Source organism: Streptomyces sp. NPDC043870 (assembly GCF_056435785.1).
Map to the genome: position 1 here is coordinate 1 of NZ_JBWKDT010000013.1, position 57,360 is coordinate 57,360.

A 57,360-nucleotide genomic window follows, 5' to 3' on the forward strand; every position below is an offset into this window, starting at 1 on the left:
TCCCGGAGGACCGGGCGGCCATTCTCCTTGAGCCATCAGCGGCAACCTCGCATCAGCCACACCCGGTCCTCCCGGACCGCCAACATTCTTAAGGACCCGGCATGACGATCCAGCGGATGGACAACGTCCTCATCGTTGTCGACGACCTTGACGCTGTTGTTTCGTTCTTCGTCGAACTTGGCATGGAGCTGGAGGGCAGGGCGCCGGTCGAGGGACGTTGGGTGGAGCGTGTCATCGGGCTCGACGACGTCCGACAGGACATCGCAATGCTGCGGACCCCGGACGGCCACGGCCGAATCGAGCTGGCGATGTTCCACACGCCGAAGGCGATCAGCGCCGAGCCGAAGGACGCGCCGGCGAACACGCTGGGCATTCGCCGCATCATGTTCGCCGTCGACGACATCGAGGACGTCGTTGCCCGCCTGCGCACCCACGGCGCCGAACTCGTCGGCGAGCTGGTGCAGTACGAGGACAGCTATCGGCTCTGCTACGTCCGCGGCCCCGAGGGCATCATCGTCGGACTGGCCGAGCAGCTCGGCTGAAGGCCGCCGAAGGGACCCGGCACCCGAAGGATCATCCGGGAACCCGCGCCCCGGGAGGTGCGCCGGACCGGCGGTCGCGCGCCCTGCCGCGATGAGTTCCGGCCGGGTCGCGAGTCTCTTCCGGTGGGCGTCGTGGGACGTCGTACGACGCTGCCCGGCACGAGACACCACGGAGGACACCATGACGACCACGCCAGGCAACGCGAGCAGCAACCTCCCCGGCAAGCCGCCGGTCGTCGACCTGGCCACCTGGCAGGCGGCGCGCGAGGAGTTGCTGGTCCGGGAGAAGGCGCACACCCGTGAGGGCGACGCGATCGCCGCGGCCCGGCGGCGGCTGCCGATGGTCGAGCTCGACGGCGCGGTCGAGGTCACCGGAGCCGACGGGCCGGTCCCGTTCCTCGACCTGTTCCAGGGCCGCGACGAGCTCGTGGTCTACAAGCACATGTGGTACGACGGCGCGCCGCACCAGGGACAGTGCGAGGGCTGCACCACCACGGCCTGGCATGTGAAGGACGCCGTCTACCTCAACGCCCGCGGCGTCTCGTTCGCCGTCCTGACCTCGGGCCCGTGGGACGAGGTGGCCCGCTACGTCGAGTTCATGGGGTACACCCAGCCCTGGTACTCGGTGCGGGACGTGGAGGCGCCGGTCGGTGGAGAAATGGGGCACATCGTCTGTTTCCTGCGCGACGGCGACCGCGTGTTCCTCACCTACTCCACGACGGGCCGTGGCAACGAGCCGGTCAACGGGTCGCTCGGCCTGCTCGACATGACGCCCTACGGCCGCGGCGAGGCGTGGGAGGACAACCCCGAGGGATGGCCCGTGATCGGCGATGTCCGCGAGGGGTACCCGTCCGAGGGCCGCCAGGCCTGCTGGTACTGGCGCTCGGACGCCGACGGCGTCGCCACGTGGGGCCCGACCAGCCGGCCCGTGCCGCAGTGGACCCGCCCCGGCGCGACCCCCGTGGAGACCCTCGGCCGGCAGGGGCACGCGAGTCAGTAGCGCTGGTTGAGGTAGCCCAGCAGTTCCTCGTGCAGCAGCCCGTTCGACGCCGCCGCGTTGCCGCTGTGCGGCCCCGGGGTTCCGTCCAGACCGGTGAAGGTGCCGCCGGCCTCCTGCACGATGATCGCGTTCGCCGCCATGTCCCACAGCGACAGCTCGGGCTCCGCGCAGATGTCCACCGAACCCTCGGCGACCATCATGTACGGCCAGAAGTCGCCGTACGCGCGCGTGCGCCAGACCTCGCGGGTCAGGTCCAGGAACCCGTCCAGCCGACCCCGCTCCTCCCAGCCGCTCAGCGAGGAGTACGCGAACGACGCGTCCGAGAGGTCCGCGACCTTCGACACCCGCATCCGGGTCGCCGAGGACAGGCTGCGGCCCGTGTAGGCGCCCGCGCCCTTCGCCGCCCACCAGCGGCGGCCCAGTGCCGGCGCCGACACCACACCGACGACCGGCTGGAAACCGCCCTCGCCGGCCTCCATCAGGGAGATCAGCGTCGCCCAGACAGGGACCCCGCGGACGTAGTTCTTCGTGCCGTCGATCGGGTCGATCACCCAGCGCCGCGGGCCGGTGCCCTCGATGCCGTACTCCTCGCCGAGGATCGCGTCGCGCGGCCTGGCGCGCTGGAGCTGGGAGCGGATCAGCTCCTCGGCCGCCTTGTCGGCCTCGCTCACGGGAGTCATGTCCGGCTTGGTCTCGACCTTGAGGTCGAGCGCCTTGAACCGGTCCATGGTCGCCGCGTCGGCGGCGTCCGCGAGGACATGGGCGAGACGCAGATCATCGTGATAGTCGGCCATGACCGGCACTCTATCTCCGGGATCTCGGAGGCGGAGTCGCGGTCCGCCCCGGCGCGAAGACCGTCCCCGCGCGCCCCGTGCTCTTGACAGTCGGTGGTCACCCGTCAACTCTGAGCGCAGAGCCGCAGGGCCCGGGAGGCCATGATGCCCACAGCGCGAGAAGCACTGCTGAACGCCGCTCTCACCGCTCTCTCCGGCCTGCCCTGGTCAGGGATCCGCATGGTCGACGTCGCCTCGGCCGCCGGGGTCTCGCGGCAGACGCTCTACAACGAGTTCGGCAGTAAGGACGGCCTCGCCCGCGCACTCGTGCGGCGCGAGGCCGACATGTATCTCCACGGCGTGGACCGGGTCCTCGCGGAGCGGGCCGGGAGCGGGGAGCAGCTGGTGCGGCTCGCGGAGTGGACCGTCGGGGAGGCCCGCGCAAGGCCGCTGCTGCGCGCCCTGCTCACCGGCTGCTGGGGAGAGCGGCTGCCCGCCCCTCGGCCCGCGAGCAGGTCGGCCGCCGCCTCCGTACTGCCGGCGCAGCGCCGTGCGGATGCCGGGCACCCGGCGCCCGCCGAACTGGTCGCCGCGGTACGGGACCGCTCGCTGGCCGCCCAGGAGCCGGGCAGCCGCCGGCGTACGAAGGAGGAGAGCCTCGACCTCGCCCACCGCTGCGAGCTGGCCGTGCGGCTCGCGCTGGCGCATGTCGTCGCGCCCGCCCCCGAGGAGATCGGTCAACTGGTCCGTACAGCCCTCAATGGGCAGGGCTCGAGAGCTGCAGGCCGATGACGCCGGAGATCACCAGTGCGATCGAGACGATCTTCAAGGTCGAGGCCACCTCACCGAGGAAGATCATTCCGTAGATCGCGGTGCCCGATGCGCCGATGCCCGTCCATACCGCATAGGCGGGACCGACGTCGAGCTTCCTCAAGGACAGCGTCAGCAGCCCGAAGCTGCTCATCGCGAAGACGGCGAACGCGATCGTCGGCCAGAGACGCGTGAAGCCGTGCGACAGCTTGAGACAGATCGCGAACCCTGTCTCCAGGAGTCCCGCGACGACTACCAGCAGCCACGCCATGGTGAGTGCCTCCCGCGTCCGCGTCCGTGACTGCTTCGTCTCACTTGGTGCGATTATGCACTTACCAGCAGCGGGCGGTCGCAAACGTGCGCGGGGCGGTCGCCTTCGCGTCGCCGCGGGTCGGTCGCCTTCGTGTCGCCGCGGCTCAGTCGCCTTCGCGTCGCTCGCGCGTCGCCAGCAGTCGCCTCAGTGAGTAGAGACGCGCGGGATCGGCGTTCCCCTGAGCCACCCAGTCGTCCAGCGCGCAGTCCGGCTCGTCGTGCGAACAGGCGCGCGGACACCCCTCCGTGCCCGGCTCCAGATCCGGGAAGGCGTGGATGACGCGGGACGGGTCGACATGGTGCAGCCCGAAGGAGCGCACACCCGGGGTGTCGATCACCCACCCGTTGTCCTCGCCCGCGAGGGGGAGAGCGAGCGCCGAGGTGGTGGTGTGCCGGCCGCGGCCGGTGACCGCGTTCACCACGCCCGTGCTGCGCCACCGGTCCTTCGGGACGAGGGCGTTGACCAGAGTCGTCTTGCCGACGCCGGAGTGGCCGACGAACGCGGTCGTTCGCCCCCTGAGGTGCTCGTAGACCCGGTCGGCCGCGACGCCGCCCACGAACTCGTCGCGGGTGGTGACGATGTGGGGGACACCGAGCGCGCCGTACATCTCCAGCAGTTCGTCCGGCGAGGCCAGATCCGACTTGGTCAGCACCAGTAGCGGCTCCAGGCCGCCGGCGAACGCCGCGACCAGACAGCGGTCGATCAGCCGCGGGCGCGGCTCCGGGTCGGCGAGGGCCGTCACGATCGCCAGCTGGTCGGCGTTGGCGACGACGACGCGCTCGTACGGATCGTCGTCGTCGGCGGTGCGGCGCAGGACGGACCGGCGCTCGCCGATCCGGACGATGCGGGCGAGGGTGTCCTTCTTGCCGGACAGATCGCCGACCAGCTCGACCCGGTCGCCTACCACGGCGGCCTTGCGGCCCAGCTCACGGGCCTTCATCGCCATGACCGTGCGGTCGTCGACGAGACATGTGAGCCGGCCCCGGTCGACGGTCAGGACCATGCCCTCCGCCGCGTCCTCGTGCTTGGGGCGGATGTTCGTACGGGGACGGTTGCCCTTGGGGTTGGGGCGCTGGCGGATGTCGTCCTCGTCGGTGTGCTTGCCGTAGCGGCGCATCTCCGGCCGTCCCCGCTCAGTTGCCCGCGAGCATGTCGGTCCACATCCTCGGGAAATCGGGCAGGGTTTTGGCCGTCGTCGCCACGTTCTCGATCTCCACTCCGTCGACGGCGAGTCCGATGATCGAGCCGGCCGTCGCCATCCGGTGGTCGTCGTAGGTGTGGAACACCCCGCCGTGCAGCGGGCGCGGGCGGATGTGCAGCCCGTCCTCGGTCTCGGTGACATCGCCGCCGAGCTCGTTGATCTCCTTGGTGAGCGCGGCCAGCCGGTCCGTCTCGTGCAGCCGCAGATGCGCGACACCGCGCAGCGTCGAGGGGGAGTCGGCCAGGGCCGCGACCGCGGCGATGCCCGGGGTCAGCTCGCCGACCTCGCTCAGATCGACGTCGATGCCATGGATCCGGCCGGTGCCGGTGAAGGTCAGACCCGCGTCCGTGAGCTCGCAGGAACCGCCCATCTCGGTGAAGATCTCGCGCAGCGCGTCACCTGGCTGGGTGGTGTGCTCGGGCCAGTCGGGCACGGTGACCCGGCCGCCCGTCACCAGCGCCGCCGCCAGGAAGGGCTGGGCGTTGGACAGATCCGGCTCCACGGTCAGGTCCCGGCCGAGCAGCGCACCGCTGCGCACCCGCCAGACGTTGGGCTCGCCGCCGGTCTCCGGCTCGTCGACCTGCGCCCCGACCGTACGGAGCATGTCGACGGTCATCCGGATGTGCGGCATCGACGGCAGCCGGGAGCCGATGTGCCGTACCTCCACGCCCTGGTTGAAGCGTGGCGCGGAGAGCAGCAGGGCGGAGACGAACTGCGAGGACGAGGAGGCGTCGATCTCCACGGGGCCGCCGTCCAGCGCTCCGCCGCCGTGGACGGTCATCGGGAGGGAGCCGCGGCCGTCGTCGTCGATCCGGGCGCCCAGCGCGCGCAGACCGTTGATCACGCCGCCCAGCGGACGCTCGTAGGAGCGCGGGTCGCCGTCGAAGCGGATCGGACCGTCGGCGAGGGCGGCGACGGGCGGCAGGAAGCGCATCACCGTGCCGGCGTTGCCGACGTCGACCGTCGTGGGGCCGTGCAGCCCGGCCGGGATTATCCGCCAGGCCTCGCCGCTGTCGGGGCCGCCGGTGGCGGTGGAGCTGGAGGAGACCTGCTCCTCGATGCCGACGCCCATGGCCCGCAGGGCCTCCGCCATCAGCAGGGTGTCGCGGGAGCGCAGCGGCCGGCGCAGCCAGCCGGGCTCGGCGGCCAGTGCCGCCAGCACGAGCGCGCGGTTGGTGACCGATTTTGATCCGGGCACGGTGACCGTCGCGTCGACGGGTCCGCTTGCATGAGGGGCGGGCCAGAGGGCGGGGTGCACGGAGCTCTCGGTCATGGCCATCACTTTAATGGCCCCGGGCGGCCGCAGCCGTTCCATGACCGGTCACGGAGCTCCGTGAACGATCACAGGCCGAGCAGCCAGCGACCGCCACCGATCAGCGAGCACAGCGATACGGCATGGAAGAGGAACAGCCACATCGCGGGCGGCGCATGCGTCAGCCGGGCCAGCTGGTCGGCGTCCGAGTCGGGCGCCCCGCCGTGCCGCCGCTTCGCCTGCAGCTCGAAGGCCGGCCGTACGCCGCCGAGCAGCAGGAACCACACCGCGGCGTACGCGAACGCCGCCTGCACCGCCGGATCGGTCAGCCAGGACACCAACAGGAATGCCGCACCGGTGAGGATCACGGTGAGTGCCCCGTACGCGTTGCGGATCATCACCAGCATCGCGATCAGCAGCGCGGTCGCCACCCACAGGAGCAGCGTGATGCGGTGCGCGGCGAGCAGCCAGGCGCCGCCGAGTCCGAGCAGCGGCGGGGCGGTGTAGCCCGCGGCCGCGGTGAGGATCATGCCGGGGCCGGTCGGCCTGCCGCGGCTGACGGTGAGGCCGCTGGTGTCGGAGTGCAGCCGGATGCCGTACAGCCGGCGACCGGTGGCCAGGGCGATCAGGCCGTGGCCGCCCTCGTGGGCGATCGTGATCGCGTTGCGGGACAGCCGCCACAGCGTGTGCGGGACGACCGCGACGAGAGCGAGCGCGGCCGTGCCTATGACGAGCCACTGCTCGGGCGCGGGCTGGGTGCCGAAGACTTCGGGTGTGACCATTTCCGGGGTGGCTCCTCGGGAGGCTCGGGGTCGTGGCAGTGTGGCACTTATGTGCGGACGGTATGCAGCGAGTCGCAGGCCCGAGGACCTGACGGGACTCTTCCAGATCGAGAAGTGGGAGCCGGCGGAGACCCTGGCTCCCGACTGGAACGTGGCTCCGACAAAAGAGGTCTACGCGGTGCTCGAACGTCCTCTGAAGGACGCGGACGACCGCCGCCCGGTTCGCCAGCTGCGGAAACTCAAGTGGGGACTCGTCCCGTCGTTCGCCAAGAACCCCGAGGGCGCGGCCCGGATGATCAACGCCCGTGCGGAGACCGTCCATGAGAAGCCCTCCTTCCGCCGGCCCTTCCTCGCCCGGCGCTGCATCCTGCCCGCCGACGGCTACTACGAGTGGGTCACCGGCGCCGACGAGCGGCAGCTGGAGGTGGAGGGGAAGAAGAAGCGGCCCCGCAAGCAGCCGTACTTCGTGACCCCCGCCGACGGCTCGGTCTTCGCGATGGCGGGGCTGTACGAGTTCTGGCGCGACCGGACCCTGCCGGACGACCACCCGCAGTCCTGGTGGGTGACCTGCTCGGTGATCACGACCGAGGCGGAGACGAGCCCGCTGGCCGTCGCACCCGCCGACGGCCCCCACTCGCTGTCCGACATCCACCCGCGGATGCCGCTGATGCTCACGGAGGACCGCTGGGACGCCTGGCTCGACCCGGCCCGCACGGACGTGGAGGAGCTGCGCACGCTGCTCGCGCCGCAGCCGCCCGGGCTGATGCGGGCGTACCCCGTGGGCACGGCCGTCTCCAATGTCCGCAACAACGGACCTGAGCTGCTGGAGGAGCTGGCGGCCCCTGAGGTCGGCACGCTCTTCTGAGGTTTCCGGTCTCTGAGGTTTCCGGGTTCTGAGGGTTACGGCTGAGGTTCCGGTGCTCGTGCTTCCTGAGGTTTCCGGGGCTCGTGGTGTGACACTGCTGACGTGACACAGAGCGAGATCGTCGAGACACCCGCCGGGGACGCCCGCATCACCTGGCACCCGGCCACCGGCAAGGCCCGGCTCGTGCTGGCCGTCAGCCATGGCGCGGGCGGCGGCATCGGCGCCCGCGACCTCCAGGCGCTCGCGGCCGAGCTGCCCGCCGCCGGGGTGACCGTGGCCCTCGTGGAGCAGCCGTGGCGGGTGGCGGGCAAGCAGGTCGCGCCCGCGCCGAAGACCCTGGACACCGGCTGGCGGGGGCTGTGGCCCGCGCTGGAGAGGCAGGGGCTGCCGATCGTCGCGGGCGGGCGCAGCGCAGGGGCGCGGGTCGCCTGCCGCACGGCGCGTGAGCTGGGCGCTCGCGCCGTGCTCGCCCTCAGCTTCCCCCTGCACCCGCCGGGCAGGCCGGAGAAGTCCCGGGCCGAAGAGCTCCTCGGCGCCGGAGTTCCCGTCCTTGTCGTCCAGGGCGGCAACGACTCGTTCGGGAAGCCGGAGGAGTTCCCCGACGGGGAGTACGAGCTGATCGAGGTGGACTCCGCGGACCACGGGCTCACCGTGCCCAAGCGGGCGGCGCTGACGCAGGAGGAGGCCCTGGCCACCGTCGTCGCCGGCGTACGGAAGTGGATCACGGCCCTGCCCGGATCCTGAAGGCCGCACCTGACGCCGGATCCTGAAGGCCGCACCTGACGCCGGATCCTGATGGCTGCATCCTGACGGCCGGATCCTGACTGCGCCCTGTGCCCGGGAATAGCGGAGGGCGGACCCTCTGTTGTGTCCCACGTCAGTACAGGAGCGTGGAGAGGGAGTCCGTCGCATGGGTTCGACCATCTGCCCGAGCAGGTCGCAGGGCGCTGACCTGGAGTGGACAGTGCTGCGTGCACCCAAGGCGACCCCCATTCGGACGGCGGGCGGTGCGGTTGGTCGTCTATCCTCCGATTCGAGCGGGTCCGGTTTCGGTCTCGCCACAGCGGAGGAGGAGGTGGGTCCGGTCACTGGGACCGACGACAGCCGCATGGACGAGACGGCTGCCGAGCGCAACGCACGCTTCGAGCGGGACGCACTTGGCTACCTCGACCAGATGTACTCGGCCGCGTTGCGTATGACGCGCAACCCGGCCGATGCCGAGGATCTCGTACAGGAGACGTACGCGAAGGCCTACGGGTCCTTCCACCAGTTCCGTGAGGGCACGAACCTCAAGGCCTGGCTGTACCGGATTCTCACGAACACCTTCATCAACTCGTACCGCAAGAAGCAGCGCGAGCCGCAGCGCAGTGCCGCCGAGGAGATCGAGGACTGGCAGCTCGCCCGCGCGGAGTCGCACATGTCGACCGGTCTGCGCTCCGCCGAGTCCCAGGCGCTCGACCACCTGCCGGACTCCGATGTCAAGGAAGCGCTGCAGGCGATCCCCGAGGAGTTCCGCATCGCCGTGTATCTCGCGGATGTAGAGGGCTTTGCCTACAAGGAGATCGCGGACATCATGGGAACGCCCATCGGTACGGTGATGTCCCGACTGCACCGGGGCCGCCGCCAGTTGCGCGGCATGCTCGAGGACTACGCCCGTGATCGCGGGCTCGTTCCCGCGGGCGCCGGGGAGTCGACGAACGATCGGAAAGGCGCGGGCTCATGAGCTGCGGAGAGCCGCACGAGACTGACTGCGCAGAGGTACTCGATCATCTTTACGAGTTCCTCGACCGGGAGATGCCCGACAGCGACTGCACCAAGTTCGAGGTGCACTTCGAGGAGTGCTCCCCGTGCCTGGAGAAGTACGGCCTGGAGCAGGCGGTGAAGAAGCTCGTCAAGCGCTGCTGCGGCCATGACGACGTGCCGGTGGATCTGCGGGCCAAGGTCATGGGCCGGATCGAGCTGATCAGGTCCGGTGAGACCGTGCCCGAGCACGACCTGACGGCGGGCGCGGAGTAACCAGGCGCTGAGCACGCGCTGAGCAGTCGCGGAACGGTCGGGGAGCAGCAGCGCTCCGCCGGCGGACCGGACACAGGGGGCGCACCGGACGGTGCGTCCCCTTCGCGTATCCGGTCGGCGTGCCCGCAGGGGACACGCCCGTCCGCCCTCGCACCGTGTCACCCGATGGTGCTAATCGGTCGCTTCCGTCCGCCGTGGTCACCCCAACTCGCTAGCCTTGCGCTCGATTTGGGGCGTCCGAGGAGGGCTGAGGGCGGGTGAGAGTCATTCCCGGAGCGGCGCGGGTGTACATCCTGTGTGCCGTCGTGAGTGCCGCTGTGTGCGCGCTCCCCGCCCTGTGCCCCGGGGCTGGTACCGCCTGGGGCACGGTCGCGCTGCTCGCGGCGCTGTACGCGGTGTGCGAGATGCCCGCCCGGTTCCCCGTCCTGGGACGGGTCGTCGGCGGATCCGTACCGGTCGGCGCCGGATCGTTCTTTCCCGTGCTCCTCGCCGCCGCGCTGCTCCTGCCGCCCGCGGCCGCGGCGCTGGTCGCGGCACCGGGCGCGCTGCTCGCCCACGTCGAACAGCGCCCCGCGGGCATCCGCCGCGTGTGGCGGGCGGCCCAATCGGCCCTGGCCGCCTGGGCGGCGTCCCGGGCGGCCGTCCTCCTCGGCGGCCCGGCCGCGCTGAGCGCCGCCGACTTCCCGTACGCCCTGCTGCCCGCGTTCGCCGCCGCATTCACGTACTGCCTGGTGCTGACCGCGCTCGACGGCGGCATCCTCGCCACCGCGGAACGCGTCCCCGTCCGCGCGGCGTGGCGCGGACTGCTGCTGCGCTCCCTCGCGCCGCACGCCGTGCACGCAGCGGCCGGGCTGATGATGGCCGTGCTGTGGCGCAGCCCGTACGGTCCGCTGTCCGCGCTCTTCGTGCTGCTGCCGATGTACATCTCCTGCTGGGTCTTCGCGCAGTACCACCGCGAGCAGGGCGCTCACCGGTCCACCATCCGCGCCCTGGTGCAGGCCGTCGACATCAAGGACAAGTACACCCGCGGCCACAGCGAGCGGGTGGGCCGCGCGTCCGTACTGATCGCGCGTGAGCTGGGCATGGACGAGGAGCGCCTCGAAGTGCTCCGCTTCGCCGGGATCCTGCACGACATCGGCAAACTGGGCGTACCCACACGCGTGCTGCGCAAGGACGGACCGCTCACCCCGGAGGAGCGCCGCGTCATCGAGCTGCACCCCGAGTACGGGCACGAGATGGTCCGGGGCATCGGCTTCCTCGGCGAGGCCCGCGCGGCGATCCTGCACCACCACGAACGGCTCGACGGAAGCGGCTACCCGTACGGACTCGCCGGCCGCCAGATCCCCGAGTTCGCCCGTGTGGTCGCCGTCGCCGACGCCTTCGACGCGATGACCTCGACCCGCTCGTACAGCAGGGCGCGGCCCGTCGCCACCGCGGTCAAAGAGCTGAAACGCTGCGCCGGAACCCAGTTCGACCCCCGGATGGTGCGCGCCCTCGTCCGCGCTCTCGACCGACACGGCTGGCAGACGGGGGTCACCGCCGACGAGCCGCACGTGCCCGCCCAGCCGCCCTCGGAGTGCCCCTCCGTCCCGGCCGGGCCCGTCTCCGCTCCGGCGGCACGGCACGGGCGGAGCGGATGACACCGAGGGTCCCGGTCACCGTTCTGGGCGTGTACGGGGCCGCTGCCGCGCTGACCGGAGCCGGGCTCGGCTGGACCCTGTGGAACGGCGTCGCGGAGCCGGGCACCGCGCTCGCGTTCGGCGTGCTCATCGCCGTCGGTGAGGCCACCCGACGGGGTGCACCGCCCGGCACGGGGGTACTGCCCCCGGCTGCGCCGGGGGGATCCCCACCCATGCTCGAAAAGCCATGGGGGAGGGAGCCCGCGCCGCTCGCGTCCGCCGGGGCACTGGCGTACGCGCTGCTCGGTGAGAGCGGCGGGCGGGCCACCACCCATGGCGTCCTCCAGGTCGTCGCGGTCGTCGTGGCGGGCGCCCTCGCCGGGGCCGTACCGCACATCGCACGCGGCCGCGGGCCCGCGCTCGACCATGTCATGCGCCGCGTGCTCACCGTGGCGTTCGCCGCGGTCTGCTTCCAGCCGCTCTACAACTCGGGCGCCCTTGCCGAGCGGCTCGGCAAGGGGCCGTACTACGTGCTCTACCTGCTGCTTCTGCTGCTGCTGACCGCGCTCTGCGACGCCGTGCTCGCCGCGCTGATGCTCCGCGCCCGCACCCTCCCCCGTGGCGCCCGGCGCGCGGGAGGTACGCCCGTCCCGTACGGTCCGCTGCTGCGCGACGAGCTGCGTGCGATGATCGGCATCGGCTCCGCCGTCTGTGCGACCGGCGCCGTCATGGCGCTCGGCGCCGCTGTCGCCGGGCTTTGGGCGCTGCCCGTCTTCTCGGTACCGCTCCTGCTCACCCAGATGTCGTTCCGGCGGTACGCGGCCGTGCGGATCACTTACCGGCAGACCATCTCCTCACTCGCACGGGCGACCGAGATCGCGGGCTACACCCCCCACGGGCATGCCCTCAGGGTGGCCGCGCTGAGCACCGCCGTCGGCCGCGAGCTGGGGCTCTCGGGGCCCGAGCTGACCGTTCTGGAGTACGCGGCGCTGATGCACGACATCGGGCAGCTCTCCCTCGTCGACCCGGTCCCGGAGGGTGCCACCGCTCTGCTGCCGCTCGCCGAGCAGCGCAGGATCGCCCTGCTGGGCGGCGCCGTCGTCCGCCAGACCGGGGTCCCCGCGGCCGTCGCGGTGGTCGTCGAGCGCCAGGCCGACCCGTACCGGGAGCAGCCCCTGGCCGCCCGTATCGTCCGCACCGTCAACGCGTACGACGATCTCACCGGTGAAAGTGCCACAGGCGCGCTCACGGCTCTGGAGCAGCTCCGTCTCGGCACCGCCCACGACTACCAGCCGGAAGTCGTCGAATCCCTCGCCCGCGTCCTGACCCGTCGCGGGGCCGGCCCGGAGGGCCTCGGCTGAGGGGGTGGTGGCGGGCGACGGGCGGGACTCAGCCCCGCTCAGGCTGGGTAACCCATGGGTAATGAGCGGGCGTCCGACCGGGCATGGTTGGATGCGAAAGTAGGGAGCACTGAGCGAGACGTACACAAAGACACTCAGACAAGTGTCCGGGGGCAATGACCCGAGCGACCGGCAGGCGGGAATCGTGAGGATCTTCGGGAAGGTACGGCATCGGCCCTCCGCCTCGTGGCGGCAGGCCACCGACCGCGCGTTCACGCTGATCGGCGACGGCCGGTACGAGGACGCGGGCGCGCTGCTGACCCGTGCGGCGGATCTGGAGCCCTGGCTCTCCGAGTCCTGGTTCAACCTGGCCCTGCTGCACAAGTTCCGGCACGACTGGGAACAGGCGCGCGCCGCGGGCCTGCGGGCCGTCGCCCTGCTGGACAAGGAGACCGGCGCCCCCGACTGGTGGAACGTGGGGATCGCGGCCACCGCCCTCCAGGACTGGCCGCTGGCCCGCCGGGCCTGGCAGGCGTACGGGCTGAAGGTGCCCGGAAGCCCCTCACGCGCCGGAAGCGGCGGACCGGGCGCCGCGGGCGGTGAGCCCGTCGGGATGGAGCTGGGCAGCGCCGCCGTACGGCTGTCGCCGGAGGGCGAGGCCGAGGTGGTGTGGGGCCGCAGGCTCGACCCGGCCCGGATAGAGGTGCTCTCCATCCCCCTGCCGTCGTCCGGCCGCCGCTGGGGCGAGGTCGTGCTGCACGACGGCGTACCGCACGGCGAGCGCACCACCGCCGCCGGACACAGTTTCCCCGTCTTCGACGAGATCGAGCTCTGGGCGCCCTCGCCCGTCCCCACCTGGGTGGTGCTGCTGGAGGCCGCCACCGAGGACGACCGGGACGCCCTGGAGCAGCTCGCCGCCGACGCCGGATTCGCCGCCGAGGACTGGTCGTCGTCGGTGCGGCTGCTCTGCCGGGCCTGCTCCGAGAGCGTGATGCCGAGCGCCGAGGGTGACGGTGAGCACCTGGACCCGCACGACCACAGCGAGCCGGGCCACCCGGGGCCGCTGGGCCACCGCACGGCCGGCGACATGTGGGTGCCGGAGCGTGAATGCGGTATCGCGGCGCCCGCCGCTCTGGTGCGCGGGCTGCTGGACGGCTGGGTCGCGGACAGCCCGGACAGCCGCGAGTGGCGGGATCTTGAGGAAGTCTGCTGACGTCGGGCCGTAGTCTGTATGGAGCAATCAGACGGGCACCCGAGGAAGGCATACGGCGGACAATGGCGCAGCAGGAGACGGACCAGCACACGGACCAGCAGGTCAACGATGGTTTCGTCGTGGACACGGAGGACTGTGAGGAGCGCGAGCGGGCGTACCGCGAGCGTGGCACGGCCCGTCCGATCACCGTCGTCGGCAACCCGGTGCTCCACAAGGAGTGCAAGGACGTCACCGAGTTCGACGACAAGCTCGCGGCGCTGATCGACGACATGTTCGCCAGCCAGCGGGCGGCGGAGGGCGTGGGCCTGGCCGCCAACCAGATCGGTGTGGACCTGAAGGTCTTCGTCTACGACTGCCCCGACGACGAGGGTGTGCGTCACACCGGCGTCGTCTGCAACCCGGTGCTGCAGGAGCTGCCGCCGGAGCACCGCAACCTGGACGACTCGAACGAGGGCTGCCTGTCCGTCCCGACGGCGTACGCCTCGCTGGCCCGCCCCGACTACGCCGAGGTGCACGGCCAGGACGCCGAGGGCAAGCCGGTCAAGGTGCGCGGCACCGGCTACTTCGCGCGCTGCCTGCAGCACGAGACGGACCACCTGTACGGCTACCTGTACATCGACCGGCTGTCGAAGCGGGACCGCAAGGACGCGCTGCGGCAGATGGCCGAGGGCACGCCGCGCTACGAGGTCGTCCCCAACGATTGATCCGTCGCCGTCGCCGTCGCCGTCGTTCGCGTCAGCGCCCCGCTCCGTCGACCGGTGCGGGGCGCTGCCGTTACCGCCAATGGGCGGGCAAATGACAGCTGCCGTGGCCCTGTTGACGCGCGTCGACCGCCCCGCCAGTCTCTGGGTGCAGCTCCCACATCCGGTGGACTCGTCATGGAGGACCGATGCCCAGACGCACCGCACGACTCCTGCTGTCCTTTGTCATGCTCATGGCCGCCTCGCTCGGCGGGGTCGTGGCCACGGCCGGCACCGCACACGCCGACGGCTGCTACACCTGGTCCCGCACCCTCTCCCAGGGGACGTCCGGCGCCGACGTCACCCAGCTGCAGATCCGAATCGCCGGATACCCCGGCTACGGCGCCGTCCTCGCCATCGACGGCGACTACGGCCCGGCGACCGCCGCCGCCGTCAAGCGCTTCCAGTCGGCCTACGGACTCGCCGCCGACGGCGTCGCGGGACCCGCCACCTTCAGCAAGCTCTACGCGCTCCAGGACGACGACTGCACCCCGGTCCACTTCAGCTACGCAGAGCTGAACGACTGCAACTCCACCTGGGCGGGCGGCGCGGTGAGCGCCGCCACCGCCAAGTCCAACGCGCTGCGCACCATGTGGAAGCTGGAGGCGATGCGGCACGCACTCGGCGACCAGCCCATCACCGTGACCAGCGGCTTCCGCTCACAGGCCTGCAACGACGCGGTCGGCGGGGCCTCGGACAGCCGCCACCTGTACGGCGACGCGGCGGACCTCGGCGCCGGACCCCACTCCCTGTGCAAGCTCGCCCAGCAGGCCCGCAACCACGGCTTCAACGGCATCCTCGGCCCCGGCTACCCGGGCCACGGCGACCACACCCACGTCGACCACCGCGCGAGCCGCTTCTGGTCCGCGTCCAGCTGCGGGATCTGAGCCCCCTCAGGCCACGCGTACCGGCCCGCGGAAGGTGCGCCGGTACGCGTTCGGCGTCGTCCCGAGCGTACGGAGGAAGTGGTGCCGCAGAGCGGCCGCGTTGCCGAAACCGGCGCGGCCCGCGATCGCGTCCACCGTGTCGTCCGTGGCCTCCAGCAACTCCTGTGCCAGCAGCACCCGCTGGCGCAGGAGCCAGCGGTACGGCGTCGTCCCCGTCTCCTGCTGGAAGCGGCGCGCGAAGGTCCGCGGCGACATATGTGCCCGTTCCGCCAGCTGCTCCACGGTCATCTCGCGGTCGAGATGCCGCTCCATCCAGGCGAGCACCTCGCCCACCGTGTCGCAGCGGGTGCGCGGCAGCGGCCGGTCGATGTACTGCGCCTGCCCGCCGTCCCGGTGCGGCGGCACCACCATCCTCCGGGCGATCTTGTTGGCGACCTCCGGACCGAACTCGCTGCGAACGAGATGCAGGCAGGCGTCGATCGCGGCCGCGGTGCCGGCCGACGTGATGACCGGCCCCTCGTCGACGTACAGCACATCGGGGTCGACGAGTGCCCGCGGGTGGCGGCGGGCCAGCGCGGCCGTATGGCGCCAGTGGGTGGTGCAGCGCCGCCCGTCGAGCAACCCCGCGGCCCCCAGCACGAACGCGCCGGTGCACACGGACAGCACGCGCGCGCCCCGGTCGACGGCCGCGCGAAGCGCCTCCAGCAGCGCCTCGGGGTACTCGCGCTCCTCGTAGTCGCTCCCGGTCGGCACGGCGATCAGATCGGCCTCCGCCAGCCGTTCGAGCCCGTGCTCGACGTGCAGCGTGAACCCGGCGTGGGTGCGCAGCCGCGGCCCCTCCGCGGAGGCCACCGCGAAGTCGTGGACCGGGAGTCCGTCATCGCTGCGATCCAGGCCGAAGACCTCGCAGAGGACGCCGAGTTCGAAGGGGTGCACGCCGTCGAGCAGGACGGCCGCCACGTTCTTCAGCATGGATTCAGTGTGGCAGTAATTCGATGGTTGCTGACAGTCCTGCCACTGATGTTTCCGGGGCCCGGCGACGACAGTGGAGGCATGAACACATTCCTCAACTACCTCGTCACCCTGGGAGTTCTCCTCGTTGTCGGCCTTCCCGCGTTCATCGGGCACGCAAGGGACCGCGCCATCGGCCGCCGGCTGCGTGAGGCGGAGCGGGCGGGGGCTCGGACCGTCACCCGGCCCGGGCCCCCGCCCGCACGTGTCCGGCCGAGCCGTCAGAAGTCCTCGTCCAGGTCGACGGAACCCTCGACCGCCACCTGATATGCCGAAGGACGCCGCTCGAAGAAGTTCGTCAGCTCCTGGACGCCCTGGAGCTCCATGAAGGAGAACGGATTCTGCGAGCCGTAGACCGGGGCGAAGCCCAGCCGGGTGAGCCGCTGGTCGGCGACGCACTCCAGGTACTCGCGCATCGACTCGGTGTTCATGCCCGGCAGGCCGTCACCGCACAGATCGCGGCCGAACTGCAGCTCCGCCTCGACGGCCTCCCGCAGCATGTCGGTGACCTGCTGCTGGAGTTCCTCGTCGAAGAGCTCCGGCTCCTCCTTGCGGACCGTGTCCACGACCTCGAAGGCGAAGTTCATGTGCATCGTCTCGTCGCGGAACACCCAGTTGGTGCCGGTCGCCAGGCCGTGCAGCAGACCCCGGGAGCGGAACCAGTAGACGTACGCGAAGGCGCCGTAGAAGAACAGCCCCTCGATGCAGGCCGCGAAGCAGATCAGGTTCAGCAGGAAGCGGCGGCGGTCGGCCTTCGTCTCCAGCCGCTCGATCTTCTCGACCGAATCCATCCACTTGAAGCAGAACTGCGCCTTCTCGCGGATGGACGGGATGTTCTCGACCGCGTCGAAGGCGGCGGCGCGGTCCTCCGGATTCGGGAGGTAGGTGTCCAGCAGCGTCAGATAGAACTGGACGTGCACGGCTTCCTCGAAGAGCTGCCGCGACAGGTACAGGCGCGCCTCGGGGGAGTTGATGTGCTTGTAGAGCGTCAGCACCAGGTTGTTCGCGACGATCGAGTCGCCGGTCGCGAAGAAGGCGACCAGACGGCCGATCAGGTGCTGCTCACCGGGGGAGAGCTTGGCGAGGTCGGCGACGTCGGAGTGGAGGTCGACCTCCTCCACGGTCCAGGTGTTCTTGATCGCGTCCCGGTAGCGCTCGTAGAAGTCCGGGTAGCGCATGGGGCGGAGAGTCAGTTCGAAGCCCGGGTCGAGAAGATTCTTCTCGGCCTTGCTGTCGTTCGCGGTGGTCATTACTGGCAGGCCTCGCAGGACTCGGGGTTCTCAAGGGAGCAGGCGATCGCGTCGGCGTCGGGGGCCGCCTGCTGTACGGGGATGGGGGCGGCGGCGGCCGCGGTGCCGGACGCGGCCCGGGCGATCCGGGTCGCCGGGCGGGAGCGCAGGTAGTACGTCGTCTTCAGGCCCTGCTTCCAGGCGTACGCGTACATCGAGGAGAGCTTGCCGATGGTCGGCGTCTCCATGAAGAGGTTCAGCGACTGCGACTGGTCCAGGAACGGCGTGCGGGCGGCGGCCATGTCGATGAGGCCGCGCTGCGGGATCTCCCATGCCGTGCGGTACAGCTCGCGCACATCCGCCGGGATCCAGTTCAGGCCCTGCACCGAGCCGCTGGAGTCGCGCAGCGCCTCGCGGGTCTGCGCGTCCCACACGCCCAGCTTCTTCAGGTCGTCCACCAGGTAGGAGTTGACCTGCAGGAACTCGCCGGACAGCGTCTCGCGCTTGAAGAGGTTGGAGACCTGCGGCTCGATGCACTCGTACACGCCCGCGATCGAGGCGATGGTCGCGGTCGGCGCGATGGCGAGGAGGAGCGAGTTGCGCATCCCGGTCCCGGCGATCCGGGCGCGCAGCGCCGCCCAGCGCTCGGGCCAGTTGAGTTCCACGTCGTAGTGGTCCGGGTGCAGCACACCTCGCGCCGCGCGGGTCTGCTCCCAGGCGGGCAGCGGGCCGCTGCGCTCGGCGAGGTCGCAGGACGCCTCGTACGCCGCCAGCATGATCCGCTCGGCGATCCGCGTCGACAGGGCCCGGGCCTCGGCCGAGTCGAACGGCATCCGCAGTTTGAAGAAGACGTCCTGGAGACCCATCGCGCCCAGGCCCACCGGGCGCCACTTGGCGTTGGAGCGGCCGGCCTGCTCGGTCGGGTAGAAGTTGATGTCGACGACCCGGTCGAGGAAGGTCACGGCGGTACGGACGGTCTCGTCCAGCCGCTCCCAGGCGATCTCCGCGCCGTCGGCTCCCTCTTCGACGAAGGCGCCGAGGTTGACCGAACCGAGGTTGCAGACCGCCGTCTCGCCGTCGTTGGTGACCTCGATGATCTCGGTGCAGAGATTGGAGGAGTGGACGACCGTGCCGGGCTCGGCGGTCTGGTTCGCGGTCCGGTTCGAGGCGTCCTTGAACGTCATCCAGCCGTTGCCGGTCTGGGCGAGCGTGCGCATCATGCGGCCGTAGAGGTCACGGGCCGGGATCGTCTTGCGCGCGAGCCCGGCGGCCTCCGCCTTGCGGTACGCGGCGTCGAAGTCGTCGCCCCACAGGTCGACCAGTTCGGGCACGTCGGCCGGTGAGAACAGCGACCACTCGGCGTCCGCGTTCACCCGGCGCATGAACTCGTCGGGGATCCAGTGCGCCAGGTTGAGGTTGTGCGTACGGCGCGCCTCCTCGCCCGTGTTGTCGCGCAGCTCCAGGAACTCCTCGATGTCCGCGTGCCAGGTCTCCAGGTAGACGCAGGCGGCGCCCTTGCGGCGGCCGCCCTGGTTCACGGCGGCGACCGAGGAGTCCAGCGTCCGCAGGAACGGCACGATGCCGTTGGAGTGGCCGTTGGTGCCGCGGATCAGCGAACCGCGGGAGCGGATGCGGGAGTAGGAGAGGCCGATGCCGCCCGCGTGCTTCGACAGCCTCGCGACCTGGTGGTAGCGGTCGTAGATCGAGTCCAGCTCGTCCAGCGGGGAGTCCAGCAGATAGCAGGATGACATCTGGGGGTGGCGCGTGCCGGAGTTGAAGAGGGTGGGGGAGGACGGCAGGTAGTCCAGCCGGCTCATCATCCCGTACAGCGCGGCGACTTCGTCGAGAGCCCGGACCGAGTCGTCCTCCGCCAGGCCGGCGGCTACGCGCAGCATGAACTGCTGCGGTGTCTCGATGACCTTGCGGGTGATCGGGTGCCGGAGGAGATAGCGGCTGTAGAGGGTGCGCAGGCCGAAGTAGCCGAAGCGGTCGTCGCCGGCGGGGTCGATGAGCGTGTCGAGGCGCCCGGCGTGGGTCTGTACGAACGCGGCCGTGCGGTCCGCGATCAGGCCCTCGCGGTGGCCGACGGCGACGGAGCCGGAGAAGGCGGCCGCCCCCTGTGAGGCGGCCTCCTCCGCGATGGTGAGGGTGAGCAGCCGGGCGGCGAGCCGTGAGTAGGCCGGGTCCTCCGAGATCAGTCCGGCGGCCGCTTCGGTGGCCAGCTCGCGCAGTTCGGCCTCGTCCGAGCCCGCGTGACGGCCCCGGAGCGCGGCGGCGGCGACGCGGCCCGGGTCGGTGTCGGGGAGATCGGCGGTGAGGTCGGTAAGGGTCCGCAGCAGCGCGGTACCTGGCCCGTCGGGCAGCTTCGTTGAAGCAGGATCGGGCGGCGCGATGGTCACGGGGTGCTCTCCCTCGCTCGGCTGGGGGCCGGCGGGGCACAGGGGCACGGGCGCACGCGTCTGAGAGCCGGTGCGCCGCGTCCACCGGCCTGTTCCGCGAGGCCCGGACGTGTCGGCACCCGGGCCGGACGGACCGGGTGCGTTGCCGACAGGTCCTCGGACTCGTGGGTATGCAAAGGAGCGAATGCAGACCAACTCACCGTTGCGGGACAGTTCCGGATTTCCACCGGATTCCCCTGCTGCGGCAACGGAGTCGAGCATACATGTAGGGGCGGGTCGATGCCGCGCCCCCCACATGTTGTGTCGCGGTGGTGTGGCTCACCCCTCAGAGCTCAAGCGCGTACGTCAGCAGGGGATCGAGGCCTGTCAGCGGTTCCCAGTCCCGCCCCGGGGTCCGTACGAAGCCCAGACGCTCATGGATGCGTTGGGCGCCACGCATCCGCCGCTGGGTCGACAACACCAGCCGACGGCACCCCTCGAGGGCCCGGGCCCGCTCGACCGGACACATCCCGCAGCACGGCGAGACAGGGGTCCTGCTCCCCGAAGTCCAGCAGTCCGTCCCCGAGATACGCCTGCGCGGTGAGTTCCCCGAGGGCGTCGTACTCTTCCGGCTCCAACGGTCTGATGGTCGCATCCATCCCGGCGGTCTGCCGCGAACAGGCCACGTGATTCCGGTTCCGCAGGTCACGGGCTTCCAGGGGCCGGCGGTCGTCCGGGGCCGGGGCGGAGGCCGCGCAGCGTCACCGGAACCGTGATCACGATTACCTTGAGTTCCCCGGAGCTTCCCATTCATTTTCCCTCCGTTCGGCCTTCACCTCGCCGTGCACACAGGCCCTACACAAGCCGCGAGCGTCGGGTGCGCTCGGGGATGTCTTCCCGCCACAGGCGAAGAGCGCATGGGCGGAGGACGGGAGGGGGTGGTTTCGATGGTTCGGCCGCGGTTCTTGTACGTGATGCGCGTATCGCCGCAGAGACCTGAGGAGGAGAAGCCGGTCGGGTGGCGGCTGATCGGGGCGAACAACCGCGAACTGGGACGCAGCGCCGAAGCGTTCGCCGGCCCCGAGGACTGCGCTGCCGCGCTGATCGAACTGCGTGAGAAGGTCGCCGAGGCCCGTGTGCTGCTCTCCATGCCGGACGCGGCGGGCAGCTGGACATGGCGCCTCGAACTCGACGGGCGGGCCGTCGCGGTCGCGGGCCGGCCCTATCAGCGCCAGCGCGAATGCCAGTACAACCTCAGCCAGTTCCTGGCGGCCGTTCCCGTGGCCCGGCTGGCCGAGGGGATGCCCAGCAGGCCCCGGCTGCGCGGAGTGCCGCTGCGCGGGGCCGCGGAACCGGCGTCCACGTGTGCGGAGCAGGACGACGAGGGCCACGCGCCGGCGGCCGGGTCCCTCGCACGGACCGACTCCCCCACGCGGGCCGTCGCCGGGGCGGGTGCCCGATGACGCTTGCCATGCCCGGGCTCCACAAGCCCGAGCCGGATCCCGACCACGCGGACGCGGCGGACAAGCCCCGCTCACTGCGCAGCAGGGGAGTACTGGCGGACCGGATCTTCCGGGGAGGCGCGCGCGGCAGCGGCGCCATCGTGCTGGTCGTCATGCTGCTGGTCGGCGTCTTCCTCACCTACCGCGCCAAGCAGGCACTCGACGTCGCCGGGTTCTCGTTCCTGACCACATCGGCGTGGGAGCCGGACTCCCATCGCTTCGGCATCGCCGCGGTGATCACCGGCACCGTGCTCATCGGCCTCGTGGCGATCTGTATCGCGGTCCCGCTCGCGATGGGCACCGCCCTGTACATCTCGGAGTACGCGCCGCGGAAGCTGAAGCGGACACTCGTCAGCCTCGTCGACCTCATGGCCGCGGTGCCGAGTGTGGTCTACGGCCTGTGGGGCGCCTTCTTCCTGCAGGGGTACATCGTCGGGCTCTCCCGCTGGCTCACCACCTACTTCTCCTGGATCCCGCTCTTCGAGGTCGACGGGGCCGATCCCACCGACCCGCTGGAGACCACGACCGTCTACACCTCCTCCACCTTCATCGCGGGCGTCGTCGTGGCGCTCATGGTCACGCCGATCGCCTGCTCGGTGATGCGCGAGACCTTCTCCCAGGCGCCTCCGGGCGAACGGGAGGGCGCATTCGCCCTCGGCGCGACCCGGTGGGGAATGATCCGCGCGGTCGTCCTTCCCTTCGGCTGGGGCGGTGTGATCGGCGGGACCATGCTGGGCCTCGGCCGGGCCCTCGGCGAGACGATCGCCGTCTTCATGATCATCTCCCCTGTCTTCGCCGTGCAGCCGCACATCCTGCAGAACGGCGCCAACTCGGTGTCGGCGCTGATCGCCCTGCGCTACGGCTCGGCGAGCGAGTTCGGCATGTCCGCCCTGATGGCCGCGGGACTCGCGCTGTTCCTTATGACCCTTGTCGTGAACTTCATCGCCTCGTCGATCGCGGCCCGCAGCCGCTCCGGCAGCGGGGCGGAGGCCTGAGATGACCGACCTGCTCAAGGAAGACGTCCGCGCACAGCAGCCCGCGCGGACCGTACGGCCGGCGGCCGGGGTACGGGACGACTCCCCGGAAGTCCGCCGGAACACCTCGTCCGTGCACGCCTCCGACCTCCTCGCCCTGGCGGGCGCCGCCGTGGGATCGCTCGCACTGACGGTGCTGCTGTTCGTCTGGGTGGCCCCGTTCGACTCGGTCCTGGGCTTCGTCGTCGTCGCCTATCTGTTCTTCCTCGGCCTGTACGCGGTGCTCGTCTCGTTCGACGAGAGCAGCGTGGCGGTACGGGACAAGGTCGCAGCGGTGCTCTGGCAGAGCCTGGCCGCACTGCTGCTGGCCGCTCTGGTCCTGGTCGTGGTGTACACCCTGTGGCGCGGCCACTCCGCGCTGGTGCACCTCAACTTCTTCACCGAGGACATGTCGCGCACCGGCCCGCTGCAGCCGCTCTCCGACGGCGGCGTCCTGCACGCGATCGTCGGCACGCTGCAGCAGATCGCCATCTCGCTGGCGATCACGGTGCCCCTGGGACTGGCCTGCGCGGTGTTCCTCAACGAAGTACCGGGCCGTTACGCGCGGTTCGTCCGGACCATCGTCGAGGCCATGACGGCACTGCCGTCGATCGTCGCCGGTCTGTTCATCTACGCCACGGTGATCCTCATCCTCGGCGTCGACAAGTCCGGTTTCGCCGCGGCCCTCGCCCTCGGCGTGATGATGCTGCCCATCATCATCCGCGCATCCGACGTGGTCATCCGGCTGGTCCCGGGCTCGCTGCGGGAAGCCTCGTACGCCCTCGGCGCGAGCCAGTGGCGCACGGTGTGGACCGTGGTGCTGCCCACCGCCCGCTCCGGACTGACCACCGCCGTGATCCTGGGCACCGCACGCGGGATCGGCGAGACCTCGCCGGTGCTGCTGACCTCGGGCTTCACGGCCGACCTCAACGCCAACCCGCTCAGCGGCCCTCAGGTCTCCCTGCCGCTGGCCACCTTCCAGCTGGTGGGCTCTCCCCAGCCCAGCCTGATCGCCCGTGGATTCGGCTCCGCGGCGCTGCTGATGGCGCTCGTGCTGCTGCTCTTCATCCTGGCCCGTGTGATCGGCGGGCGGGGCCCCGGCGAACTGACGCGCAATCAGCAGCACCGCCGGGTCCTCGCATCGCGCCGTGACGTCGAGCGCATGAGCAGGCGTGCCGCGCGGCACGCCCAGGCCCCCGGGGGTGTGACGGGGTCACCGTCCGGCGCGGAGGCACCCTCCGACGCCCCGCCCGCCCCGCCCGTTCCGTCCGCGTAGCCGTACGCGCGGCGGCCCCGCGCCGCCCCTTCGCCATGCCCCGTACCGACCGAACCGACCAGGAGTCACCTGCCATGCCCGGATCGCCTCCGGCAACCACAGCACACCTTCGCCTGAGAATCGTGACCGCCTTCGTTCTCCTGGCCGCCCTCCTGTTCGGCGCCGCGATGCCGGGCGCCGAGCCCGCCTCCGCTGCGACCTACGTGCCGATCTCGGGCGCGGGATCCACCTGGAGCCAGAACGCGATCGAGCATTGGCGCGCCAACGTCAAGCAGTACGGCATGACGGTGAACTACACCGGAAACGGTTCGTCCGACGGCCGCAACCAGTTCCGCAACGGCACCGCGGACTACGGCGTCTCCGAGATCCCCTACGGCATCAAGGACTCGGGAGTCGTCGACTCCCCACCGTCGCGCAAGTACGCCTACATGCCGATCGTCGCCGGCGGTACGTCCTTCATGTACAACCTCACGATCGGCAACCGGCGGGTGACCAACCTCCGGCTGTCCGGCGAGGTCATCGCCAAGATCTTCACGGGGCAGATCAAGACCTGGAACGACCCGGCGATCAAGGCGGACAACCCGGCGCTCGCCGCCGCGCTGCCCGCCCGCCGGGTGGTGCCCGTGGTGCGCTCGGACGGCTCCGGCACCACGGCGCAGTTCACCACCTGGCTGAGCAAGCAGCACACCTCGCTGTGGGACGCCTACTGCGGGCGGGCGGGCCGCAACACCCCCTGCGGGGCGACGTCCAACTACCCGCTCGTGCCGGGCAGCGGCTTCGTCGGCCAGTCCGGATCGAACGGTGTGTCCGGCTACGTCGCCGAGCCGAAGAACATCGGGACGATCACCTACGTCGAGTACTCCTACGCGGTGTACACCACGGGCTTCCCGGTGGCGAAGGTGCTCAACGCGGCCGGGTACTACACCGAGCCGACCGCCAAGAACGTGGCGGTGGCGCTGACGAAGGCGGAGATCGAGGACAACGCCACCTCGCCGGCCTACCTCACCCAGAAGCTCGACCGCGTCTACAACGACCGGGATCCGCGCACCTATCCGCTCTCCAGCTACAGCTACATGATCATCCCGACCAAGCTGGAGTCGAACTTCAACGCCCAGAAGGGCAAGACGCTCGGCGCCTTCGCGTACTACTTCCTCTGCCAAGGGCAGCAGCACGTGGACAACCTCGGCTACTCGCCGCTGCCGATCAACCTGGTGCAGGCCGGTCTGAAGCAGGTCCGCAGGATCCCGGGCGTCGATGTCGAGTCGATCAACATCAAGGACTGCCGCAACCCCACCTTCTCCAGCGACGGCACCAACACCCTGGTCAAGACCGCGCCCTACCCAGCAGCGTGTGACAAGAAGGGCACGACGCAGTGTGCGACCGGCACCGGCGGCGCGAAGACCCCGACGACCGTCAACGGCTCCGGTTCGGGCTCCGGCTCCGGTGCCTCCGGCGGTGCGGGTACGTCCGCGCAGGGCGGTGCCACGGGCGGCGCGGGCGCCTCCGGAGGGACGGCAGCGGGCACGGGAGGCAAGGCGGCGGGCGGCACTTCGGCCGGCGCGGGCGGCGGCGCGGCCGCGGGCGGCGCCGGCGGGGCGACGGTCGACCCGGACACCGGGCAGGTCATCGGGGCCGGGGCCGCGGGCGGAGGCGGCAACGTCGACGCGTTCGCCGTACCGGTCACCACCTCAGGGACCATCGGCAGCGGTATGCGGACCGCGCTGATGGTGGTCTCGGGCGTGCTGCTGCTGGCCGTGACGGTCGGCCCTCCGCTGCTCAACAGGCGGCTGAAGCGGAGGACCTCGTGATCGCCGCACTGCGCCGCTTCCTGCGGACCTCCACCACCGTCGCCCTCGTCCTGCTGACGATCACCGGAGCAGCGGTCCTCGTCACGGCGCCGGGCTCCGCCGACGCCGCCGACCGCAGCGCCTCCGGAGGCGGATCCGCGGTCTCCGTCGCCGGGAAGGGCCCCTTCGCGGGCCTGAAGGTGACCGTCAGCCAGACCCGCAATCTGGTCAACCAGGTGATCAAGATCTCCTGGACCGGTGGCGCCCCCACGATCTCGGACACCACCTACGCGGCCAACTTCCTCCAGGTCATGCAGTGCTGGGGGGACAAGGCCACGGGGCCCGACCCGCAGCAGTGCCAGTTCGGCGGCACGTCCGCGCTGGGCGCGGGCGCGGGCAGCCAGGCGGCCGGTGCGTACACCAACACCCGCCAGCTCAACTACGGCGGCAGGCTGAAGGACAAGGACCAGGTCCTGCCGCCGGCGACGCCCAGCGGCATCTCCTACATGCCGTTCAGGACGTCCGCCGGTGAGGTGTCCACGAAGGGGAACTGGAACGACTTCTACGACGTGAACACCACCAACGAGGTGCCCTACGCCCGCACCGGCCCCGACGGCAAGGGCGAGGTGTACTTCGAGACCCAGACCGCGCTCGAGGCGCCCGGTCTGGGGTGCGGCGAGGTGCCCCGCGGCGCGTCGAACCCCGCCGCCGGCCGCGGCTGCTGGCTGGTCGTCGTACCACGCGGCGAGAGCGAGGTCGACGGAAGCGCCCACACCGCCCAGCCGAGCGGCCTGCTGCAGTCCTCGCCGCTCAGCGCGAGCAACTGGAAGCACCGGCTCGTCGTCCCGCTGCGCTTCGAACCGATGGGCAACTTCTGCCCGATCGGCGCCGACGAGCGCAGCACGCTCGGCAACGAGCTCATCTTCGAAGCCGTCGTCCGCTGGCAGCCGGCGCTGTGCCAGACCGGCTCGAAGACGACCTATGTGAACGCGCAGGTCACCGATGACACCGCCCGGGGCAAGCTGATCAACTCCGACAAGCCCGGAATGGTCTTCCTGGGCCGCCCGGTCACCGGCGGCGAGATGCCGGCCGATCGGCGACCGGTGTACGCGCCCGTGGCCCTGTCCGGCCTCACCCTCGGCTTCTTCGTCGAGAGCCAGGCGGGCTTCAACGCGCCCGCCGAGGTCAAGGCACGCGACGGAGCACGGCTGACCTCCCTCAACCTCACCCCGAGGCTGGCCGCCAAGCTGCTCACCGCGTCGTACCAGGACGGCAACTCGCGCTTCGCACCCAGCACTGCCCGCAATCCGTTCAACCTGGGCAACGACCCCGAGTTCCGCGCGCACAACCCCGCGTACAAGGACCTCGACTTCGCGGGCAGCCTCGGCGACGCACTCGTCCCCGAGGCGGTCTCCGACGCGACCTGGCAGCTGTGGAACTGGATCAACCAGGACCCGGCCGCGCGGGAGTTCCTGAACGGTACTCCCGACAACGAGGGCCGGTACGGCAACGCCGGCTACTCGGGGATGAAGGTCAACGAGCACTACCGCGGCATGAAGCTGCCGGTGAACCACTTCCCCAAGAGCGACCCGTTCTGCCAGAAGTTCGACGACCACCCCGACCACCCGCTGTGCATCCAGGACAAGCACCCGTACGCCACCGACATGCACGCCGCCGCCCGCGCGGCCGCCCGCGGTGACACGCTCGCCCGAGCGACGTGGGACAGCACCACCGACCCGCCCGGCTACAAGAAGAACCCCCCGCAGCCCACGGGCAGGCGGGCCATCCTCGCGCTGACCGACACGGCGACGGCGAGCCGCTACGGGCTGGTCACCGCGAGGCTCCAGAACGCCGCAGGCCGGTTCGTCGCCCCCGACACGCCCGGTCTGCTCGCCGCCCAGGCGGCGATGAAGCCCACCGGCGTCGCCGGAGTGGTCACCACCGACCCGGTCGCCAAGGCCGCGGGCGCCTACCCGCTCGCCCTGCTCACCTACGCCGCCACCGTGCCCGAGCTGCTGACCGAGAAGGAAGGCCGGGAGTACGCGGAGCTGCTGCGGTACGCGGTCGGTCCCGGACAGCAGCCCGGAGTGTCGGCCGGAACCCTGCCCGAGGGCTACACCCCGCTGCCGAACGGCCTGCGCGCCCAGACCCGCGCCGCGGCGGACTCCATCGTGTCCCGCGCGGGCGCCTCGCCGGGTCCCGGGGGCGGACCCGGCGGCGGCTCCGGTCAGGCCGGCGGGACCGGCCAGAACGCCTCGGGCGGTGCGGCGTCAGGCGGCGGCGCCGCGAGCGGCGGCTCACCGGCAGGAGGCGCATCGGGCGGCGCGTCGGCCGGCACCGGGCCGTCCACGGCAGCAGCGGTGAAGCCGTCCGGCTCACCGACCTCGCCGGCGGCCCCCGCCGCATCCGACGCGCTGCTGCCGCGCACTCCCGCCTGGGCGCTCGGCGCCGTGCGCTACGCCCTGCTGATCGCCCTCGTCGTGGGGCTCGCCGCCGCAGCCGGCGGACCCCTGCTGCCGAGGGTCGTGCCCCGGCTGTCGGCAGGCATCGAGGCCTGGCGCGCCAGGGCCAAAGAGCCCTCGGACCAAGGGAGGTGATGCCCGAAGCCGATTCTTCGACAGGTCCGCGCCAACGAACTGTCTGACCAACGTGCCGGGCACCACCCGGCGAAAGCCTATCCGAGAGGTAACGCACGTGAACAAGAAGAAGACAGCCGTCGCCGTCGCCGGCATCGTCGGCCTGCTCACCGGCACCGTCTGCGCCAGCCAGGCCGTCGCCGAGCCGTCCGGCCCGCCGCCGTACCGCCAGCTGTCCGGCGTGGGTTCCGACACCACGCAGGACGTGATGAACGGCCTCGCCAACGCCATCACCATCAACGGCACCAAGGTGATCGGCTCGTACGACGCCACCGGCTCGGCCCAGATCACCACCAAGGACCCCGCCACCACGCCCGGTTGCACGATGAACCGTCCCAACGGTTCGGGCGCCGGACGTACCGCCCTGCTGAACTCCCTGCAGGCCGGCAACGGCTGTCTGGACTTCGCCCGCTCGTCCAGCCTCAACCTGGCCGCCGCGAACCCGGGACTGACCTACGTCCCGTTCGCCGTCGACGCGGTCAGCTACGCGATCACGCCGACCAGCACCGTTCCGCGCAAGCTCTCCCTGGCCGACCTCAAGGCCATCTACCACTGCGACCCGAACTACGTGGGCAGTGCTCCCAACTTCAGCCTCAACGTGTACCTGCCGCAGGCCGGCTCCGGTACCCGCAGCTTCTGGGAGTCCACGATGGGCATCACCGACGCCGACGTGGTCGCGGGCGTGTACCCGTGCATCAAGGACACCAAGGGCGGTGCGCCGGTCCAGGAGCACGACGGCCGTGTCCTCGACGACAAGTCGATCGTCCCGTTCTCCATCGCGCAGTACAACTCCCAGTCCACCCAGACCATCGCCGACCTGCGCGGCCGCGCGATCCTGGGCACCATCGACGGTCTTGCGCCCACCACGCTCAACAGCAAGTTCGGTGTGAAGCGCGATGTCTACAACGTCGTCCCGACCAGCAAGATCGGGACGGCTCCGTACAGCACCGTCTTCGTCGGTCCGGACTCCCTCGTCTGCAAGCAGGAGGCCGTGATCAACACCTACGGCTTCGCGGCCAACGCGAACTGCGGCGACACCACCAAGCAGACCCCCTGACGCGCCCGCGCGACGTTTTGTAGTGCTCCACCTCGTTTCTGATCGTTTCTGATCCGCTTTCGTCCTTCCAAGAAGGAGAGCACGACTGTGTGGAAGAACTCGCTCTCGCGGACCCTGGCGGGTGGGCTCGCGGGCCTGGTAGCCGTGCTGGCGGGCGGCCTGGTGCTGGCCCCGGCCGCGCACGCCGCCGACATCGGCACCGCCGCCGTCACCCCGGCGACCGGCTCCGACACCTCCAGCATGACGCTGACCACCTCGGGCCCCTGCCCGGACAACGCCACCAACATCATCGTCTCGGTCAAGGGCTCGGGCTTCCCGGCCGAGGGCCAGAACGTCGTCGGCAACTCGCCGATCGGCACCTACGGATCGACGCCGGACGGCGGGCTGGTCATCCCGCTGTCCCAGACGATGCGTGACTACGCCAACACGGCCGGATTCAGCAACCTGACGGGCAAGTACAGCTTCCTCGTCACCTGCCGCACGGCGTTCAACGCCACGAGCCTCGGCGACTTCCCGGCCGCGGTCTGGTTCACGTCCAACACGGCGTACCAGGACACCGACCCGGCCGTGAAGACCGACACCACCACCTCCCTCGCGCTGTCCCCGGCCGGCCCCGTCACCCAGGGCACCCCGGTGACGCTGACGGCGTCCGTGGCCCCCGCCGCGGCGGGCGGCACCGTGCAGTTCCGCGACAACGGCGCGCCGCTCGGCAACCCGGTGAACGTCTCGGGCGGCCAGGCCGTGCTCACCACCTCCAGGCTGGGCACGGGCAGCCACTCGCTGACGGCCGTCTTCACGCCGTCCGGCGCCGCCTACAACGGCTCCACCTCCACCGCGGTCTCGTACACGGTCAACGCCGCACCGGCGACGGCGACCACGACCGCGCTGGCCGTCTCCCCGGCCGGTACCGCTGCCCAGTTCAGCCCCGTCAGCATGACGGCATCGGTGTCGCCCGCGTCGGCGGCCGGTTCCGTCAAGTTCCAGGACACCGTCGGCGGTACGACCACGACGCTGGCCACGGTGCCGGTCGCCGCCGGTCAGGCCGCCTTCACCACCAGCAGCCTGGCGCCCGGTGACCACTCCTTCTCGGCGACCTTCGTCCCGTCGAACCCGGCCGCGTACCTCGGCTCCGACTCCGGTGCCGTCCCGTATGTGATCGGCGCCTTCGCCGGTGTCACCGCCTCGCAGGACATCACCACCACCGTCGAGCCGGGCGGGCTGGTCATCAGTGTCGAGAACCCGCACGTCACCCTGCCCTCCCCGGTGCTGAACGCCAACGGTGACCTGCTGGCCACCACCGGCGCCATCAACCCGGTCACGCTCACCGACACCCGCGCCGGCAACCCCGGCTGGTTGGTCAGCGGTCAGGTGACCGACTTCTCCGACGGTGGTACGCACAAGATCAACGGCCAGAACCTCGGCTGGACCCCGAAGGTGATCGACAAGGGTGCGTCCCAGACGGTCACCGCCGGCGCGGCGGTCGCCGCGGCGAACGGTGTCGCCCCCGGCGACGCGGGCACGGCCGGACTCAAGTCCTCCCGTTCCCTCGCCACCGGTACCGGCCTGGGCACCGCCCACGTCGGCGCCGACCTGGGCCTCAACGCCCCCACCTCTACCGTGGCCGGCACCTACACCGCCACGCTCACCCTGACGGCCATCTGACCCGGTCGGATGGGCATGGGGCGGCCACGCCCCCCGGAAAGGGCCGCCCCGGCCGGGACGGGCAGCGATGCCCGTCCCGGCCACCCGCGCCGCCCCTCCCGCACCCCTCGCACCCCCGCCCCTTTCGCACCGCCCGTCCTGCCCGCGCCCGATCGGACGACCTGACATGATCACCACCTCAGCCCGCCGTATCGCCGCCGTCCTCGCCGCCTGTCTCCTCGCCGTACTCCCGGGCACCGCCGCGGCCGCGACGGCCGCACCGGCGCCGGCCGGCCGGCACAGCGACGGCGGTCAGGGCCGTGCCACCTTCGGCGTCCAGCCGTCGGCCGCGAAGAAGCCCGACGCGCGGCCGAACTTCTCGTACGGCGCGACCCCGGGCGCCGTCGTCAAGGACCACATCGCCGTCTTCAACCACGCCAACCGGCCGCTGACCCTGCGTGTGTACGCCGGTGATGCCTTCACCACCGCCGACGGGGGCTTCGACCTGTTCGCGGCGGGACACAAGCCGACCGATGTGGGCGCCTGGGTGAAGCTCGGCAAGAACGTGCTGAGCGTGCCACGGCGCTCCCATGTGATCGTCCCGTTCACCATGACCGTGCCGCGCAACGTCACTCCCGGTGACCACGTCGGCGGGATCGTCGCGTCGCTGTCCGCTGTGCGCACCGACAAGAAGGGCAACAAGGTCGCGGTCGACCAGCGCGTCGGCGCACGGATCTACCTCCGGGTGGCCGGTGAACTCTCCCCGCAGCTCTCCGTCGAGGATCTGCACACGACGTACCACGGCACCGCCAACCCCTTTGGCAGCGGCTCCGCGACCGTGACCTACACCCTCCGCAACACCGGCAACGTCCGGCTGGCGGCGCGTCAGACGGTGCACGTGCGCGATCCGTTCGGCGGCACGGCCGACGTGGACAAGTCCCGAGACATCGCCGAGCTGCTGCCCGGCGCCGCCCTGAAGATCACGGCACAGGCCACCGATGTCCTCCCGGGGATGCGGGACACCACCACGGTGACGGTCGACCCCCGGCCCGTGCGCGGTGACGTCAAGCACCGCGTACTGCCCCGGGTCACCCGGACCGAAGCCTTCAGGGCCATGCCGTGGGCGATGCTCGGTCTGCTGCTGGCCGTCGCCGCCGTGACGGCCCTGCTGCTGGTACGCAGACGCCGCCGTCGGCGTGGACCGCGGGCCGCCGGCGCGGGCGAATCGGACCGGCCCCGCAGCGCCGCGTCGTCCGGGGCACCCCGGTCGGCGCCGTCGTTGCTGTCCTCGCTGTCGGCACCGCTGTCTGCGCTGTCGCCGTTCTCTCCGCCGAAGCATGCCGTCGGCCTGGCCACGGTCCTGCTGGTCGCGGGCGCGGGCGTGGCGGGCACCCCGGCCGACGCGCTCGCGGCCGGCGCGGGGGGACCGGAGAAGGGCGCGCTCGCGGTCACTCCCGGCAAGGGCAGCGACACCGAACCGATCACGCTCACCGCCGCCGGCCCCTGCCCCGCCAAGGCATCGAACGTCATCGCCCGGGTCTTCGGAGCGGGCTTCGCCCGCGACGGTCAGATCGTCGTCGGCAACGCCCCGGTCACCACCTACCCGAAGTCACCGGGCGGTGGCCTCGCGATCCCGCTGACGTTCACGATGCGGGACTACGCCGGCACGGCCGGGTTCACCACGCTGCGCGGCACCTACACCTTCACGGTCAGCTGCCTCAAGGGCGCCTTCGACCCGACCAGTCTGCGGGACTTCACCGGGTCGCTGCGCTTCACGGCGAGGGACGCGTACCGCGACGGGACTCGCGTCGCCGCCGCCGAGAAGGCCCCGGCCACGCAGGCCCCGGGGCAGCCGAAGCAGCCCGTACCGCCGACCGCGTCGGGGGGCGGTACGGGCACGGGACCGGGGAGCGCGGCGGGCGCGGGCGGCGCGCCCGCCGCCCCCGCCGACGGTTCCGGCGCAGCCGCGCCCGGCCGGTCCGGACCCGTCACCTCGGCGGCCGGCGAGGCGCCGGGCACCTCCGGCACCTCACTCATCGCCTGGTCGGCCGGGGGATTCGCCCTCGCCCTCCTGGCACTGCTCACCGGTGCCGCCCAGTGGGCGCGCGGCCGCAGGGCCCGTACCGCCGCCGCCGATTCCGAACCGGCCGACTGAACAGCACCGCCGCCACCCATCGACCCACTGCCTGATCCACTGTCAAGGAGAGAACACCGTGTCCTTCACACTCAAGCCCCGTAACCCGATATCCCGGGCGACCGCCGTGCGCGTCGGATCGCTGATCGTCGCGTGCGGCGCGGCGGGGCTGCTCGCGACGACCTCCGCGCGCGCCGAGGCCGCCGGCACGATCGAGGTGACCCCGGCCACCGGCACGGACACCACCGGGATGCAGCTGACCACCTCGAAGGCATGCCCGGAGACGGCGACCAACCTCATCGTCACGGTGAAGGGCACGGGCTTCCCGGCCGAGGGCCAGAACGTGGTGAGCAACTCCCCGATCAGCACGTACTCGACGTCGCCGAGCGGCGGCATCGTGGTGCCGCTGACGCAGACGATGCGGGACTACGCCAGCACCGCGGGCTTCACCACCCTGCAGGGCCGCTACGACTTCACCCTCACCTGCCGCACCGCCTTCAACGGCACCAGCCTGGGCGACTTCACCGCCCCCATCTGGTTCACCTCCAACACCGCGTACCGAAACACCGACCCCGCGGGGCCGACCACGACGCCGACCACCACGCCCACGGGCACCGCGTCTCCGACGGACACGGCATCGCCCACGGGCACCGCGTCTCCGACGGACACGGCATCGCCCACGGACACCGCGTCTCCGACGGACACGGCATCGCCCACGGACACCGCGTCCCCGACGGACACGGCATCGCCCACCGACACCGCTGCCACGGGCGGCGACTCCCAGGGCATCACCACCAACGTCAGCAGCGGAGCCTCGGGCGGCTCGGGCGGCTCGGGCGGCGGCAAGGGCTCGCTGGCGGCCACCGGCGCCGACGCGGCCGCGCTGGGCGTCCTCTCGGCCGCACTGATCGCGGCGGGCGTCCTCGTCGTCCGGCGGATGCGCCTGCGCGAGGAGTTCCCCGTCACCGACACCACCGACGTCTGAGCCGGGAAGAGACACCGACCATGAAGTTCACGACCGCACGCCGCACCCTGTCGGCCGCGCTCGTCCCGCTGCTGACCGCCGGCGCGATCACGCTGGGCACGGCCGACGCCCGGGCCGACGTCCTCGGTGCGCTCGAGGTGGCCCCGGGCACCGGCACCGACACCAGCGGCATCACCCTGACCACCCCGGCACCGTGCCCGGAGGCGGCGACCAACCTGATCGTCTCGGTGAAGGGCACGGGTTTCCCGGCCGAGGGCCAGAACGTGGTGAGCAACTCCCCGATCAGCACGTACTCGACGTCGCCGAGCGGCGGCATCGTGGTGCCGCTGACGCAGACGATGCGGGACTACGCCAGCACCGCGGGCTTCACCACCCTGCAGGGCCGCTACGACTTCACCCTCACCTGCCGGCCCGCCTTCGGCCCCGCCACGTACGGCGACTTCACCGCGCCCATCTGGTTCACCTCCAACACCGCGTACCAGAACACCGCGCCCATCGCGGCGACCACGACCACCCTCGCAGCGGCCCCGGTGAGCCCCGTCGTCCAGGGCGCGTCCGTGCAGCTGACGGCGACGGTCACCCCGGCCGCGGCCGCCGGCACGGTGCGCTTCCTGGACGGTGCCGCCCAGCTCGGCGACCCGGTCGCGGTCGTGGCGGGGAAGGCGTCGCTGACCACCAGCGCCCTGGCCGTCGGAACCCACGTCGTGAAGGCGCAGTTCACCCCGTCCGACCCGGCCGCCTACGCCGCTTCGGCCTCCGCCGCCCTGTCCTACACGGTCAAGATCAAGCCCCCGGCGGTCACCACACCGGCGAAGGTGACCGGTACCGTCAGGGTCGGCTCGACGGTGACCTGCAGCGCGGCGTTCAGCGGTGCGTCCTCGGTCAGCTACCGCTGGCTCCGCGACAACGCCGCCATCAGCGGCGCGACCGCGCGCACCCGTACGCTCGCCGCCGCCGACCACCCGCACAAGATCGCCTGCCGGGCGACCGCGGCCAACAGCACCGGCACCACGGCCTCCACCAGCCCGGCCCTGTCCGTCGGGCTCGGTCCCGCGCTGCGGGTCGGAACGAAGCCCTCGATCACCGGCACGGCCAAGGCCGGCTACCGGCAGACCGCCAGGCCCGGCACCTGGACTCCCGCCGCCACGACGTACAGCTACGTCTGGAAGCGTGACGGCCGGGTGATCCGCGGCGCCACCCGCTCCACGTACTACCCGACCTCGGCGGACCGGCGTCATCTGCTCACCGTCACCGTCACGGCGAAGCGCGCCGGATACGCCTCGGGCACCGCCACGTCCGCCTCGCGGAGGATCGGATGACAGCACCGGGTGCCCTGGCCGACGCCACGACCCAGGACGACCGGTCACGGCCGGCCGACGGCGGGTCACCTGCCGGCTCGCCGGCCCCGGAGCCCGGCCGGGCCGGTCAGGCGCGCCCCGCCGCCGGCCCCGGCCTGCGCGTCCTCGGCGCGGCACTGAGCATCCTCGCCGCGCTGCTGCTGGGATTCGTCGTCGACGTGGGCCTCGTCGGCGATCTCCGGCACGCCCGCGACCGGCAGGTCGACTACGCCGCCTTCCGTGGCGCACTGGCCAACGGGGTCGCCCCGGTCGGCAGGTCGGCGGGCGGCGGCACGGCACCGGAGGCCGGTGAGCCGACGGCGCTGCTCGAGATTCCCGCGCTCCGTCTGCGGGAGGTCGTCCGGGAGGGCACCACGGCTCAGGATCTGGCCCGTGGTGCCGGTCACCGCAGGGACACCGCCCTGCCGGGCCAGGCAGGGGTGAGCGTCATCATGGGCCGCCAGGCGACGTACGGGGGCCCGTTCCGGCACATCGGGGAGCTGAGCACGGGGGACCGGTTCAGCGTGACCACCGGTCAGGGCAAGCACACCTACCAGGTGATCGGGCCGCGCCGGGGCGGTGACCCCCAGCCGCCCGCGCTCACCGCGGGCCGGGGCCGGCTCACCCTCGTCACCGCCGAGGGCACGCCGTTCATGCCGAGCGGAATCCTGCGGGTGGACGCCGATCTGGTCTCGGACGTCCAGCCGACGCCCCCTTCGTCCGTCCCGCCGGGTGCCCTGCCCGAGGACGAGAAGCCGATGGCCATGCAGCAGACGGCCTGGTTGCCGCTGGTGCTGTGGGGCCAGGGGCTGGTGCTGGCTGCCGCGGCCCTCGCCTGGGCGCACGCGCGCTGGGGACGGCCGCAGACCTGGGTGGTCGGGGTACCCGTGCTGGGCGCGCTCGGCCTCGCGGTCGCCGATCAGGCGGCGCTGCTCCTCCCGAACCTGCTGTGACCCGAATGAGTAAGGACATGCCGTGACCGAACAGAGCACTCAGACCGCGACCACCCTGCCGCTTCCGGTGCACTCCGACGACGCCGTGCGGACCGGGGGGTCCGGAGGGCCGGGGGGTTCCGGGGGTTCAGGGGCCACCCTCGAAGCCCGCCGGATCTCGGCCTGGTTCAGCGACCACAAAGTCCTCGACCGGGTGTCGCTGACCATGCCGGCGAGCCTGGTCACGGCCCTCATCGGCCCGTCCGGCTGCGGCAAGTCGACCTTCCTGCGGATCCTCAACCGTATGCACGAGCTCATCCCGTCCGCCTTGCTCGCGGGCGAGGTGCTGATCGACGGCAAGGACATCTACGCGGCGGGGCAGCGGCTGACCGAGGCGAGGCGCCAGATCGGCATGGTCTTCCAGAAGCCCAATCCGTTCCCGGCGATGTCCATCTACGACAACGTCACGGCCGGGCTGAAACTGACCGGTGTCCGGATGGGCGGCGCCGCCAAGGACGACCTCGTCGAGGAGTGCCTGACCAAGGCGGGCCTGTGGAAGGAGGTCCGGGCCCGGCTCCGTCAGCCCGGCGGCGCGCTCTCCGGCGGCCAGCAGCAGCGTCTGTGCATCGCGCGCTCCCTGGCCGTACGCCCCAAGGTGCTGCTGATGGACGAGCCCTGCTCGGCCCTCGACCCCACCTCCACGCGCCGTATCGAGGAGACCATCAGGGAACTGGCCCACGAGGTGACGATCGTGATCGTCACCCACAACATGCAGCAGGCGGCCCGCGTTTCCGACCAGTGCGCCTTCTTCCTCGCGGAGCAGGGCACCCCGGGCGCGATCGTCGAGCACGGTCCCACACCGGCGATGTTCTCGTCGCCCGCCGACCCGCGTACGGCGGACTATGTCGAGGGCCGGTTCGGGTAGCCGGCGCATCACGCGCGGAGCGCGGCCGGTGGGGGACCGGGCCGCGCACGGACACGGCAACGGGCCGCCGTCTCCTCACGGGAGGAGACGGCGGCCCGTCGTACGTCAGTGGGTAGCGGCGGTCGCCTTCGGGAGCTCCACCTGGACGCCCGCGTCCCCCGCGTCCGCCGTGTAGTCCTCCGGGGACGTCTCGTCGACTCCGTCCGGCGCCTTCGCCGCGCGCAGGACGAACGTCAGGACGACCGTCACCACCACGTTCAGCACGAAGGCCGTCAGACCGATGTAGCCGATCTCCCCGATCCCGGGAATCTCGGCCGACGAGCCGCCGAAGTGCTTCTGCGTGGGGCTGGCGACCCCGTACGCCGCCATCGTGCCGTACAGCATGCCGGCCGCCCAGCCCGCGATCAGCGCCCAGCGGTGGAACCACCGCGTGAAGAGGCCGCCGACCAGGGCCGGGAAGGTCTGCAGGATCCAGATGCCGCCCAGCAGCTGGAAGTTGATGGCGACCGTCTTGTCCATCGTCAGGACGAAGACCAGCGCGCCCACCTTCACCAGCAGCGACACCAGCTTCGACACCTTGGTCTCCTGCGCCGGCGTCGCGTCCGGCTTCAGGAAGTCCTTGTAGATGTTGCGGGTGAAGAGGTTCGCCGCGGCGATCGACATGATCGCCGCCGGCACCAGCGCGCCGATGCCGATGGCCGCGAAGGCCACACCCGCGAACCAGTCGGGGAACATGTTCTCGAACAGCTGCGGGATGGCGAGCTGACCGTTGGTCACCTTCACCCCGGCCGCGATCGCCATGAAGCCGAGCAGCGCCAGCAGCCCGAGCATCAGCGAGTACAGCGGCAGGATCGTCGTGTTGCGGCGGATCACCTCACGGCTGCGCGAGGACAGCGTCGCCGTGATCGAGTGCGGGTACATGAAGAGCGCGAGCGCCGAGCCGAGCGCCAGCGTGGCGTAGCCCCACTGGCCCAGCTCCCCGGGCACCAGCGCGCCTCGCGGCTTCTCCGTCGCCGGGTTGATCTGCGCGAACGCCTCGCCCGCCTTGGCGAAGATGTCGTCGAAGCCGCCGAGCTTGATCGGGATGTAGATGATCGCGACCGCGATCACGATGTAGATCAGCGTGTCCTTGACGAAGGCGATCAGCGCCGGAGCCCGCAGACCGGACGAGTACGTGTACGCCGCCAGGACACCGAAGGCGATCAGCAGCGGCAGGTCCTTGATGAACCAGTTCGTGTTCTCACCCCCGCCGACGCCCATGACGTCCAGCACGGCCTGGATGCCGACGAGCTGCAGCGCGATGTACGGCATCGTCGCGAGGATGCCGGTCACCGCGACCGCCAGCGACAGCCCCTTCGAGCCGAAGCGCCCGCGCACGAAGTCGGACGTCGTCACGTAGCCGTGCTTGTGCGACACGGACCACAGCCGCGGCAGGAAGGTGAAGATCAGCGGGTAGACGAGGATCGTGTACGGCACCGCGAAGAAGCCCGCCGCGCCCGCCGCGTAGATCGCCGCGGGTACGGCGACGAAGGTGTACGCGGTGTAGAGGTCGCCGCCCAGCAGGAACCAGGTCACCCAGGTGCCGAACGAGCGGCCGCCCAGGCCCCATTCGTCCAGGCTGTTCTCGTTCTCGGCCCTGCGCCAGCGCGACGCGAGGAAGCCCATGACCGTGACGGCCAGGAAGAAGAAGATGAAGACGGCGAGTGCGACGCCGTTCACGCCGTCCTTCACTTCGACGCCCCTTCCTTGCGGGCGCGCTGGTCACGCTGCCACAGCGTGTAGGCCACCATCGTCAGGGCCGTCGATATGACGACCCAGAGCATCTGGTACCAGTAGAAGAACGGGATCCCGGCGACGCTGGGCTCGACCTTCGCGTACGAGCCGACCCAGAGCATCGCGACGAACGGCGCGATGAGGCAGAGGGCCACCACCACCCGGACCGGGGTGACGGCCGGTTTTCTGTGTTCGGGTACTTCGGACATGAGCGGCTCCGTCCCGTCGCTGATCAGCGGTGCTGATGTAACGCGCACGAAATCTAGGGGACGAGTCCGCTCGATGGAACCCTCGTCCGGATAACGGACGAGGCAATCGCCCAACGGCTCGGCTCAGCCGCTCAGCGGCCGAAACCGACCGCTCGGCGGCTGATTCCGACCGTTCAACCCTTCATTCGGACCGCTCGGCCCGCCTTCGGGGCTGTGTTGTTCCGAGGGGCCCAGCCCGCCAGCCCCACCCTGCGGCCCGTCAGTCCCCCTCGGGCCGCTGCAGCCTCGCCACGCTGTGTTGTTCCGGGGGTAACCCCCGAACCCCCAGCCCCACCCTGCGGCCCGTCAGTCCCCCTCGGGCCGCTGCAGCCTCGCCACGAACTTGTACCGGTCCCCCCGGTACACCGACCGCACCCACTCCACCGGTTCACCGTTCCTGTCCAGCGAGTGCCGGGACAGCATCAGCATCGGCAGGCCCACGTCCGTACCCAGCAGTCCCGCCTCGCGCGGGGTGGCCAGCGAGGTCTCGATCGTCTCCTCGGCCTCCGCCAGATGGACGTCGTACACCTCGGCCAGGGCCGTGTACAGCGACGTGTACTTGACCAGCGAGCGCCGCAGCGCGGGGAAGCGCTTGGCCGACAGGTGCGTCGTCTCGATCGCCATCGGCTCGCCGCTCGCCAGCCGGAGCCGTTCGATCCGCAGCACCCGGCCGCCCGGCGAGATGTCCAGCAGCCCGGCGAGGGTGTCGTCGGCTGTGACGTATCCGATGTCCAGCAGCTGAGACGTGGGCTCCAGACCCTGCGCCTTCATGTCCTCGGTGTACGAGGTGAGCTGAAGGGCCTGCGACACCTTGGGCTTCGCGACGAACGTGCCCTTGCCCTGGATGCGTTCCAGCCGGCCCTCGACGACGAGCTCCTGAAGGGCCTGCCGCACGGTCGTGCGCGAGGTGTCGAACTCGGCGGCGAGCGTGCGCTCGGGCGGTACGGGCGTGCCCGGCGGCATCGTCTCCGTCATGTCGAGCAAGTGCCTCTTGAGCCGGTAGTACTTGGGCACGCGTGCGCTGCGGGTCGCCGTCCCGTTCTCCGGCTCGATGCCGCCCCCGTCCGTGGCCATGGCCTGCCTTCCCGACTCGTGTGCTGCTGCCGTCACCGGCTCCTCCGTCTAGTTGCGGCTCACATGGTGGCACGGTCCGGTCGCGGGTCGTCGCCCTCCCTCAGGTGTCGGTCCGATAACGGACGCGACAGCCCTTCTTATACACCCTTGACACCCCTAAAGGTCTAGGCCAAGCTCCCGGGTACTGGTCTAAACCATTAAAGACCAAGTCCCAGCCCCACGAGCAGTACTCGGCGTATGTCTCCGTATGTCTTCGCGGTGGGCGGGGGTTGCAGCATCCCTGAGGAGGGTGGCGTGAAGCGCAAGCTCATCGCGGCGATCGGCGTCGCGGGCATGATGGTCGGCATTGCCGCGTGCGGCTCCGAGAGCGACAAGGGCGGGGACAAGGCCGGGGCGGACGTCAAGGAGATCACCGTCTGGCTGACGGTCGACGCCCAGAACAACTGGCCCGAGCTGGTCAAGGCGGCCGATGCCGCGGTCGTCAAGAAGCACCCCGGCATCAAGATCAAGCACGAGTACTACGGCTGGCCGGACAAGAACGCCAAGCTCGACGCCGTCCTCGCCACGGACAAGGCCCCCGACGTGGTCGAGATGGGCAACACCGAGATGCTCGGCTACATGGTCAAGGGCGCCTTCGCCGAGGTCGACCCGGCGAAGTTCGAGCAGTCCGACGCCTGGCTGGACGGCCTCAAGGAGTCCGTCTCGTACGACGGCAAGACCTATGGCGTGCCGTACTACGCCGGTGGCCGTGTGGGCAACTGGCGCAAGGACGTCGCTGCCGAGGCCGGGGTGAAGGCGGCCCCCAAGACGTACGCCGAGCTGACTGCCGCCCTCGACAAGATCCAGGCGAAGAAGGGCGACAAGTTCAGCGCCTGGTACCAGCCTTCGCCGGACTGGTACGCCGCGATGTCCTTCGTCTACGACGCGGGCGGCGCCATCGCGAAGAAGGAGGGCGACCAGTGGAAGTCCACCCTCTCCTCGCCCGAGTCCGTCAAGGGCCTCAACGAGTACAAGAGCGTGCTCGACAAGTACATGAAGGCCGACAAGACCAAGGACGAGTCGGACCGTTACATCGTGTACGGCCAGGGCAACGCCGGCATGATCTTCGGCGCCGCCTGGGAAGGTGCCACCTCCGAGGCCCCGGAGAACGACAAGACCGGCAAGCTCAAGGGCAACCTCGAGAACTTCGTGATGCCCGGCCCGTCCGGCAAGAGCCTCCCCGTCTTCCTCGGCGGCTCGGACCTGGCCATCCCGGTCAAGTCCAAGGCGCAGGACGTCGCCGCCGAGTGGATCAACGCCTTCACGGGCGCCCAGGGCCAGAAGGGTCTGATCGGCAAGGGCAACCTGCCGAACAACAAGACGGACCTGGCGACCCTGAAGGCCGACCCGAAGACGGCCGTCCCGGCCACCGCCGCCGAGTCCAACTGGTTCGTCCCGATGGCGCCGGGCTGGGGCCAGGTCGAGAAGGCCCAGACCCTCAAGACGATGCTGCGCGAGATCGGCACCGGCAAGAAGACGGTCGAGGAGGCCGCGAAGGCCGCGGACGCCGCGATCGACAAGGTCATCAACACCAAGTGACCTTCCGGCAGGGCCCCGTCGGGCGACGACGGGGCCCTGCTCCCGTACGAGGAGAGGGACCGCTGAGGAGCGCCGGATGAGTGCCGCTGACACAACCACTGCCAAGGTGCCGCCGAAGCGGCCGTCGACATCCCCGGGCGCCGGGGCCGATGCCGGGGGAGCCGGAAAGCCGGGTGAGCGGCGGCGCGCGGGCGGTGGGGCCGCGGTGCCGTGGACACTGCTCGCGCCCTGTCTGCTCGTCCTTCTGCTGGTCCTCGGCTATCCGCTGGTCCGGCTGGTCACCCTCTCCTTCCAGAAGTTCGGTCAGGCGCAGCTGTGGGGCTTCCAGGAGCCCGAATCGGTCGGCTTCGCCAACTTCACCAAGATCCTGGGAGACGCCGAGTTCTGGACCGTCGTGGTCCGCACGGTGGTCTTCGCCGGCGGCGCGGTCGTCCTCACCATGGTCCTGGGCATGCTGACGGCCCTGCTGCTCCAGCGCGTCTCCGGCTGGGTGAAGACGCTGGTCAACATCGCGCTCGTGGCGAGCTGGGGCATGCCCATCATCGTCGCCACCGCCATCTTCAAGTGGCTCTTCGACACCGACTACGGCGTTCTCAACTGGGTGCTCAGCCAGTTGCCCGGGGTCGACATGATCGGGCACAACTGGTTCTCCACCGGCCCGCAGGGCCTTGCCGTCATCATGCTGCTGGTCGTCTGGGGCGCCGTGCCCTTCGTCGTCATCACGCTGAGCGCCGGACTCACCCAGGTCCCCAAGGAGCTCGAAGAGGCGGCCCGCCTCGACGGGGCCGGCTCGTGGGGCGTCTTCCGCTATGTCACGCTGCCGGTCCTCAAGCCCATCATCGTGATGCTCACGACGCTCTCGGTCATCTGGGACATGGGCGTCTTCCCGCAGGTCTTCGTGATGCGCAACGGCCACCCCGAGGCCGAGTTCCAGCTGCTCACGACGTACTCGTACGACAAGGCCTTCGTGGTCAACGACTACAGCGGCGGCTCGGCGATCGCCCTGGTGACGGTGATCCTGCTGCTCGGCGTGGTCGCCGTCTACATGCGCCAGATGCTCAAGATCGGAGAAGTCGAGTGAGCGCATCGACCCCTGCCGCGGTCCGCCGCCCCGGAAGGAGCAAGCTCGGCTGGAACCTGCTCGGCCTGCTGGTCTTCATCACGGCCGGCTTCCCCGTCTACTGGATGCTCAACACGGCCTTCAAGCCGGCCAAGGACGCCATCGACCCGAACCCGCACTTCTTCCCCAGGGTCTTCACCCTGGAGAACTTCTCGCGGGCCTTCGACGTCGCCGACTTCTGGGGACCGGTCGGGCGCAGCCTCATCGTCTCGCTCGTCGTGGTCGCCATCGGCATCGTGGTCGGCATGCTGGCGGCGCTCGCCATCTCCCGGTTCGCCTTCCGCGGCCGGAAGATCGTGATCGTGGGGATCCTGGCGGTCCAGATGGTCCCGCTGGTAGCCATGATCATCCCGGTCTTCCTGCTGCTCAACGACCTCGGTCAGTACGACAAGCTCACCGGCCTGATCATCACGTACCTCACCTTCATCCTCCCCTTCACGGTGTGGACGCTGCGCGGGTTCATCGTCAACATCCCGAAGGAGCTGGAGGAGGCGGCTATGGTCGACGGCTGCACCCGCACCGGTGCCTTCATGCGCGTGGTCTTCCCGCTGCTCGCCCCGGGCATGGTGGCCACGTCCGTGTACGGCTTCATCCAGGCGTGGAACGAGTACCTGTACGCGCTGATGCTGATGAGCCAGCAGAACCAGACGGCCACCGTCTGGCTCGGCAATTTCAGCACCAAGCACGGCACGGAATACGCGCCGATGATGGCCGGCGCCACGATGATGGCCGTTCCCATCGTGGTCCTCTTCCTCCTCGTCCAGCGCAAGATGGCCGCGGGTCTGACGGCCGGCGCAGTGAAGGGATGACGCGGTCGACATGACGACTCTCGTACACGGCTCCGACACGCTCACGCGTGACGCTCTCGCCGTCCTCCAGCCCGGTTTCCTCGGCACCACCGCCCCCGACTGGCTGCTGCGCCGGATCGGTGAAGGGCTCTCCTCCGTCGGCCTGTTCGGCCGCAACATCGCCTCACCCGGCCAACTGGCCGCGCTCACCTCGCAGCTGCGGGCCGAGCGTGACGACGTACTCGTCGCGATCGACGAGGAAGGCGGGGACGTCACCCGTCTGGAGGTCCGTACCGGCTCCTCCTTCCCCGGCAACTACGCCCTCGGGTCCGTGGACGACGTCGGGCTGACCCGGGCGGTGGCCCATGAGCTCGGCCGCCGGCTCGCGGAGTGCGGGGTCGACCTCAACTGGGCCCCGTCCGCCGACGTCAACTCAAACCCGGACAATCCAGTCATCGGGGTGCGTTCCTTCGGGGCCGACCCGCAACTGGTCGCCCGGCACACCGCCGCGTACGTCGAAGGACTCCAGTCCGCCGGGGTCGCTGCATGCACCAAGCACTTCCCCGGACACGGCGACACAGCCGTCGATTCACACCATGCGATGCCCCGCATCGATGTGGAGTTGGCCACGTTGCACGCCCGTGAGCTGGTGCCTTTCCACGCGGCCATCACAGCGGGTTCCAAGTCGGTCATGAGCGCGCATATCCTGCTACCCGCGCTCGACCCGGACCGCCCGGCGACCCTGAGCCCGCAGATCCTCACCGGTCTGCTGCGCCAGGAGCTGGGCTACGACGGCCTGATCGTCACCGACGGCATGGAGATGCAGGCCATCGCCGGAACGTACGGAATCGAGCGCGGCAGTGTCCTCGCGATCGCCGCCGGTGCCGACGCGATCTGTGTCGGCGGCGGCCTGGCCGACGAGGACACCGTGCTGCGGCTGCGCGACGCGCTGGTCACCGCGGTACGCCAGGGCGAGCTGCCCGAGGAACGACTGGCCGACGCGGCCGCGCGCGTGCGCGCGCTCGCGGACTGGACCAGGGGGGCCAGGGGGGCGGCATCGGAGCCGGGCGCGGCTTCACAGGAGGGGACCGCGCCCGGCACCGACATCGGCCTGACCGCGGCCCGGCGGGCGGTACGCGTGACGGCGGGGGAGCGGCCCCACCAGCCCCTGACCTCGCCGCCGTACGTCGCCGCGTTCACGCCCGTGGCCAACATCGCGGTCGGCGACGAGACCCCGTGGGGCGTCGCGGCGGAACTGGCCCGGCTGCTTCCGGGCACGGAGACGGGCACGTACGCGGACTCCGCGGTCGATGACGTCCTCCTGGCCGCGGGCGACCGCAGGATCGTCGCGGTCGTCCGCGACGCGCACCGCCACCCGTGGATGATCCGGTCCCTGGACGCGCTCCTCGCGGCCCGCCCGGACACGATCGTGGTCGAAATGGGCCTCAACCAGGCCGAGCCGCGCGGCGCCCTCCACGTGGCGACCTTCGGCGCGGCGAGGGTCTGCGGCCGTGCGGCGGCGGAGGCGATCACGGGCGGGTAGCCCATCCGGCGCGCCCTCGAAGACCGAGGCCCGGCCGCCCCAAGCGGGGGGCGGCCGGGCCTCACCGTACGGGTACGGCAGCGGCTACAGCCCCTGCCAGGCCGGCTTGTTCGCGTACGTGTGCCGGAAGTAGTCCGCGAGCTTCAGCTTGGACGCGGCCGCCTCGTCCACGACCACGGTCGCGTGCGGGTGCAACTGGAGCGCCGAGGCCGGTACGACCGCCGCAACCGGCCCCTCGACGGTCTGGGCGACCGCCTCCGCCTTCCCCTCGCCCGTCGCGAGCAGCACCAGATGCCGCGCCTCCAGAATCGTCCCGATCCCCTGCGTGATCACGTGGTGCGGTACCTCCTCGATGTCCCCGTCGAAGAACCGCGCGTTGTCCACCCGCGTCTGCTCGGTCAGCGTCTTGATCCGCGTCCGCGAGGCGAGCGACGAGCAGGGCTCGTTGAACCCGATGTGCCCGTCCGTGCCGATCCCGAGCAGCTGGAGGTCGACGCCGCCCGCCTCCGCCAGCGCCGCGTCGTACGCCTCGCAGGCGGCCTGGACGTCCTGCGCCGAGCCGTCCGGGCCGATGAAGGCGTCCGCGCTCAGTCCGAGCGGCTCGACGACCTCACGCAGAACGACGGAGCGGTACGACTCGGGGTGCCCGGCCGGGAGGCCCACGTACTCGTCGAGCTGGGCTATCCGCGCCCGGGACGCGTCCACGTCCCCGGCCCGTACCTTCGCCGTCAGCGCCTCGTAGACGGGCAGCGGCGTCGATCCGGTGGCCACCCCGAGCAGCGCGTCGGGCTTGCGGCGGAGCAGGTCCGCGATGCCCTGGGCGATGAGCTCTCCGCCTGCCTTGGCGTCCTGGACGATGACAACTTCCACGCTGGGCCTGCCGATCGGTTGAAAGGTCACTGTGGTATAGACCAATCTAGCAGAATGGGGTGACGCCCCGGTGAATGCCGGCTGGCGGGGGCGCGGGCCCCCGTGGTCGACTGAGCCGGACGGCGTCCGGACCGTACGCAGGCACGTACGCAGGCACCTTTGGAGGCCCAGCATGTCCGCCACGACGTCAGCCGAGCACCGCGAGCAGCCGGGCACGATCATGTCCGGCGAGATGGCCGAGCAGCCCGCCGTGCTGCGCCGGATCCTCGACCGGGGAGCGCCGAGGATCCGTGAGGTCGCCGCGGAGATCGCCGCGCGGAAGCCGCGCTTCGTCCTGCTGACCGCACGGGGCACGTCCGACAACGCGGCGCTCTACGCGAAGTACCTGCTGGAGATCCGCCTCGGACTGCCGTGCGGGCTGACCTCGATGTCCACGACGACGGCGTACGGGGCGAAGCCCGATCTCACCGACGTCCTGGTGATCACGGTGAGTCAGTCGGGCGGCTCCCCGGACCTGGTGGCGTCCACCAGGGCCGCGCGGGAGGCGGGTGCGGTCACCCTCGCCGTGACGAACAACCCGGACTCGCCGCTGGCCGCGGTCTCGGAGTTCCACATCGACATCCTGGCCGGCCCGGAGAAGGCACTCCCGGCGACCAAGACCTACACGGCGTCGCTGCTGTCTCTTTATCTCTTCGTCGAGGGGCTGCGTGGTGGCGACGGCTCCGCGGCGCACGTCCTCCCCGGCCTCGCGGAGGAGATCCTGGCTCGCCGGGCCGAGGTGAAGGCCCTGGCCTCGCGCTACCGCTTCGCCGGGCGCATGGTCATCACGTCCAGGGGCTACGGCTATCCGACGGCCAAGGAGGCGGCCCTCAAGCTGATGGAGACGAGTTACATCCCGGCACTCTCGTACTCCGGCGCCGACCTGCTGCACGGGCCGCTGGCCATGGTCGACAACATCTCCCCGGTGATCGCGGTGGTGACGGACGGCCGCGGCGGCGAGGCCCTCCAGCCCGTCCTCGACCGCCTCCGCGGCCGCGGCGCGGACCTGGTCGTCGTCGGCCCGAAGCCTCAGGTCGAGGCGGCCTCCGCGGGGTTCGTCCTGCCCACGGAGGGAGTGGCGGAGGAGGTCCAGCCCATCCTGGAGATCCTTCCGCTCCAGCTCCTGGCGTACGAGGTGACCATCGCCCGCGGCCAGGACCCGGACGCGCCGCGGGCTCTCGCGAAGGTCACCGAAACGCGGTGACGGTGTGGGGGAACCGCGTTCCCCCACACCCCCGTCACGCCAGCGAGCCGCCCGATGTGTCGAGCCACTCGCCGGTGATCCAGCGGCCCGCGTCGGAGGCGAGGAAGGCCACCGCATCGGCGATGTCGGACGGGGTGCCCACGCGCCCCAGCGCCGACATCGCCGCCGCGCCCGCCCGCGCCTCGTCGCTCGTGCGCAGCCAGTCCGCGTTGATGTCCGTGTCGATGATGCCCGGGGCGACCGCGTTCACCGTGATGCCGCGGGGTCCGAGGATCTTGGAGAGATTCCGGGTGAACATGTCCAGCGCGGCCTTGCTCATCGAGTAGGCGATCAGGTCCGGCATCACCGCGGCCCGGGACAGCCCGGAGGAGATGTTGATGATCCGGCCGCCGTCCCGCAGCCGCTCCGCGCCCAGCTGGGTCACGAAGAACGGCGCCTTGGCGTTCACCGCGAAGGTCCGCTCGAAGTCCTCCTCGCGAATGTCCGCGAACCCGCGTCCACCCGCGATGCCGGCGTTGTTGACCAGGATGTCCAGCCCGTCGCCTCCGGAGGCCCGGTCGAACTGCTCCCACAGTCCCGCCGCGTCCCCCGGCACTCCCAGCTCCTGCCCGATCGCGAACGCCTCGCCGCCCGCATCCTCGATCGCCGCGACCGTCTCCTTCGCCGCGGCCTCGTTGCTGCCGTAGTGCACGGCCACCCGGGCGCCGTCCCGTCCGAGCCGCTCCGCGACGCCCCGTCCGATGCCCCTGCTGCCGCCGGTGACCAGTGCCGTCCTGCCTGTGAGCACGCCCATGGCGATGTCTCCCAATTTCCCTAGTGATCGCTACAGAAATGAACCGTAACAGATTCTCGAACGATCGCTATAGAATTTTCGGCATGGCGACGAAACAGCGCGGCAGGCCCCGCTCCTTCGACCGGGAGGCGGCCCTGCGGCAGGCCATGATGGTCTTCTGGGAGCACGGCTACGAAGCGACCTCGGTCGCGGACCTCACGCGCGTCATGGGCATCGGCGCGCCGAGCCTGTACGCGGCCTTCGGCGACAAGAAGGCCCTCTTCGAGGAGGTCGTGGGCGCATACGGGGACACGTACGGCGCCTTCATGGGCCGCGCCCTGGCCGAGGAGCCCACCGCCCGGGCCGCCATCGAGAGGATGGTGCGCGATGGCGCGGCGGAGTACTCCGACCCGGCACACCCATGGGGCTGCCTCGTGATCGGTGCGGCGGTCAACTGCACGACGCCGGAGGTCGCGGCCGCCCTGCGGGACCGGCGCGACACCAGCCTGGCCGCCATCGAGACCCGTATTCGCGCGGATGTCGCCTCGGGAGCTATTCCTCCCGGCACCGACCCGGCCGCCCTCGCCCGCTTCAGCGTGGCTGTACTCCAGGGTCTGTCGCTCCAGGCCCGTGACGGCGCGACGCAAGAGGCCCTGCAGGCCGCGGGGGAGATGGCGATGCGTGCGTGGCCGGGGGCGGGGCCGGATCCGCGGTGAAGGCCCCGAAAACACCCGCGGGCCGCGGCGCCAGGACGGGACCCTCAACCCATCCGGCACCGCAGCCCGGAGTTGCTCGGCCGGCGGGTGTGCGGTCCCACGCGGCCGTGGGAGGTCTCGGCGCAGTCAGGGCAGAGAGCGCCGGGTACCTCGGTCCACCCTCCTGTGCGGGGAGGGCGGAGGTATTTCGGGACCCGAGGTGAACCCCGGGGTGATGCGATCCGTACCATTGTGGACTAGACCATTCTGGTCTGTCCATCCATACGCACGGACTGGTTCCGGGCCCATCCTCCACCACGGAGCCCGATCCCGTCAGGTTCATACCGAAGGTACGCTCACAGCGTGCCCTCCATGAACGATCTCGTACGCCAGCACACCGCTCTGAGTGAGTCCGACCTCGAGTGGCTCCACCTGCTGGTCTCGGAGTGGCAACTGCTCTCCGACCTGTCCTTCGCCGACCTCGTGCTCTGGGTGCCCACTCTCGACGGTACCCGCTATGTCTCCGTCGCCCAGATGCGGCCCAACACCGGCCCCACCTCCTACCAGGACGACATGGTCGGGCATCTGGTTCCACGAGGCCGCCGTCCTCTTCTCGACGCGGCACTCGACGAGGGCCGGATCGTGCGCGAGGGCGACCCGGAGTGGCGCGAGGAGGTGCCGGTACGGGTCGAGTCCATCCCCGTACGCCGTGACGGCCGCGTACTCGGAGTGATCGCCCGCAACACCAATCTGCTGACCGTCCGCACCCCGAGCCGGCTGGAGCTCACCTACCTCCAGTCCGCCTCGGACCTTGCTCAGATGATCGCCGCGGGCGCTTTCCCCTTCCCCGGGCAACAGGTCGAGATGGACGCCTCCCCGCGCGCCGGCGACGGACTGATCCGCCTCGATGCCGACGGTGTCGTCCAGTACGCGTCCCCGAACGCCCTCTCCGCGTACCACCGCCTCGGCCTCGCCGCCGATCTCGTCGGCCAGCACCTCGGCCAGATCACCGCCGAACTCGCCCCGTCCCGCGGCCCGGTCGACGAAGCCCTGGTCAAACTCGCCAGCGGATACGCGCCTCGCGAGGCCGAGGTCGAGGGCAGCGGCGGCGTCATCCAGCTGCGCGCCATCCCGCTCAAGCCCAAGGGCCCCCGCATCGGCTCCCTCGTACTGCTCCGCGACGTCACCGAACTGCGCCGCCGCGAAAGGGAGTTGATCACCAAGGACGCCACCATCCGGGAGATCCACCACCGGGTGAAGAACAACCTCCAGACGGTCGCCGCGCTGCTGCGGCTGCAGGCCCGCCGGATGGACTCCGTCCGCGGCAGGGAGGCACTCAACGAGGCGGTCCGCCGCGTCGGCTCGATCGCGATCGTCCATGAGACGCTGTCTCATAACCTGGACGAGCGGGTCGAGTTCGACGAGATCGCCGACCGGGTGCTCGCGATGGTCGCCGAGATCTCCCCGGGCAAGGTCGAATGCCGCCGCACCGGCCGCTGCGGAATTCTCGACGCCGAGGTCGCGACTCCGCTCTCCATGGTCCTCACCGAAGTCCTGCAGAACGCCCTGGAGCACGCCTTCGCCCCGGGAGAGCACGGCACGGTCGAGGTCTCGGCGGTACGCGGGGGCCCGCGCTCCGACGAGCGGCTGCTGATCACCGTCCAGGACGACGGCCGCGGACTGCCCGAAGGCTTTGATCCGCAGCGGGCCGGCAACCTCGGTCTGCAGATCGTCAGGACCCTGGTCGAGGGGGAGTTGGGCGGCAGCTTCGACATGCAGCCCGCCCTCGGCCGCGGCACGCGCGTCGTCCTCGACATCCCGGTGTGCAACCAGAAGTAGCCCCGGCCGGCGGGGCAGCGCCGGCAGCGGCCCCCGGCCGTCGGTGCGGAGCCAGGAAGCGCTGCCCGGTCACCCTGGCCGATCGGTGCGGAGCCAGGAAGCGTCCCGGCCGATCCCGCCGGGAACAGCAGCGAGCCCCGGACCGTATGGACACGGTCCGGGGCTCGAACGCTTGTGAGTTACTGCTGCGCGCTGCGGCTCGGGGGCGGTGAGTGCGTACTCGCCGTACGCGCCGCCGGGCTCAGGCTCGTAGCGGTGGCAATCAGGCGCTGGCGTTGCGCGCCCGGTTGCGAGCGGCGCGGCGCTTCATCGCGCGGCGCTCGTCCTCGCTGAGGCCACCCCAGACGCCGGAGTCCTGGCCGGACTCGAGCGCCCACTGCAGACACTGCTCCATGACGGGGCAGCGGCGGCAGACGGCCTTGGCTTCCTCGATCTGCAGCAGCGCAGGACCGGTGTTGCCGATGGGGAAGAACAGCTCGGGGTCTTCCTCGCGGCAAACGGCGTTGTGACGCCAGTCCATGGCTGCTACCTCTCTTGGTATTACGTGCAGGGTGCTTGTGAATGTGAACGCTTTCACGAATCCCCCCGCAGCGGAAGGGCCGACGCCCAGATGAACTGGTTGTGGTCCTTGGAATGAGGAGGGGTTCTGGCTCTGAGAGGCCGATTCTGCGGGCCGTCCCGATCGCCATGTAGAGATTCGCAAACCTCGGCGGCGGATACAACCCCTTCCGGAAAGTTTTTTTTGATTCCTCGGTGTCGACTAGGTCACAGCCGTACTTCCATGGGGTGGACCCCAGCCCATACGTTCGAGATAAAGGGCTTAGGGCCCTTCCACTCACACAATCACACGCAGTGCACGGCGTACGCCTGTGAACGTCACGCTCGTTCGCAGGCCCAGATGGTCACCGTCCATCTGGAAGGGCAGCGGAGCCTTCGAATGCAAGGTGAAGTCCGTCTGGTCGTGCAGGGAGAAGGCGTGCTTGCCGCGCGGGCCGCGGTCGGGGGTCGAGGTGAGGAGCTGCGTCGCATATCTGGCCACGGCCAGCGTGGAGAGCCGGTTCAGTCCGAGCACGTCGAGGGCCGTGTCGAAGGAGGCCCTCGGAGACGCGTACACCGGACGATTGCCCAGGTAGGTCCAGGGGGAGGTGTTGCAGACTATGGACAGCGCGAGGTCCGTCACCGGCTCCGCGCCGGGGCGCTCCAGCGTGATCGCGCCACGCCGGCGATGCGGTTCCTCGAGGAACTGGCGTACCGCCTGGCGCACATACAGGGCGTGCGTCGATGTCTTGCCGCGCTCTCGCTGCTGTTCGACCCGGCCGATCACACCGGCGTCGAAGCCGAAGCCCGCGCAGAAGGTGAACCAGCGGGGCGGGATCGCCTCGTCCTCCGTGCCCGGCGTACCCGACGCGAGACCGAGCCCGACCGTCCGCTCGCTCCGGAGGCTGAGCGCGTCCAGGATCGCGCCGGTCGCCTCCACGGCGTCGTTCGGCAGCCCCAGCGCGCGGGCGAAGACATTGGTGGAGCCACCGGGCACGACCGCGAGGCGGGGGAGCGCGTCCGGCTCCGGGCCGGAATGCAGCAGACCGTTCACGACCTCGTTCACCGTGCCGTCGCCGCCGAGCGCGACGACCAGGTCGGTCTCCCCGGACTCGGCAGCCCGCCGGGCGAGATCCCGGGCGTGGCCGCGGTACTCCGTCGTGACGGCCTCCAGCTTCATCTCGCTGGCGAGGGCGTGGATGAGAACGTCACGGGTGCGGGCACTGGTGGTGGTTGCTGCCGGGTTGACCACAAGGAGTGCGCGCATGGGCGCCAGGGTACCTACCGGGCGGTACCCGGCCCAGCCCGGGTCGGCGGGGGCGTACGGGGGTGCACGGCTACCCTGCAAGGGTGAGCAGTGCTGAGCAGACCCCCGAGTCGCGTCCCACCCGCCTTACCGCCGCCGCGGCCTTCTGCGGACTGGAGGCCCTCGCCCTGGTGGCCGGGGGCCTCTACATGCTGGTGTCGGGCTTCACCAGCCACCCCGACAGCACGACGCAGGCTGCCACGGGCGGAGCGACGCTGATCGCCCTCGGCTTGATTCCGCTGCTGGCCGCGCGCGGGCTGCTGCTGCGCCGCAGCTGGAGCCGCGGCCCCGCGATCATCACCCAGATCCTGTCCCTGCCGGTCGCCTGGACCCTGCTGAGCACCACGGGCCCACTGATCCCGGCGGGCATCGTCCTCGCGGTGGTCGCCGTCACCTCGCTGGTCCTGCTGATCAACCCGACGACCACGGAGGCGCTGGGGATCAGAGGACGCGCGGACGCCTAGGTCGTGTCTGACAAATGGCGCCGTCCGCCCGCAGGGCGTCGCGCGCCGGGCGGGATTTGTCAGACACGGCCTAGGACCTGTCCGGTGGATCTTGATGGGTTCGCGTGCCCTGGCACGCACGCTCACTGATCCGGCCTGATCCAGAAGACAGACCGAGGGCCCTCCGGGGGTCCGGTCGCCGGGTGCGGCTTCGCAGGGCCGACTTCTGGGACTCTCCCCCGGAAGTGCCGGGGCACGGCCCCCTGCCCCCGGAAGGGCTGGGGACACGGCCCCCTACTCCTCCACCAGCAGCTTCTCGCGGAGCTGTGCGAGTGTGCGGGCCAGCAGGCGGGAGACGTGCATCTGGGAGATGCCCACCTCCTGGGCGATCTGCGACTGCGTCATGTTGCCGAAGAAGCGAAGCAGCAGAATCCGCTTCTCCCGCGGCGGCAGATCCTCCAGCAGCGGCTTCAGCGACTCGCGGTACTCGACGCCCTCCAGCGCCTCGTCCTCCGCGCCCAGCGTGTCCGCGACCGCCGGGGACTCGTCGTCGGTGTCGGGCACGTCCAGCGACAGCGTCGAGTACGCGTTCGCCGACTCCAGGCCCTCCAGGACCTCCTCCTCGGAGATCCCGAGACGCTCGGCCAGCTCATGGACCGTCGGCGAGCGGCCGTGCTGCTGGGAGAGCTCGGCGGTCGCCGTCGTCAGCGCGAGCCGCAGCTCCTGGAGGCGGCGCGGCACCCGGACCGCCCAGCCCTTGTCGCGGAAGTGGCGCTTGATCTCGCCGACGACCGTGGGAGTCGCGTACGTCGAGAACTCGACGCCCCGCTCCGGATCGAACCGGTCCACCGACTTGATCAGGCCGATCGTGGCGACCTGGGTCAGATCGTCGAGCGGCTCGCCGCGGTTGCGGAAGCGGCGGGCCAGGTGCTCGACCAGGGGCAGGTGCATCCGCACCAGCTGATTCCGGAGCTCGGCACGCTCGGGGGAGCCTTCAGGAAGTTTGCGCAACGCGATGAACATCGACCGCGCCTCGCTCCGGTCGTTCGGATCGTGGTGCTCGTGTTCCTTGGAGTCGTGCTCGTGCTCGCTCATATGGGCCGCCCGCTCTGCCTGCGCCTGCTCCACCGTGGCCGAAAGGCCGTCGCGCTCGTCCACCGGGTGCGGCCTGGCCTGCTGCTCCGGGATGCCCACCGGCACACGCGCCGGCTCCGCCGGAGCCGCACGCCCGCTGTTCGGCACTCCGGGAATGCGCTCCTCGTCCCGCACCGGACCGTCCCCGTCCCTCACGCCGGCCCGGGTCCCGCGCCGCGCTGTTTGTACAGGCTGATGGAGACCGTACGGTCGTCCGCGACGGAGGAGTCGACCTTGCCGGCCAGTGCCGAGAGCACCGTCCAGGCGAAGGTGTCGCGCTCCGGCGCGCGGCCGTCGGTCGTCGGAGCCGAGACCGTGACCTCCAGGGAATCGTCGACGAGCCGGAAGACGCAGCTGAGGACGGACCCGGGGACGGCCTGCTGCAGCAGGATCGCGCAGGCCTCGTCGACAGCGATACGCAGGTCCTCGATCTCGTCGAGGGTGAAGTCCAAGCGCGCCGCGAGGCCGGCCGTGGCCGTACGCAGCACGGACAGGTAGGCACCCGCAGCGGGCAGCCGGACTTCCACGAAGTCCTGAGTCCCGGGCTCGCCTGCGATCTGGGACACCCTCACCTCCAAGGTGGCACAAGGTCGATCGAGGCTCCGGGAGGACGCTCCCGGAGCCGAGGGCTGCGCGTCGGTGCGCAGCCAAGTACCTGGACTGGCGACGCTACCGTGATCCATGGTGCCGTGTCGCCGGGACCCCTACCCGACGCTGTCACTCATGGTAAGCCTATGAGTACGGACAGTGGCTAGAGGTCTGCGGGTCTCAATTGCGATGAGTCGGCGGAGGGTTGACGTACCCACACGTCAGACGATCGAACCGTCCGTGAAGCACCAGCGCCAGCTCTCTCCGGGCTCCAGGGTACGCATGACAGGATGTTCCGCCCCCTCGGAGTGCCGGAACGCGTGCCGGCTCACCGACGAGTCGCAGCACCCCACATGCCCGCAGGTCAGGCAGAGGCGCAGTTGCACCGGATGCGTCCCGTCCGCCACGCACTCGAGGCATGTGTCGCTCAGCTGTGCGGGTTCGGGGCGCGGCAGGTCGAGAACATGTGGGCACTCGCTCATGATTGCCAGATTACGACGCGGGCGACGGACGTGAGGTCGGGGAAATGGACGCATTGCCACTGGTGGCGCTGATCGCGGCGAGCGCCGTGATCGCGGGGGCGGCCCGCAGGACGCCGGTGCCGGCCCCGCTGCTGCTCGTCGCGATGGGGCTGATCGCCTCGTACGTGCCCGGGGTCCCGGACTACACCCTCGACCCGCACATCGTGCTGCCGCTGATCCTTCCCCCGCTGCTGCACTCGGCCGCCGTGGAGAGCTCGTATCTCGATCTGCGGGCCAACATCAGGCCGATCGCCCTCCTCTCGGTCGGCTACGTGCTCTTCGCGACGGTCGTCGTCGGCTGGCTCGCCTATCTGCTGGTGCCCGGCCTTCCGCTGACCGCGGCACTCGTCCTCGGGGCGGTCGTGGCCCCGCCCGATGCCGTGGCCGCCACCGCGATCGCCCGCCGCCTCGGTCTGCCGAACCGCATCACCACGATCCTCCAGGGCGAGTCCCTGGTGAACGACGCCACCGCCATCACCGCGTACCGGGTGGCCGTGGCCGCGGCGCTCGGCGAGGGCCTGAGCTGGGCCGGAGGCATCCGCGAGTTCCTGCTCGCGGCGGTCGGCGGCATCGGCGTGGGGCTGGTCCTGATGGTGCCGATCCACTGGCTGCGCACGCACGTGAAGGAAGCCCTGCTCCAGAACACCCTCTCCCTGCTCATCCCCTTCGTCGCCTACGCCGCCGCCGAGCACGTCGGGGCCTCCGGCGTGCTGGCCGTCGTGGTCGTCGCCCTCTTCCTCGGGCACCGCGCCTGGCAGGTCGACTTCGCGACCCGGCTTCAGGAGGCGGCCGTCTGGAAGATGGTCGCCTTCCTCCTGGAGTCGTCGGTCTTCGCGCTGATCGGGCTGCAGCTCCCGTTCGTCGTCCAAGGGCTCGGCGCGTACGGGGTCGGGGAGGTCGCCGGGTACGCCGTCGGCGTCTTCGTCGCCGTCGTCGTGGTGCGGTACATCTGGGTCTTCCCCGCCACCTTCCTGCCGCGGGCGCTGTCGAGCCGGATCAGGGAACGGGAGCCGGGCGTGACGTGGAAGGCGCCCGTGATCGTCGGCTGGGCCGGAATGCGCGGAGTGGTCTCCCTGGCGATCGCCTTCTCCATTCCCCTCACCGTGCCCGGCGGGGAGTCCTTCCCCGAGCGGAACCTGGTGCTCTTCCTCACCTTCACCACCGTGATCGGGACGCTGGTGGTGCAGGGGCTGACCCTGCCGCTGCTGATCCGCGCCCTGAAGCTGCCGCAGCGCGATCCCCATGCCCTCACTCTGGAGGAGGCACAGGCTCAGAGCGAGGCGTCCCGGGCGGCCGAGGAGCGCCTGGAGGAACTGCTCGCCGACGAGCGCAACGCCCTGCCGGGACCGCTCGCCGACCGGCTGCGCACGGTCCTCGAACGCCGCAGGAACTCACCCTGGGAGCGGCTGGGGGCGGGAAACCCCCTCACTGGAGAGTCCGTGGACCACACCTACCGGCGGCTCGCCCGCGAAGTGATCCAGTCGGAGCGGGAGGTCTTCGTGCGGCTGCGCGACGAGCGGCGCATCGACGACGAGATGATGCGGACGCTGCTGCGCCGGCTCGACCTGGAGGAGGCGGCGGCCTACCGGGAGGGCTCGGAGTGAGCGCGTGCCGGGCTTCCCGGGGCGGCGGGACTTCCCGGGCTTCCCAGGGTTCCGGGGGTTCCGGGGGTTCCGGGGCTTCCCGTGATCACGGCCGCGACGACCGTTCCGGGTGTGAAGGCGCCCTCCTCGGTGAGGGTGGCAAGTCCGTACAGCATTTTGGCGACATAGAGACGTTCGACGGGCAGGCCGTGCCGCGCCTCGAAATCGTCGGCGAAGGCGTCGAGCCCGGGGCCGGTACGGGCGTAGCCGCCGAAGTGGAAACGCTCGTCGAGCCACCAGTCGCCCGCCGGTCCGCCGAAGGCGTCCTGCTGAAGGGCGCGTATCTCCTCGCCCAGGAAGCCGCCCCTCAGCACGGGCACGCCGAGCGCCTTCTGGCCCGGTGCGAGCCCGGCCGCGAGCCCGGCGAGCGTCCCGCCGGTCCCGCACGCCACAGCCACCACATCGGCCACTCCGCGCAGCTCGTGTCCGAGCTCCGTACAACCGCGGGC

The 57,360-nt window shown here is 70.9% G+C and carries 52 protein-coding genes, 1 pseudogene and 1 riboswitch (1 of these 54 only partly in view); of the genes and pseudogenes, 33 read left to right on the forward strand and 20 right to left on the reverse strand.

Annotated elements, in window-relative coordinates; all coding sequences use genetic code 11:
• The first annotated feature begins 101 nt into the window (after positions 1-101).
• Together AC0699_RS18155 and AC0699_RS18160 are read left to right on the forward strand one after the other, a co-directional pair.
• A complete protein-coding gene (locus tag AC0699_RS18155; protein ID WP_478661105.1) occupies positions 102-542 on the forward strand; it encodes a VOC family protein in 441 nt (146 codons plus the stop codon).
• A 181-nt stretch (positions 543-723) separates the two neighbouring features.
• Positions 724-1,542, forward strand: coding sequence for a DUF899 domain-containing protein (locus AC0699_RS18160; RefSeq protein ID WP_478661107.1), 819 nt, complete (start codon positions 724-726; stop codon positions 1,540-1,542).
• Here the strand turns inward: AC0699_RS18160 and hisN are convergent.
• Positions 1,536-2,336: a histidinol-phosphatase gene (gene hisN / locus AC0699_RS18165; protein ID WP_453668407.1), complete on the reverse strand. Its 801-nt coding sequence runs from the start codon at positions 2,334-2,336 to the stop codon at positions 1,536-1,538. The genes AC0699_RS18160 and hisN overlap by 7 nt on opposite strands.
• 144 nt (positions 2,337-2,480) lie before the next feature.
• On the opposite strand from hisN, the gene AC0699_RS18170 reads away from it, so the two are divergent.
• A complete protein-coding gene (locus AC0699_RS18170) occupies positions 2,481-3,107 on the forward strand; it encodes a TetR/AcrR family transcriptional regulator (protein WP_478661110.1) in 627 nt (208 codons plus the stop codon).
• Here AC0699_RS18170 and AC0699_RS18175 read toward each other — a convergent pair.
• From AC0699_RS18175 to AC0699_RS18190, 4 genes are all read right to left on the reverse strand, one after another.
• Positions 3,073-3,396, reverse strand: coding sequence for a DMT family transporter (locus AC0699_RS18175; protein ID WP_478661112.1), 324 nt, complete (start codon positions 3,394-3,396; stop codon positions 3,073-3,075). The two genes, AC0699_RS18170 and AC0699_RS18175, sit on opposite strands and share 35 nt — an antisense overlap.
• A gap of 145 nt (positions 3,397-3,541) precedes the next feature.
• Positions 3,542-4,555 (reverse strand): ribosome small subunit-dependent GTPase A, encoded by a 1,014-nt coding sequence (rsgA, locus tag AC0699_RS18180; RefSeq protein ID WP_478661114.1) that lies wholly within the window; start codon positions 4,553-4,555, stop codon positions 3,542-3,544.
• A 16-nt stretch (positions 4,556-4,571) separates the two neighbouring features.
• Positions 4,572-5,912 carry a 3-phosphoshikimate 1-carboxyvinyltransferase gene (gene aroA / locus AC0699_RS18185; RefSeq protein ID WP_478661116.1) on the reverse strand — a complete coding sequence of 447 codons (1,341 nt, stop codon included), beginning with the start codon at positions 5,910-5,912 and terminating at the stop codon, positions 4,572-4,574.
• Positions 5,913-5,980: 68 nt separating this feature from the next.
• On the reverse strand, positions 5,981-6,673 hold the full coding sequence (locus AC0699_RS18190) for a M50 family metallopeptidase (protein WP_478661119.1): 693 nt from the start codon (positions 6,671-6,673) through the stop codon (positions 5,981-5,983).
• A gap of 49 nt (positions 6,674-6,722) precedes the next feature.
• Here AC0699_RS18190 and AC0699_RS18195 point away from each other — a divergent pair, with 49 nt between their 5' ends.
• The 9 genes from AC0699_RS18195 to AC0699_RS18235 all read left to right on the forward strand — a co-directional run bounded on the left by AC0699_RS18195 (position 6,723) and on the right by AC0699_RS18235 (position 15,353).
• Positions 6,723-7,538 (forward strand): SOS response-associated peptidase, encoded by an 816-nt coding sequence (locus AC0699_RS18195; protein ID WP_478661121.1) that lies wholly within the window; start codon positions 6,723-6,725, stop codon positions 7,536-7,538.
• Between the two features lie 102 nt (positions 7,539-7,640).
• On the forward strand, positions 7,641-8,282 hold the full coding sequence (locus AC0699_RS18200) for an alpha/beta hydrolase family protein (protein ID WP_478661123.1): 642 nt from the start codon (positions 7,641-7,643) through the stop codon (positions 8,280-8,282).
• Positions 8,283-8,613: 331 nt separating this feature from the next.
• Positions 8,614-9,261, forward strand: a complete 648-nt coding sequence (locus tag AC0699_RS18205) for a sigma-70 family RNA polymerase sigma factor (RefSeq protein WP_453665098.1) — start codon at positions 8,614-8,616, stop codon at positions 9,259-9,261.
• Positions 9,258-9,554, forward strand: a complete 297-nt coding sequence (gene rsrA, locus AC0699_RS18210; protein ID WP_453665096.1) for a mycothiol system anti-sigma-R factor — start codon at positions 9,258-9,260, stop codon at positions 9,552-9,554. Before AC0699_RS18205 ends, rsrA begins: the two co-directional genes overlap by 4 nt.
• Positions 9,555-9,811: 257 nt before the next feature.
• On the forward strand, positions 9,812-11,194 hold the full coding sequence (locus AC0699_RS18215; RefSeq protein WP_478661126.1) for an HD-GYP domain-containing protein: 1,383 nt from the start codon (positions 9,812-9,814) through the stop codon (positions 11,192-11,194).
• A complete protein-coding gene (locus AC0699_RS18220) occupies positions 11,191-12,534 on the forward strand; it encodes an HD-GYP domain-containing protein (RefSeq protein WP_478661128.1) in 1,344 nt (447 codons plus the stop codon). The genes AC0699_RS18215 and AC0699_RS18220 overlap by 4 nt, the downstream gene beginning before the upstream one ends.
• Before the next feature lie 184 nt (positions 12,535-12,718).
• Positions 12,719-13,726 (forward strand): tetratricopeptide repeat protein, encoded by a 1,008-nt coding sequence (locus tag AC0699_RS18225; RefSeq protein ID WP_478661434.1) that lies wholly within the window; start codon positions 12,719-12,721, stop codon positions 13,724-13,726.
• Between the two features lie 62 nt (positions 13,727-13,788).
• Positions 13,789-14,430 carry a peptide deformylase gene (gene def / locus AC0699_RS18230; protein WP_478661130.1) on the forward strand — a complete coding sequence of 214 codons (642 nt, stop codon included), beginning with the start codon at positions 13,789-13,791 and terminating at the stop codon, positions 14,428-14,430.
• A gap of 185 nt (positions 14,431-14,615) precedes the next feature.
• Positions 14,616-15,353: a D-Ala-D-Ala carboxypeptidase family metallohydrolase gene (locus AC0699_RS18235; protein WP_478661132.1), complete on the forward strand. Its 738-nt coding sequence runs from the start codon at positions 14,616-14,618 to the stop codon at positions 15,351-15,353.
• A gap of 6 nt (positions 15,354-15,359) precedes the next feature.
• On the opposite strand, the gene AC0699_RS18240 is transcribed toward AC0699_RS18235, so the two are convergent.
• The 4 genes and pseudogenes from AC0699_RS18240 to AC0699_RS18255 all read right to left on the reverse strand — a co-directional run bounded on the left by AC0699_RS18240 (position 15,360) and on the right by AC0699_RS18255 (position 20,630).
• Positions 15,360-16,325: a helix-turn-helix domain-containing protein gene (locus AC0699_RS18240; protein ID WP_478661135.1), complete on the reverse strand. Its 966-nt coding sequence runs from the start codon at positions 16,323-16,325 to the stop codon at positions 15,360-15,362.
• A gap of 260 nt (positions 16,326-16,585) precedes the next feature.
• Positions 16,586-17,614 carry a ribonucleotide-diphosphate reductase subunit beta gene (locus AC0699_RS18245; protein ID WP_478661137.1) on the reverse strand — a complete coding sequence of 343 codons (1,029 nt, stop codon included), beginning with the start codon at positions 17,612-17,614 and terminating at the stop codon, positions 16,586-16,588.
• Positions 17,614-19,992, reverse strand: a complete 2,379-nt coding sequence (locus tag AC0699_RS18250) for a ribonucleoside-diphosphate reductase subunit alpha (RefSeq protein ID WP_478661140.1) — start codon at positions 19,990-19,992, stop codon at positions 17,614-17,616. The genes AC0699_RS18245 and AC0699_RS18250 overlap by 1 nt, the downstream gene beginning before the upstream one ends.
• A 130-nt stretch (positions 19,993-20,122) precedes the next feature.
• Positions 20,123-20,265: riboswitch (cobalamin riboswitch) on the reverse strand.
• A gap of 52 nt (positions 20,266-20,317) precedes the next feature.
• Positions 20,318-20,630, reverse strand: a pseudogene (locus AC0699_RS18255) (hypothetical protein).
• Positions 20,631-20,942: 312 nt separating this feature from the next.
• On the opposite strand from AC0699_RS18255, the gene AC0699_RS18260 reads away from it, so the two are divergent.
• From AC0699_RS18260 to AC0699_RS18315, 12 genes are all read left to right on the forward strand, one after another.
• Positions 20,943-21,434 carry a hypothetical protein gene (locus AC0699_RS18260; protein WP_478661142.1) on the forward strand — a complete coding sequence of 164 codons (492 nt, stop codon included), beginning with the start codon at positions 20,943-20,945 and terminating at the stop codon, positions 21,432-21,434.
• Positions 21,431-22,468 carry a phosphate ABC transporter permease subunit PstC gene (pstC, locus tag AC0699_RS18265; protein WP_478661144.1) on the forward strand — a complete coding sequence of 346 codons (1,038 nt, stop codon included), beginning with the start codon at positions 21,431-21,433 and terminating at the stop codon, positions 22,466-22,468. The genes AC0699_RS18260 and pstC overlap by 4 nt, the downstream gene beginning before the upstream one ends.
• Position 22,469: 1 nt before the next feature.
• Positions 22,470-23,762, forward strand: coding sequence for a phosphate ABC transporter permease PstA (pstA, locus tag AC0699_RS18270; protein WP_478661147.1), 1,293 nt, complete (start codon positions 22,470-22,472; stop codon positions 23,760-23,762).
• A 122-nt stretch (positions 23,763-23,884) separates the two neighbouring features.
• Positions 23,885-25,570 carry a phosphate ABC transporter substrate-binding protein PstS gene (gene pstS, locus AC0699_RS18275; protein WP_478661150.1) on the forward strand — a complete coding sequence of 562 codons (1,686 nt, stop codon included), beginning with the start codon at positions 23,885-23,887 and terminating at the stop codon, positions 25,568-25,570.
• Positions 25,567-28,146 (forward strand): hypothetical protein, encoded by a 2,580-nt coding sequence (locus AC0699_RS18280; protein WP_478661153.1) that lies wholly within the window; start codon positions 25,567-25,569, stop codon positions 28,144-28,146. Before pstS ends, AC0699_RS18280 begins: the two co-directional genes overlap by 4 nt.
• A gap of 97 nt (positions 28,147-28,243) precedes the next feature.
• Positions 28,244-29,242: a hypothetical protein gene (locus AC0699_RS18285; RefSeq protein ID WP_478661154.1), complete on the forward strand. Its 999-nt coding sequence runs from the start codon at positions 28,244-28,246 to the stop codon at positions 29,240-29,242.
• Between the two features lie 87 nt (positions 29,243-29,329).
• Positions 29,330-30,904 (forward strand): Ig-like domain-containing protein, encoded by a 1,575-nt coding sequence (locus tag AC0699_RS18290; protein WP_478661156.1) that lies wholly within the window; start codon positions 29,330-29,332, stop codon positions 30,902-30,904.
• A gap of 166 nt (positions 30,905-31,070) precedes the next feature.
• Positions 31,071-33,038 (forward strand): hypothetical protein, encoded by a 1,968-nt coding sequence (locus AC0699_RS18295; protein WP_478661158.1) that lies wholly within the window; start codon positions 31,071-31,073, stop codon positions 33,036-33,038.
• Between the two features lie 58 nt (positions 33,039-33,096).
• Complete coding sequence (locus AC0699_RS18300) at positions 33,097-34,002, forward strand: hypothetical protein (protein ID WP_478661160.1); 906 nt, start codon at positions 33,097-33,099, stop codon at positions 34,000-34,002.
• A gap of 20 nt (positions 34,003-34,022) precedes the next feature.
• Positions 34,023-35,321, forward strand: a complete 1,299-nt coding sequence (locus AC0699_RS18305; RefSeq protein WP_478661162.1) for an Ig-like domain repeat protein — start codon at positions 34,023-34,025, stop codon at positions 35,319-35,321.
• Positions 35,318-36,292 (forward strand): sortase, encoded by a 975-nt coding sequence (locus AC0699_RS18310; RefSeq protein WP_478661165.1) that lies wholly within the window; start codon positions 35,318-35,320, stop codon positions 36,290-36,292. Before AC0699_RS18305 ends, AC0699_RS18310 begins: the two co-directional genes overlap by 4 nt.
• An 85-nt stretch (positions 36,293-36,377) precedes the next feature.
• Positions 36,378-37,196, forward strand: coding sequence for a phosphate ABC transporter ATP-binding protein (locus AC0699_RS18315; protein WP_478661437.1), 819 nt, complete (start codon positions 36,378-36,380; stop codon positions 37,194-37,196).
• 105 nt (positions 37,197-37,301) lie between these two features.
• Here the strand turns inward: AC0699_RS18315 and mctP are convergent, their stop codons facing one another.
• The 3 genes from mctP to AC0699_RS18330 all read right to left on the reverse strand — a co-directional run bounded on the left by mctP (position 37,302) and on the right by AC0699_RS18330 (position 40,291).
• A complete protein-coding gene (gene mctP, locus AC0699_RS18320; RefSeq protein WP_478661167.1) occupies positions 37,302-38,927 on the reverse strand; it encodes a monocarboxylate uptake permease MctP in 1,626 nt (541 codons plus the stop codon).
• A complete protein-coding gene (locus AC0699_RS18325; RefSeq protein WP_453666921.1) occupies positions 38,924-39,178 on the reverse strand; it encodes a DUF3311 domain-containing protein in 255 nt (84 codons plus the stop codon). Before AC0699_RS18325 ends, mctP begins: the two co-directional genes overlap by 4 nt.
• 345 nt (positions 39,179-39,523) lie before the next feature.
• Positions 39,524-40,291, reverse strand: coding sequence for a GntR family transcriptional regulator (locus tag AC0699_RS18330; RefSeq protein ID WP_478661441.1), 768 nt, complete (start codon positions 40,289-40,291; stop codon positions 39,524-39,526).
• A 294-nt stretch (positions 40,292-40,585) separates the two neighbouring features.
• On the opposite strand from AC0699_RS18330, the gene AC0699_RS18335 reads away from it, so the two are divergent.
• The 4 genes from AC0699_RS18335 to AC0699_RS18350 all read left to right on the forward strand — a co-directional run bounded on the left by AC0699_RS18335 (position 40,586) and on the right by AC0699_RS18350 (position 45,320).
• Complete coding sequence (locus AC0699_RS18335) at positions 40,586-41,869, forward strand: extracellular solute-binding protein (RefSeq protein WP_478661168.1); 1,284 nt, start codon at positions 40,586-40,588, stop codon at positions 41,867-41,869.
• 76 nt (positions 41,870-41,945) lie between these two features.
• Positions 41,946-42,950, forward strand: coding sequence for a carbohydrate ABC transporter permease (locus AC0699_RS18340; RefSeq protein WP_478661170.1), 1,005 nt, complete (start codon positions 41,946-41,948; stop codon positions 42,948-42,950).
• Complete coding sequence (locus AC0699_RS18345; protein ID WP_478661172.1) at positions 42,947-43,798, forward strand: carbohydrate ABC transporter permease; 852 nt, start codon at positions 42,947-42,949, stop codon at positions 43,796-43,798. The genes AC0699_RS18340 and AC0699_RS18345 overlap by 4 nt, the downstream gene beginning before the upstream one ends.
• Positions 43,799-43,808: 10 nt before the next feature.
• Positions 43,809-45,320, forward strand: a complete 1,512-nt coding sequence (locus AC0699_RS18350) for a glycoside hydrolase family 3 protein (protein ID WP_478661174.1) — start codon at positions 43,809-43,811, stop codon at positions 45,318-45,320.
• 84 nt (positions 45,321-45,404) lie between these two features.
• On the opposite strand, the gene nagB is transcribed toward AC0699_RS18350, so the two are convergent.
• Positions 45,405-46,190 (reverse strand): glucosamine-6-phosphate deaminase, encoded by a 786-nt coding sequence (gene nagB, locus AC0699_RS18355; protein ID WP_478661176.1) that lies wholly within the window; start codon positions 46,188-46,190, stop codon positions 45,405-45,407.
• Positions 46,191-46,362: 172 nt separating this feature from the next.
• On the opposite strand from nagB, the gene AC0699_RS18360 reads away from it, so the two are divergent.
• Positions 46,363-47,433 (forward strand): SIS domain-containing protein, encoded by a 1,071-nt coding sequence (locus AC0699_RS18360; RefSeq protein ID WP_478661178.1) that lies wholly within the window; start codon positions 46,363-46,365, stop codon positions 47,431-47,433.
• 34 nt (positions 47,434-47,467) lie between these two features.
• Here AC0699_RS18360 and AC0699_RS18365 read toward each other — a convergent pair whose 3' ends face one another.
• Positions 47,468-48,226, reverse strand: coding sequence for an SDR family oxidoreductase (locus AC0699_RS18365; protein ID WP_478661180.1), 759 nt, complete (start codon positions 48,224-48,226; stop codon positions 47,468-47,470).
• An 83-nt stretch (positions 48,227-48,309) separates the two neighbouring features.
• Between AC0699_RS18365 and AC0699_RS18370 the strand changes: the two genes are divergently transcribed.
• Positions 48,310-48,921: a TetR/AcrR family transcriptional regulator gene (locus AC0699_RS18370; RefSeq protein ID WP_478661182.1), complete on the forward strand. Its 612-nt coding sequence runs from the start codon at positions 48,310-48,312 to the stop codon at positions 48,919-48,921.
• A 351-nt stretch (positions 48,922-49,272) separates the two neighbouring features.
• Complete coding sequence (locus AC0699_RS18375; RefSeq protein ID WP_478661444.1) at positions 49,273-50,739, forward strand: sensor histidine kinase; 1,467 nt, start codon at positions 49,273-49,275, stop codon at positions 50,737-50,739.
• Positions 50,740-51,001: 262 nt separating this feature from the next.
• Here the strand turns inward: AC0699_RS18375 and AC0699_RS18380 are convergent, their stop codons facing one another.
• Both AC0699_RS18380 and AC0699_RS18385 read right to left on the reverse strand, forming a co-directional pair.
• Entirely contained in the window at positions 51,002-51,259 is a 258-nt protein-coding gene (locus AC0699_RS18380; protein WP_003953983.1) for a WhiB family transcriptional regulator, read from the reverse strand.
• A gap of 315 nt (positions 51,260-51,574) precedes the next feature.
• Complete coding sequence (locus tag AC0699_RS18385) at positions 51,575-52,543, reverse strand: diacylglycerol/lipid kinase family protein (RefSeq protein ID WP_478661184.1); 969 nt, start codon at positions 52,541-52,543, stop codon at positions 51,575-51,577.
• A gap of 83 nt (positions 52,544-52,626) precedes the next feature.
• Between AC0699_RS18385 and AC0699_RS18390 the strand changes: the two genes are divergently transcribed.
• Positions 52,627-53,046 (forward strand): hypothetical protein, encoded by a 420-nt coding sequence (locus AC0699_RS18390; RefSeq protein WP_478661187.1) that lies wholly within the window; start codon positions 52,627-52,629, stop codon positions 53,044-53,046.
• 273 nt (positions 53,047-53,319) lie between these two features.
• On the opposite strand, the gene AC0699_RS18395 is transcribed toward AC0699_RS18390, so the two are convergent.
• From AC0699_RS18395 to AC0699_RS18405, 3 genes are all read right to left on the reverse strand, one after another.
• A complete protein-coding gene (locus AC0699_RS18395) occupies positions 53,320-54,315 on the reverse strand; it encodes an RNA polymerase sigma factor SigF (protein WP_478661189.1) in 996 nt (331 codons plus the stop codon).
• Positions 54,312-54,725 carry an ATP-binding protein gene (locus tag AC0699_RS18400; protein WP_018845530.1) on the reverse strand — a complete coding sequence of 138 codons (414 nt, stop codon included), beginning with the start codon at positions 54,723-54,725 and terminating at the stop codon, positions 54,312-54,314. Before AC0699_RS18400 ends, AC0699_RS18395 begins: the two co-directional genes overlap by 4 nt.
• 243 nt (positions 54,726-54,968) lie before the next feature.
• Complete coding sequence (locus tag AC0699_RS18405) at positions 54,969-55,229, reverse strand: UBP-type zinc finger domain-containing protein (protein ID WP_478661191.1); 261 nt, start codon at positions 55,227-55,229, stop codon at positions 54,969-54,971.
• 44 nt (positions 55,230-55,273) lie between these two features.
• Between AC0699_RS18405 and AC0699_RS18410 the strand changes: the two genes are divergently transcribed.
• Positions 55,274-56,872, forward strand: coding sequence for a Na+/H+ antiporter (locus tag AC0699_RS18410; RefSeq protein ID WP_478661194.1), 1,599 nt, complete (start codon positions 55,274-55,276; stop codon positions 56,870-56,872).
• On the opposite strand, the gene AC0699_RS18415 is transcribed toward AC0699_RS18410, so the two are convergent.
• On the reverse strand, positions 56,851-57,360 hold the 3' portion of the coding sequence (locus AC0699_RS18415) for a 1-aminocyclopropane-1-carboxylate deaminase/D-cysteine desulfhydrase (RefSeq protein WP_478661197.1). Its footprint extends 477 nt past the window's final position; the window shows 510 of its 987 coding nt (coding positions 478-987); its start codon lies beyond the right edge, outside the window; it ends in the stop codon at positions 56,851-56,853. The genes AC0699_RS18410 and AC0699_RS18415 overlap by 22 nt on opposite strands.

Bases quoted from the DNA above. Each gene is read 5' to 3' on its own strand.
- AC0699_RS18175 (WP_478661112.1), bottom strand. From the start codon at position 3,396: ATGGCGTGGCTGCTGGTAGTCGTCGCGGGACTCCTGGAGACAGGGTTC.
- AC0699_RS18405 (WP_478661191.1), bottom strand. From the start codon at position 55,229: ATGAGCGAGTGCCCACATGTTCTCGACCTGCCGCGCCCCGAACCCGCA.
- AC0699_RS18295 (WP_478661158.1), top strand. From the start codon at position 31,071: ATGATCACCACCTCAGCCCGCCGTATCGCCGCCGTCCTCGCCGCCTGT.
- AC0699_RS18245 (WP_478661137.1), bottom strand. From the start codon at position 17,614: ATGACCACCGCGAACGACAGCAAGGCCGAGAAGAATCTTCTCGACCCG.
- AC0699_RS18155 (WP_478661105.1), top strand. From the start codon at position 102: ATGACGATCCAGCGGATGGACAACGTCCTCATCGTTGTCGACGACCTT.
- rsgA (WP_478661114.1), bottom strand. From the start codon at position 4,555: ATGCGCCGCTACGGCAAGCACACCGACGAGGACGACATCCGCCAGCGC.
- rsrA (WP_453665096.1), top strand. From the start codon at position 9,258: ATGAGCTGCGGAGAGCCGCACGAGACTGACTGCGCAGAGGTACTCGAT.
- pstA (WP_478661147.1), top strand. From the start codon at position 22,470: ATGACCGACCTGCTCAAGGAAGACGTCCGCGCACAGCAGCCCGCGCGG.
- AC0699_RS18325 (WP_453666921.1), bottom strand. From the start codon at position 39,178: ATGTCCGAAGTACCCGAACACAGAAAACCGGCCGTCACCCCGGTCCGG.
- AC0699_RS18160 (WP_478661107.1), top strand. From the start codon at position 724: ATGACGACCACGCCAGGCAACGCGAGCAGCAACCTCCCCGGCAAGCCG.
- AC0699_RS18360 (WP_478661178.1), top strand. From the start codon at position 46,363: ATGTCCGCCACGACGTCAGCCGAGCACCGCGAGCAGCCGGGCACGATC.
- def (WP_478661130.1), top strand. From the start codon at position 13,789: ATGGCGCAGCAGGAGACGGACCAGCACACGGACCAGCAGGTCAACGAT.
- AC0699_RS18240 (WP_478661135.1), bottom strand. From the start codon at position 16,325: ATGCTGAAGAACGTGGCGGCCGTCCTGCTCGACGGCGTGCACCCCTTC.
- AC0699_RS18370 (WP_478661182.1), top strand. From the start codon at position 48,310: ATGGCGACGAAACAGCGCGGCAGGCCCCGCTCCTTCGACCGGGAGGCG.
- AC0699_RS18170 (WP_478661110.1), top strand. From the start codon at position 2,481: ATGCCCACAGCGCGAGAAGCACTGCTGAACGCCGCTCTCACCGCTCTC.
- AC0699_RS18305 (WP_478661162.1), top strand. From the start codon at position 34,023: ATGAAGTTCACGACCGCACGCCGCACCCTGTCGGCCGCGCTCGTCCCG.
- hisN (WP_453668407.1), bottom strand. From the start codon at position 2,336: ATGGCCGACTATCACGATGATCTGCGTCTCGCCCATGTCCTCGCGGAC.
- AC0699_RS18365 (WP_478661180.1), bottom strand. From the start codon at position 48,226: ATGGGCGTGCTCACAGGCAGGACGGCACTGGTCACCGGCGGCAGCAGG.
- AC0699_RS18195 (WP_478661121.1), top strand. From the start codon at position 6,723: ATGTGCGGACGGTATGCAGCGAGTCGCAGGCCCGAGGACCTGACGGGA.
- pstC (WP_478661144.1), top strand. From the start codon at position 21,431: ATGACGCTTGCCATGCCCGGGCTCCACAAGCCCGAGCCGGATCCCGAC.
- aroA (WP_478661116.1), bottom strand. From the start codon at position 5,912: ATGACCGAGAGCTCCGTGCACCCCGCCCTCTGGCCCGCCCCTCATGCA.
- AC0699_RS18220 (WP_478661128.1), top strand. From the start codon at position 11,191: ATGACACCGAGGGTCCCGGTCACCGTTCTGGGCGTGTACGGGGCCGCT.
- AC0699_RS18380 (WP_003953983.1), bottom strand. From the start codon at position 51,259: ATGGACTGGCGTCACAACGCCGTTTGCCGCGAGGAAGACCCCGAGCTG.
- AC0699_RS18350 (WP_478661174.1), top strand. From the start codon at position 43,809: ATGACGACTCTCGTACACGGCTCCGACACGCTCACGCGTGACGCTCTC.
- AC0699_RS18310 (WP_478661165.1), top strand. From the start codon at position 35,318: ATGACAGCACCGGGTGCCCTGGCCGACGCCACGACCCAGGACGACCGG.
- AC0699_RS18340 (WP_478661170.1), top strand. From the start codon at position 41,946: ATGAGTGCCGCTGACACAACCACTGCCAAGGTGCCGCCGAAGCGGCCG.
- AC0699_RS18330 (WP_478661441.1), bottom strand. From the start codon at position 40,291: ATGGCCACGGACGGGGGCGGCATCGAGCCGGAGAACGGGACGGCGACC.
- AC0699_RS18375 (WP_478661444.1), top strand. From the start codon at position 49,273: ATGAACGATCTCGTACGCCAGCACACCGCTCTGAGTGAGTCCGACCTC.
- AC0699_RS18190 (WP_478661119.1), bottom strand. From the start codon at position 6,673: ATGGTCACACCCGAAGTCTTCGGCACCCAGCCCGCGCCCGAGCAGTGG.
- AC0699_RS18410 (WP_478661194.1), top strand. From the start codon at position 55,274: ATGGACGCATTGCCACTGGTGGCGCTGATCGCGGCGAGCGCCGTGATC.
- AC0699_RS18235 (WP_478661132.1), top strand. From the start codon at position 14,616: ATGCCCAGACGCACCGCACGACTCCTGCTGTCCTTTGTCATGCTCATG.
- AC0699_RS18385 (WP_478661184.1), bottom strand. From the start codon at position 52,543: ATGCGCGCACTCCTTGTGGTCAACCCGGCAGCAACCACCACCAGTGCC.